Annotated in this window: 45 protein-coding genes and 6 tRNA genes; 24 read left to right on the forward strand and 27 right to left on the reverse strand. The window is 60.2% G+C overall.

Annotated features, from left to right (window positions below):
- Positions 1-392: 392 nt before the first annotated feature.
- Complete coding sequence (gene serS / locus ACTQ1Z_RS07040; RefSeq protein ID WP_320680148.1) at positions 393-1,679, reverse strand: serine--tRNA ligase; 1,287 nt, start codon at positions 1,677-1,679, stop codon at positions 393-395.
- Between the two features lie 172 nt (positions 1,680-1,851).
- Between serS and ACTQ1Z_RS07045 the strand changes: the two genes are divergently transcribed.
- Positions 1,852-2,049, forward strand: a complete 198-nt coding sequence (locus tag ACTQ1Z_RS07045) for a DUF6724 family protein (protein ID WP_320680149.1) — start codon at positions 1,852-1,854, stop codon at positions 2,047-2,049.
- Between the two features lie 120 nt (positions 2,050-2,169).
- On the opposite strand, the gene ACTQ1Z_RS07050 is transcribed toward ACTQ1Z_RS07045, so the two are convergent.
- Positions 2,170-2,256 (reverse strand) — tRNA-Leu (locus ACTQ1Z_RS07050).
- Positions 2,257-2,385: 129 nt separating this feature from the next.
- Between ACTQ1Z_RS07050 and ACTQ1Z_RS07055 the strand changes: the two genes are divergently transcribed.
- The 6 genes from ACTQ1Z_RS07055 to pknB all read left to right on the forward strand — a co-directional run bounded on the left by ACTQ1Z_RS07055 (position 2,386) and on the right by pknB (position 11,929).
- Positions 2,386-4,167 (forward strand): serine/threonine-protein kinase, encoded by a 1,782-nt coding sequence (locus ACTQ1Z_RS07055; protein ID WP_441859848.1) that lies wholly within the window; start codon positions 2,386-2,388, stop codon positions 4,165-4,167.
- Complete coding sequence (locus tag ACTQ1Z_RS07060) at positions 4,160-5,344, forward strand: DUF3662 and FHA domain-containing protein (RefSeq protein WP_320680151.1); 1,185 nt, start codon at positions 4,160-4,162, stop codon at positions 5,342-5,344. Before ACTQ1Z_RS07055 ends, ACTQ1Z_RS07060 begins: the two co-directional genes overlap by 8 nt.
- 1 nt (position 5,345) lies before the next feature.
- Complete coding sequence (locus ACTQ1Z_RS07065; RefSeq protein WP_293814934.1) at positions 5,346-5,759, forward strand: FHA domain-containing protein; 414 nt, start codon at positions 5,346-5,348, stop codon at positions 5,757-5,759.
- Positions 5,756-7,123, forward strand: a complete 1,368-nt coding sequence (locus tag ACTQ1Z_RS07070; protein WP_441859851.1) for a Stp1/IreP family PP2C-type Ser/Thr phosphatase — start codon at positions 5,756-5,758, stop codon at positions 7,121-7,123. Before ACTQ1Z_RS07065 ends, ACTQ1Z_RS07070 begins: the two co-directional genes overlap by 4 nt.
- Position 7,124: 1 nt before the next feature.
- Positions 7,125-9,992: an FtsW/RodA/SpoVE family cell cycle protein gene (locus tag ACTQ1Z_RS07075; RefSeq protein ID WP_441859853.1), complete on the forward strand. Its 2,868-nt coding sequence runs from the start codon at positions 7,125-7,127 to the stop codon at positions 9,990-9,992.
- Positions 9,993-10,087: 95 nt separating this feature from the next.
- Positions 10,088-11,929, forward strand: a complete 1,842-nt coding sequence (gene pknB, locus ACTQ1Z_RS07080) for a Stk1 family PASTA domain-containing Ser/Thr kinase (protein ID WP_441859854.1) — start codon at positions 10,088-10,090, stop codon at positions 11,927-11,929.
- Between the two features lie 146 nt (positions 11,930-12,075).
- On the opposite strand, the gene ACTQ1Z_RS07085 is transcribed toward pknB, so the two are convergent.
- The 11 genes from ACTQ1Z_RS07085 to ACTQ1Z_RS07135 form a co-directional block, all read right to left on the reverse strand.
- A tRNA-Arg gene (locus ACTQ1Z_RS07085) sits at positions 12,076-12,151 on the reverse strand.
- 104 nt (positions 12,152-12,255) lie between these two features.
- The gene (locus ACTQ1Z_RS07090; protein WP_441859856.1) at positions 12,256-12,888 is read right to left on the reverse strand and encodes a hypothetical protein; all 633 of its coding nucleotides are present in this window, start codon (positions 12,886-12,888) and stop codon (positions 12,256-12,258) included.
- Complete coding sequence (locus ACTQ1Z_RS07095) at positions 12,875-13,771, reverse strand: phosphoribosylaminoimidazolesuccinocarboxamide synthase (protein WP_320680437.1); 897 nt, start codon at positions 13,769-13,771, stop codon at positions 12,875-12,877. Before ACTQ1Z_RS07095 ends, ACTQ1Z_RS07090 begins: the two co-directional genes overlap by 14 nt.
- Positions 13,772-14,032: 261 nt before the next feature.
- Positions 14,033-15,517, reverse strand: coding sequence for a HAMP domain-containing sensor histidine kinase (locus ACTQ1Z_RS07100; protein ID WP_441859857.1), 1,485 nt, complete (start codon positions 15,515-15,517; stop codon positions 14,033-14,035).
- A gap of 166 nt (positions 15,518-15,683) precedes the next feature.
- The gene (locus ACTQ1Z_RS07105) at positions 15,684-16,403 is read right to left on the reverse strand and encodes a response regulator transcription factor (protein ID WP_293814923.1); all 720 of its coding nucleotides are present in this window, start codon (positions 16,401-16,403) and stop codon (positions 15,684-15,686) included.
- A gap of 157 nt (positions 16,404-16,560) precedes the next feature.
- A complete protein-coding gene (locus tag ACTQ1Z_RS07110) occupies positions 16,561-17,799 on the reverse strand; it encodes a twin-arginine translocation signal domain-containing protein (protein WP_320680434.1) in 1,239 nt (412 codons plus the stop codon).
- Positions 17,800-17,808: 9 nt separating this feature from the next.
- Positions 17,809-18,078, reverse strand: a complete 270-nt coding sequence (locus ACTQ1Z_RS07115; protein WP_320680432.1) for a TIGR03905 family TSCPD domain-containing protein — start codon at positions 18,076-18,078, stop codon at positions 17,809-17,811.
- A gap of 98 nt (positions 18,079-18,176) precedes the next feature.
- Positions 18,177-19,523: an adenylosuccinate lyase gene (gene purB, locus ACTQ1Z_RS07120; protein ID WP_293814918.1), complete on the reverse strand. Its 1,347-nt coding sequence runs from the start codon at positions 19,521-19,523 to the stop codon at positions 18,177-18,179.
- Between the two features lie 147 nt (positions 19,524-19,670).
- Positions 19,671-19,746 (reverse strand) — tRNA-Lys (locus tag ACTQ1Z_RS07125).
- Between the two features lie 88 nt (positions 19,747-19,834).
- Positions 19,835-21,115, reverse strand: coding sequence for an aminopeptidase (locus tag ACTQ1Z_RS07130; protein ID WP_441859858.1), 1,281 nt, complete (start codon positions 21,113-21,115; stop codon positions 19,835-19,837).
- Between the two features lie 138 nt (positions 21,116-21,253).
- Positions 21,254-21,328, reverse strand: a tRNA-Gly gene (locus tag ACTQ1Z_RS07135).
- 529 nt (positions 21,329-21,857) lie between these two features.
- Between ACTQ1Z_RS07135 and ACTQ1Z_RS07140 the strand changes: the two genes are divergently transcribed.
- The 5 genes from ACTQ1Z_RS07140 (at position 21,858) to ACTQ1Z_RS07160 (ending at position 25,726) form a co-directional block, all read left to right on the forward strand.
- Positions 21,858-22,523: a hypothetical protein gene (locus tag ACTQ1Z_RS07140; protein WP_441859860.1), complete on the forward strand. Its 666-nt coding sequence runs from the start codon at positions 21,858-21,860 to the stop codon at positions 22,521-22,523.
- A gap of 44 nt (positions 22,524-22,567) precedes the next feature.
- On the forward strand, positions 22,568-23,194 hold the full coding sequence (locus ACTQ1Z_RS07145; protein WP_320678494.1) for a hypothetical protein: 627 nt from the start codon (positions 22,568-22,570) through the stop codon (positions 23,192-23,194).
- The gene (locus ACTQ1Z_RS07150; RefSeq protein ID WP_441859862.1) at positions 23,191-23,484 is read left to right on the forward strand and encodes a hypothetical protein; all 294 of its coding nucleotides are present in this window, start codon (positions 23,191-23,193) and stop codon (positions 23,482-23,484) included. Before ACTQ1Z_RS07145 ends, ACTQ1Z_RS07150 begins: the two co-directional genes overlap by 4 nt.
- Positions 23,477-24,790: an InlB B-repeat-containing protein gene (locus ACTQ1Z_RS07155; protein WP_320678497.1), complete on the forward strand. Its 1,314-nt coding sequence runs from the start codon at positions 23,477-23,479 to the stop codon at positions 24,788-24,790. Before ACTQ1Z_RS07150 ends, ACTQ1Z_RS07155 begins: the two co-directional genes overlap by 8 nt.
- 138 nt (positions 24,791-24,928) lie before the next feature.
- Positions 24,929-25,726, forward strand: a complete 798-nt coding sequence (locus ACTQ1Z_RS07160) for a hypothetical protein (RefSeq protein WP_441859864.1) — start codon at positions 24,929-24,931, stop codon at positions 25,724-25,726.
- Here the strand turns inward: ACTQ1Z_RS07160 and ACTQ1Z_RS07165 are convergent.
- Entirely contained in the window at positions 25,701-28,328 is a 2,628-nt protein-coding gene (locus ACTQ1Z_RS07165) for a M28 family peptidase (protein ID WP_441859866.1), read from the reverse strand. The genes ACTQ1Z_RS07160 and ACTQ1Z_RS07165 overlap by 26 nt on opposite strands.
- Positions 28,329-28,528: 200 nt before the next feature.
- Complete coding sequence (locus ACTQ1Z_RS07170; RefSeq protein WP_320678500.1) at positions 28,529-29,593, reverse strand: hypothetical protein; 1,065 nt, start codon at positions 29,591-29,593, stop codon at positions 28,529-28,531.
- 300 nt (positions 29,594-29,893) lie between these two features.
- Between ACTQ1Z_RS07170 and ACTQ1Z_RS07175 the strand changes: the two genes are divergently transcribed.
- Positions 29,894-30,868: a helix-turn-helix transcriptional regulator gene (locus ACTQ1Z_RS07175; RefSeq protein WP_320678502.1), complete on the forward strand. Its 975-nt coding sequence runs from the start codon at positions 29,894-29,896 to the stop codon at positions 30,866-30,868.
- Positions 30,865-31,926: a helix-turn-helix transcriptional regulator gene (locus tag ACTQ1Z_RS07180; RefSeq protein ID WP_441859868.1), complete on the forward strand. Its 1,062-nt coding sequence runs from the start codon at positions 30,865-30,867 to the stop codon at positions 31,924-31,926. Before ACTQ1Z_RS07175 ends, ACTQ1Z_RS07180 begins: the two co-directional genes overlap by 4 nt.
- Before the next feature lie 146 nt (positions 31,927-32,072).
- Here the strand turns inward: ACTQ1Z_RS07180 and ACTQ1Z_RS07185 are convergent, their stop codons facing one another.
- Positions 32,073-35,018 (reverse strand): helicase C-terminal domain-containing protein, encoded by a 2,946-nt coding sequence (locus ACTQ1Z_RS07185; RefSeq protein WP_441859870.1) that lies wholly within the window; start codon positions 35,016-35,018, stop codon positions 32,073-32,075.
- Entirely contained in the window at positions 35,012-36,004 is a 993-nt protein-coding gene (locus ACTQ1Z_RS07190; RefSeq protein ID WP_441859872.1) for a D-alanine--D-alanine ligase family protein, read from the reverse strand. Before ACTQ1Z_RS07190 ends, ACTQ1Z_RS07185 begins: the two co-directional genes overlap by 7 nt.
- 148 nt (positions 36,005-36,152) lie before the next feature.
- Between ACTQ1Z_RS07190 and rlmN the strand changes: the two genes are divergently transcribed.
- Positions 36,153-37,214, forward strand: coding sequence for a 23S rRNA (adenine(2503)-C(2))-methyltransferase RlmN (rlmN, locus tag ACTQ1Z_RS07195; RefSeq protein ID WP_441859874.1), 1,062 nt, complete (start codon positions 36,153-36,155; stop codon positions 37,212-37,214).
- 144 nt (positions 37,215-37,358) lie between these two features.
- Here the strand turns inward: rlmN and ACTQ1Z_RS07200 are convergent, their stop codons facing one another.
- From ACTQ1Z_RS07200 to rpmH, 9 genes are all read right to left on the reverse strand, one after another.
- Positions 37,359-37,604, reverse strand: coding sequence for a hypothetical protein (locus ACTQ1Z_RS07200; protein WP_441859876.1), 246 nt, complete (start codon positions 37,602-37,604; stop codon positions 37,359-37,361).
- Positions 37,592-38,470, reverse strand: coding sequence for a ParB/RepB/Spo0J family partition protein (locus ACTQ1Z_RS07205; protein ID WP_441859878.1), 879 nt, complete (start codon positions 38,468-38,470; stop codon positions 37,592-37,594). Before ACTQ1Z_RS07205 ends, ACTQ1Z_RS07200 begins: the two co-directional genes overlap by 13 nt.
- Complete coding sequence (locus ACTQ1Z_RS07210; RefSeq protein WP_320678511.1) at positions 38,463-39,263, reverse strand: ParA family protein; 801 nt, start codon at positions 39,261-39,263, stop codon at positions 38,463-38,465. The genes ACTQ1Z_RS07205 and ACTQ1Z_RS07210 overlap by 8 nt, the downstream gene beginning before the upstream one ends.
- Positions 39,264-39,302: 39 nt before the next feature.
- Positions 39,303-40,115 (reverse strand): 16S rRNA (guanine(527)-N(7))-methyltransferase RsmG, encoded by an 813-nt coding sequence (gene rsmG / locus ACTQ1Z_RS07215; RefSeq protein WP_441859880.1) that lies wholly within the window; start codon positions 40,113-40,115, stop codon positions 39,303-39,305.
- Positions 40,116-40,566: 451 nt separating this feature from the next.
- The gene (locus ACTQ1Z_RS07220) at positions 40,567-41,139 is read right to left on the reverse strand and encodes a Jag family protein (protein ID WP_441859882.1); all 573 of its coding nucleotides are present in this window, start codon (positions 41,137-41,139) and stop codon (positions 40,567-40,569) included.
- 54 nt (positions 41,140-41,193) lie between these two features.
- The gene (locus ACTQ1Z_RS07225) at positions 41,194-41,955 is read right to left on the reverse strand and encodes a YidC/Oxa1 family membrane protein insertase (protein ID WP_441859884.1); all 762 of its coding nucleotides are present in this window, start codon (positions 41,953-41,955) and stop codon (positions 41,194-41,196) included.
- Between the two features lie 26 nt (positions 41,956-41,981).
- Positions 41,982-42,224 carry a membrane protein insertion efficiency factor YidD gene (yidD, locus tag ACTQ1Z_RS07230; RefSeq protein ID WP_343005387.1) on the reverse strand — a complete coding sequence of 81 codons (243 nt, stop codon included), beginning with the start codon at positions 42,222-42,224 and terminating at the stop codon, positions 41,982-41,984.
- Complete coding sequence (rnpA, locus tag ACTQ1Z_RS07235) at positions 42,221-42,541, reverse strand: ribonuclease P protein component (protein ID WP_441859886.1); 321 nt, start codon at positions 42,539-42,541, stop codon at positions 42,221-42,223. Before rnpA ends, yidD begins: the two co-directional genes overlap by 4 nt.
- Before the next feature lie 7 nt (positions 42,542-42,548).
- Positions 42,549-42,683 carry a 50S ribosomal protein L34 gene (gene rpmH, locus ACTQ1Z_RS07240; RefSeq protein ID WP_073296806.1) on the reverse strand — a complete coding sequence of 45 codons (135 nt, stop codon included), beginning with the start codon at positions 42,681-42,683 and terminating at the stop codon, positions 42,549-42,551.
- 499 nt (positions 42,684-43,182) lie between these two features.
- Here rpmH and ACTQ1Z_RS07245 point away from each other — a divergent pair, with 499 nt between their 5' ends.
- The 7 genes from ACTQ1Z_RS07245 (at position 43,183) to gyrA (ending at position 54,045) form a co-directional block, all read left to right on the forward strand.
- Positions 43,183-44,328 (forward strand): ATP-binding protein, encoded by a 1,146-nt coding sequence (locus ACTQ1Z_RS07245; RefSeq protein WP_441859888.1) that lies wholly within the window; start codon positions 43,183-43,185, stop codon positions 44,326-44,328.
- A 209-nt stretch (positions 44,329-44,537) separates the two neighbouring features.
- Positions 44,538-46,112: a chromosomal replication initiator protein DnaA gene (locus ACTQ1Z_RS07250; RefSeq protein ID WP_320678524.1), complete on the forward strand. Its 1,575-nt coding sequence runs from the start codon at positions 44,538-44,540 to the stop codon at positions 46,110-46,112.
- Between the two features lie 238 nt (positions 46,113-46,350).
- The gene (dnaN, locus tag ACTQ1Z_RS07255; RefSeq protein ID WP_320678526.1) at positions 46,351-47,454 is read left to right on the forward strand and encodes a DNA polymerase III subunit beta; all 1,104 of its coding nucleotides are present in this window, start codon (positions 46,351-46,353) and stop codon (positions 47,452-47,454) included.
- Positions 47,455-47,457: 3 nt separating this feature from the next.
- Positions 47,458-48,543 carry a DNA replication/repair protein RecF gene (gene recF, locus ACTQ1Z_RS07260; RefSeq protein WP_441859891.1) on the forward strand — a complete coding sequence of 362 codons (1,086 nt, stop codon included), beginning with the start codon at positions 47,458-47,460 and terminating at the stop codon, positions 48,541-48,543.
- Positions 48,533-49,138 carry a hypothetical protein gene (locus ACTQ1Z_RS07265; RefSeq protein ID WP_441859893.1) on the forward strand — a complete coding sequence of 202 codons (606 nt, stop codon included), beginning with the start codon at positions 48,533-48,535 and terminating at the stop codon, positions 49,136-49,138. The genes recF and ACTQ1Z_RS07265 overlap by 11 nt, the downstream gene beginning before the upstream one ends.
- Positions 49,139-49,261: 123 nt before the next feature.
- A complete protein-coding gene (gene gyrB, locus ACTQ1Z_RS07270) occupies positions 49,262-51,298 on the forward strand; it encodes a DNA topoisomerase (ATP-hydrolyzing) subunit B (protein ID WP_320678531.1) in 2,037 nt (678 codons plus the stop codon).
- A 14-nt stretch (positions 51,299-51,312) separates the two neighbouring features.
- The gene (gene gyrA / locus ACTQ1Z_RS07275; protein ID WP_441859895.1) at positions 51,313-54,045 is read left to right on the forward strand and encodes a DNA gyrase subunit A; all 2,733 of its coding nucleotides are present in this window, start codon (positions 51,313-51,315) and stop codon (positions 54,043-54,045) included.
- A gap of 188 nt (positions 54,046-54,233) precedes the next feature.
- Here the strand turns inward: gyrA and ACTQ1Z_RS07280 are convergent, their stop codons facing one another.
- Complete coding sequence (locus ACTQ1Z_RS07280; protein WP_441859897.1) at positions 54,234-54,806, reverse strand: bifunctional nuclease family protein; 573 nt, start codon at positions 54,804-54,806, stop codon at positions 54,234-54,236.
- A 167-nt stretch (positions 54,807-54,973) separates the two neighbouring features.
- On the opposite strand from ACTQ1Z_RS07280, the gene ACTQ1Z_RS07285 reads away from it, so the two are divergent.
- A tRNA-Ile gene (locus ACTQ1Z_RS07285) sits at positions 54,974-55,050 on the forward strand.
- A 62-nt stretch (positions 55,051-55,112) separates the two neighbouring features.
- Positions 55,113-55,188: transfer RNA gene (locus ACTQ1Z_RS07290), tRNA-Ala, on the forward strand.
- Positions 55,189-55,460: the final 272 nt, after the last annotated feature.

Raw genomic sequence — 55,460 nt, forward strand, 5'->3', positions numbered from 1 at the left:
CTCGTCGATCTCATCGATCGCAGTATCCGGTTCTCAAGGTTCGCCCGCGCCGCCTCCGCCCGTCCCGTGGGACCCGCCGGCCGCGGCGCAGGGATGAAATATACGCGCCCCGGGGTCCGCCCGCAAGGGGGCGGGGACGTCTCCACGGGACGCACACAACTCGGGAGGGTGGTAGGCAGCACGAGGGGCGGGTACTGCCTCTGCGGTGTCACATATCACCCCGTCTTTCCCCTGCTCAGAGCGTCGCTAGGCGATAGTGCACCTAAAAGCTGTCGAGATTCAGCCTCACCCAACGTCCATCTATAAGAAAGATGGGGCCCGGTGATACCGGAACCCCATCTGCTTAGATCTATATGTTGTTGCGTGACTTTCTACGCAACGCGTCGCCAGGACTAGGCGAGCTCGATCTTGTCGCAACCCATATAGGGTCGCAGGACCTCAGGAACCGTGACGGAGCCATCGGCGTTCTGGTAGTTCTCCAGAATTGCAGCCATGGTGCGACCGGCGGGCAGGCCGGAGCCATTGAGCGTGTGAACGTAGCGCGTGCCCTTGAAGTTCTCCGGGTCGCGATACTTGATGTTGGCGCGACGGGCCTGGAAGTCACCACAGTTGGAGCAAGAGGAGATCTCCTTGTAGGCGTTATAGCTCGGCAGCCAAACCTCGATGTCATACGTCTGACGAGCGGAGAAGCCCAGGTCGCCCGTGCAGAGGCTAATCACGCGGTACGGAAGGCCCAGCTGCTGAAGCAGGTACTCGGCCTCGGCAGTCATGCTCTCGAGCTCGGCGTCAGACTCCTCCGGCTTAGCGAACTTCACCATCTCGACCTTGTCGAACTCGTGCTGGCGAATGATGCCACGCGTGTCTCGACCGGCGGAGCCAGCCTCCTCGCGGAAGCACGGGGTGAAGGCGGTATACCAGAGGGGCAGCTGAGCGGCATCGAGGGTCTCGCCCGCATGGAGGTTAGTCAGGACGACCTCGGCCGTCGGGATCAGGAAGTTGTCGCCAGAAACGTGATAGGCGTCGTCCTCAAACTTGGGGAGCTGGCCGGTGCCAAACATCGTCTGACGCTTAACCACGATGGGCGGCCACCACTCCTTGAATCCACGGGCGGTGTGAGTGTCCACGAAGAAGTTGATGAGGGCACGCTCGAGACGGGCGCCGGCGCCACCGAGAACGGTGAAGCGGCTACCGGAGAGCTTGTTGCCGCGATCGAAGTCCATAATGCCAAGGTCGGTGCCAAGGTCCCAGTGAGCCTTGAACTCAAAGCCCTCGGCCTCGAAGTCGCGCGGGGTACCCCAGCGACGACGCTCGGGGTTCTCGGACTCGTCGACGCCAACGGGCGTGGCCTCGCACGGAATGTTGGGGAGGTGGGCCATGAAGTCATACTGCTCCTGCTCGAGCTCGGTACGACGGGCGGCAAGGCCCTCTATCTTCTCGTTGACCTCGCGGACAGCCTCCTTGGCGGCCTCGGCCTCGTCCTTCTTGCCCTCCTTCATGAGGGAGCCAATCTTCTTGGACTCAGCGTTGCGGGTGGCCTGGAGATCTTCGACCTCGCCGATGACGGCGCGACGCTCATCGTCGAGCTCGAAGAACTTCTCACGGTCCCAAGAGGTCTGACGATTTGCCATCGCGGTATCGATGGCATCGGGGTTCTCGCGAACGAACTTCATGTCGAGCATAGCTGCTCCCTCTCGTTTTAGCGCGGGCTTCGCCCACGGGTCATTCAGCAGCCAAGTATATACTTATGGGCATATTTGGCTCTAGACGATTGGCTCTAGATGAGGCTCGCGCGCAGGCGAGAGCCCTCCACGGCACTCCTCCTCGCGGTTAACGAGGCGAAAGGCGGCACCAATGAACACGATTGCTAGCTTCGTCGATTGGCTTTTTGGTACGCGCGTGGGCGTCCTCGCCCTTATCGGGATCATCCTTGTTGGTTTCCTGATTGCGGCAATCATCCTCGAGCACAAGACACGCGAGACGTATGACCAGTACGAGGAAGAAGAGGACGACGAGAGCGGATGGTCGTTCTTCGACGACGATAACAAGTAGGCTCCTGGCGTCAAAACTCCGCGCCAACGGATAGGCAAGCGGAGGATGCCGGATAGACAGGCGGCGAAGCCCCATAGCGAAAGAAAAAGGCCCCGGTTCCCCGGGGCCTCCTCATTTACGTGGTGCGGGCGAAAGGACTTGAACCTTCATGGGGTTGCCCCCATACGGACCTGAACCGTACGCGTCTGCCAATTCCGCCACGCCCGCAGATGCAGGGTAGATAGTAACCCATGCCATCTCAATTGTGCAAGAACTTTTTTGTACCTCTTCGCTCGTGCTGCTAGAATTACCCCAATCAACGCACCGGCACACGCAGCTGAAACGAGGACAAACGCCGTGCAGACACCCGCCCCCAAACAACAGGGATGGGCCGTTGCCACCAACCAGGCGCAGCCTGAGACCGATCAGCCATTGCTGCTCGGGCGCTATCGCACCGTCGAAACTCGAGGCACGGGTGGATTTGGCGAGGTCCGCGTCTGCTGGGACACGCGCCTCGACCGCAAGGTCGCTATCAAGTGCATGCCCCTCGAAACCGCACCCGGCATGGGGGCCTCCACGCTCTCAGAGGCCCTCTCGGAGGCACGCATTACCTCGCGCCTCACGGATCAGAACATCGTCACCGTCCACGACTTCGAGGTACGCGGAGGAACCGCGTATCTCATCATGGAATTCGTCGATGGCATGACCCTGGCCGAGCTCATGTCGCGAGTCGAGGGCGGCGTTCTCACCTATGACGAGTGTGCGCACCTGCTCTCGAGCCTCGCCTCCGCGCTCGACCACGCGCACGCCGAGGGTGTCCTCCACCTTGATATCAAGCCATCGAACGTCTTTATAGACGCGCAGGGAAACGTCAAGCTCGGCGACTTTGGCATGGCGAGCCTTGCGAGCGCCGCGGGTTGGGAAGGCGCACGAGGAGGCACGGTTGGTTATATGCCCCCGGAGCAGCTCACGGGAGACTACGTCGACGAACGCACGGACGTCTTCGCTCTCGCTTGCGTCTGCTACCAAGCGCTGACCGGCTCATGCCCGTTTCTCGCCAAGGACGCGGACACATCGCTCAAGAGAATCGAAAAGGGAGCGAGGCCGCTAGCCAAGGTGGAGCCAGAGCTCGCAGGACCCGTAAGCGACCAAATCGCGGAAGCCCTCAGCGCGGACCCCGGCAGGCGCCCGTCTACGGCAGGCGAGCTTGCCCGCGCAGTTCTCCCCTATCTCGGGGACGAAGCGGAGGGTCGCGCGTCCGTGGCCGACCTCCTCGCGCAGGCAAGGGGTGAAACCGGCCCTGCTGACGAGGCGTGGAACGCTGCGATGCGCGTGGGCATCGCAGAACGTTACCCGTGGCTACCGAATGCAACCTCCCGCGTCGTTTGCGCCGCCGTTTCGGGCGCTGTCTGTCTTCGCTGCATTCCGGCGATAGCGCGCCTCGTCGGGCTCAACATCGAGTCGATGCCACTGACCGCGGCATCGGCACTTGTTCCAGCTGCGTTCTCGGCGGCATTGCCCGCAGCCGGAGGCACGTTCACCATGCTCGTCTACGTGATAACGCTCGTGACCCCCGGCGCATACTCCCCGGCGTTCCTCGTCGCGGCGCTAGCCGGCGCCGTGCTCTATCTCTGGCAGACGCACGTAAGCCCCGCAAGCAGGCTTTCGCACGCCGCACTGCTTCTAGGCTGCGCCACCGGATCCCCGGTGGGAAGCGCCGCCCTTGCCGGCGCGTGCCTGTCACCGCTCCCGGCAGCCGCGACCTCGGCCCTCGGAGGAGTCCTCGCCATGTTCTTGGCGTCAGCGCTTGCTTCAAGCGACGGGGCGTCCTTCGGCTCGGCGGTTGGCAGAACGGTCATGAGCGGCAGCTCGTGGCTTACGGCAGCTGGTTGCGCCGGCGCCTCCCTGGCCTGCGCCCTCATTTCGAAGCGGCGCTCCAACGCGGCGTGCGCCGCCGCCCAAGTGACCTGCTGCGCCATCCTCATAGCGACCCTCGTCTTCTCTGCCAGAGTGGAGAATGGTGGGTTATGGACCACGCCGTCCATTTGCGACATCGCAGTTGCGCTAGTCTGTCTAATACTTATGAGCATTTCAATCATGACCCTGGGCCCTGTGTCCGACACCTGGGAGGATGAGTGACGTGAACTTTCTGAACGTCTTCGAGCAGCGCGTGGGTAGCCTCTTTGGCGCCACCACGCAGGGCGTCACCGCCCCCTTCTCCTTCAAGAAGCTTGCCAAGAAGGCCGCGCGCGAGATGGAGGCGGAGACCTTCGTCATCAACGGCGTAGACACCGCGCCCGCCCTCTATACCATCCTCATCTCCAGCGAGGACGACATCACGATGCGTCCGCTTTACGCACAGCTCACCAAGGAGACCTCCCAGTTCATCGAGGGACAGGCACAGGGCAAGGGCTACGTCTTCGTTGGCAAGCCCGTCGTTCGCTTTATGGCGGATCCGTCCCTCAAGAGCGGCCGCTTCTCCGTCTTCGCCGAGAACGTCGATGCCGGCACCCTCAACCGTCTTCGCGAGGAGGAGGCCCGCTTCCTTGGCGCGGACTCCTCCCTTGATGGCGGCCTCGGCGGGGCCGCAAGCTCGCGCGCCCAGGCACCCGGGATGCGTCCCGTCCCCCAGCCCCAGCCTCAGGCGGCACCCATCTCCGGCATGGAGAGCGGCCTCGACGTAATGCCGCAGGAGGCGGTTCTCGAGGCAGAGGATGCCTTCTTCGCCCAGGGCCGTGCTGCGCGCCAGTATCAGAACGTGCCCCTCGTGGGCAGTCGCGCTTCCCAGGTGCCGGCACCCGTGACCCCCGTCGCCGCTGCCGCACCCGTAGCCGCGTCTGCCCCCGTCGCCGCTGCCACTCCGGCATCCGCAGCTTCCGCCGTTCCCGCGGCAGCTGCCGGCTTCGCCGCAGGCGCAGCCGCCCGGGCCATCCCCGGCGCCGCCACCCCGCAGCAGGCATACGCTGCTCCGGAGCCCGCACCCCAGACGGTCCGCGTGGCACCGGCGGCTCCCGCACCCGCAGCCAATCCCGCAGCGTGCCTGCTCATCGATCGCAAATCTGGCCGCACCTTCACGGCGAGCGCGCCTCGCACCGTCATCGGCCGTGAGCGTTCCGCGGGCGGCATTGTGATTCACGACCCCAATGTCTCTCGCTCGCACGCAGAGCTTTCCTTTGACGGCCAGACTTGGCGCATTCGCGACCTCAACTCGACCAATGGCACGCTCGTGAACGACGTGGACATCGACGAGTGCTCGCTTCGCGACGGCGACCTGATCACTCTGGGTCTCACGAACCTCGAGTTCAGGGAGAACTAATATGATCGACCTCGTCCTGTTCATGGGGCGCATTGCCCTCGTCGTGGTTCTCTACCTGTTCCTGTTCGTCGTTATGAAGACGGGAATCGGCCTCGTCAGGGGCCAGCGCAAGGACCCGGCAATCTGGTGCGTCGACGTGGACAAGGGCCCACGCCAGCTTCGCGGCCTCCACGTGGACATGCTCGGCCCCGTCGTCATCGGCAGGTCGCCCTCGAGCGACATCGTCATCGCCGAGCCGATCGTCTCCTCCACCCACGCGCGCTTTACCCTGCAGGGGCCCGCGCTCGTGCTCGAAGACCTTCACTCCACGAACGGCACGCTTGTGAACGGACGTCTCATCCTCGACCCCGTCACCCTGCGTGACGGCGACGAGGTGCAGGTTGGAGACGTGGTTATGAGGGTGAGCCGTCGATGAGCTCCGCTCTCGGACACAATAATTCCCTGGGCTCGACGGGCCCCTTGCCCCTCATTGGCCACATCGGCCATGGCGGCCCCCATCTTCGTGCGCTTCGCCGTCACGATGCCCATGACCCGCACGCGCCGGCGTTCGACCTCGACTCTCGTCCCGGCGCGGGCCTCGAAATGGGCGCCGATACGCGCCTGTCCTGGGCGGGACGCACGGACGTGGGTCTCGTACGCGGCCATAACGAAGACTCCTACCTCGTAAGGAATCCACTCTTCGGCGTTTGCGACGGCATGGGCGGGCACGCCGCAGGCGAAGTCGCGAGCGCCATCGCGGTTCGCACCATCGCCAGTCATGCCCCGGAACACGCCGACGACATGCTGCTTGGCGCCGCCGTCGAGGCGGCGAACGAGGCCGTCATCCAGGGAGCGGCGAACGGCGAGGGCAAGCCCGGCATGGGATGCACCGCGACCTGCTGCATCATCGAGGGCACCAAGATGGCCATCGCGCACGTGGGCGACTCGCGCATCTACCTCCTGCACGCCGGTACCCTCGTACGCCTCACGCATGACCACTCATATGTCGAGGAACTCGTCGACGCTGGCGAGATTACGGCGGACGAAGCACGCGTACACCCCTCGCGCTCCATCATCACCCGAGCTCTCGGTTCCGACCCAGACATGTATGCAGATCACTTCTCGCTCGATGTCGAGCGCGGCGACCGCATCATTCTCTGCTCCGACGGCCTCTCCTCCATGGTTCCCGACGCCCAAATCGAGCTTCTCTCCGTTTCTTCGGCGACGCCCATCGACTGCACGGACCAGCTCGTCGCGGCCGCGCTTGAAGCCGGCGGCCACGACAACGTGTCCGTCATCGTCGTCGATGTTGTGAGCGACGGGCGCGAGGAGGCTCGCCGTCTGGCGCGTCGCCGGGCAGTACTTGGCTGGCTCGCGGTGTTGTTGGGGCTTGCCATCGTTCTGTCCGTTGCACTCGGGTTTTTTATCCGCTCCTCTTGGTATATCGGCGCAGACGGCGGGCGAGTGGGTATTTACCAGGGCATCCATAGCAGCGCCTTCGGGATTCCGTTCTCGAGTCTCGAGGAGAGTACCCAGGTGAGTATCGCCGATCTCCCCGAGTCGACCCAGCACCAGCTCGCCGCCGGCATCCCGGTTGCCAGCAGGGACGACGCGCTAACCACGGTCCAGGCCTACCAGACCCAGATTGAAGAAGCGCGCGCCAAGGCTCAAAAGGCCGCGGACGACGCGCAATCCGACAGTACGGACGGCGCAGTTGGAAGCACCCTTGGGGCATCCGGCCCAGAAGCTGCGGAAACCGGAGCAGATGTAGTGACCACAGGTGCCGAAGGAGGCGCGTAGCATGACCAAACAGATTGGCGGTTCTCGCCGCGCCACCGAGCTCCTCCTGCTTATTGCCGGAGCCGTGCCGGTGCTCCTGCTCTATTCCATGTATGTCATGAACACGGGAGCGCAGCTTTCGCTCGAGACGCTCTCGGTGCCCATCGGCCTCATCGTCGCCTTCGTGGCGGCGCATATCGCCATACGCCTGCTTGCCCCGGGAGCTGACCCAGCAATACTGCCCCTCGTCTTCATCCTCTCGGGCATTGGCATCACGTTTGTCACGCGCCTTGCGCCCGAGGACGCCATGGGACAGGTCGTGTGGCTGTTCGTCTCCGTCGCAGCCATGGTGGCGACGCTCATACTCATCCCCAACCTCGATAGGCTTGCGGATTATAAGTTCACGCTCGGTCTCACCGGCGTGGCGCTCCTGCTCATGCCGGCTATCTTCGGTACAGAGATTTACGGCTCGAAGCTCTGGATACGCATCGGCGGCTTCTCGTTCCAGCCAGGCGAGATCGCGAAGATCCTCATCGTTCTGTTCCTTGCCGCCTATCTTTCCGAGAACCGCGAGCTGTTGTCGGCGTCCTCGCACAAGGTGGGCCCGTTCACGCTGCCGCGCCTGCGTATGCTCACCCCGATGCTCGTCATGTGGGGCATGTGCCTGGTCGTCGTCGTCTTCGAGCGCGACCTTGGCAGCGCCGTGCTGTTCTTCACCCTCTTCGTGGTCATGCTCTATGTTGCGACCGGTCGCATTGGCTATGTCCTCGTCAGCCTGGCGCTGCTCGCCATCGGCGGGGCCCTCTCTTATAAGTTCTTCTCGCACGTCCGTGTGCGCTTCCAGATCTGGCTCGACCCCTTCGCAGACCCATCCGGCTCTGGACTCCAAATCGTTCAATCCATCTACTCGCTTGCTGACGGAGGCCTCGTCGGCTCCGGCATTGGCAAGGGCATGCCCACGCTTATCCCCGTGGTGAAGAGCGACTTCATCTTCTCCGCCGTCGCGGAGGAAATGGGGCTTCTCGGCGGCGCCGCCGTATTGCTCCTCTTTATGCTTCTCGCGGTGCGCGGCCTCACCACCGCGGCGCGCGCGAAGAGCGACATGAGTGCGTTCACCGCGGTTGGCCTCACGACGGCTCTCTCTTTCCAGGCGTTCCTCATCGTTGGAGGCGTCACGAAGCTTCTGCCCCTCACGGGCGTGACCCTGCCGTTCATGAGCCAGGGCGGCTCGAGCTTGCTCTCGAGCTTCATCGTCATCGGCCTGCTTCTGCGCGCCGGCGACGAGGGCACGGGGCGCATGGCACTGCCCTCTGGCGACGGCACGAGTGCAAGCCCCTCCCCGCTCCTGGCACCCGGATCTACTGGCGGCGCTCCGGTCGTGCAGGGCAAGCACGCGCGGGCACACTTCGGCCTCGGCACCTCTGAGGGCGGAGTTCTGGGACGCGTTGCCCTTGGCAACCGACTGACCCTGCTCGTGACCTTCTTCACGTTGCTGTTCGCAGCCCTTATCGCAAACCTGACCTATATCCAGGTGATCAAGGCAAGCTATTACCAGCAGCTGCCCAACAACAACCACACGATTGCGAGAAGTGCCTACGTGCAGCGCGGCGCTATCCTCACCTCCGACGGCGTGACGCTCGCAGAGTCCCTCAAGCAGGCAGACGGCACCTATGTGCGCACGTATCCGCAGGGCAGCCTCGCCGCCCACACCGTTGGATACGTCTCGACCCAGTACGGCGCCACAGGCGTCGAAGCGTCGATGAACGACTCCCTCACCGGCCACGCAGATTACTCCAACTGGCAGAATGCCCTGTATTCGCTCGCAGGCGTGAACCAACCTGGCAACTCCGTCGTTCTCACCATCAACTCTCAGATTCAGCAAGCAGCTGAGGAAGCCCTCGAGGGGCACGTCGGCTCAATCGTCGTGCTCGACCCCACCACGGGCGCCGTCCTCGCGAAGGCATCCTCGCCCACGTTCTCCTACAACGACATCTCGACTATTCTCTCGACCGGAGACAGTAGCGGCGAGCTCGTCGACCGCAGCTGCGCCTCGCTGTACACGCCCGGATCCACGTTTAAGGTCGTGACCCTTGCCGCAGCCATCGACTCTGGCACGGCGACCCTCGACAGTTCAATCGACGCACCCGCGCGCATCAGCATCGGAGGCGCCGATGTCACGAGCGTCGCTGGCGAGGACTTCGGGACGACCACGCTTCGCAACGCCTTCACGCACAGCTCGAACACCGCGTTTGGCCAGCTAGCCGTCAACGTTGGAGCAAGCACCCTCGTTGACTACGCCAAGGCCTTCGGCTACGGCACGACGCTGGGCCAGGACTTCCACGTCACGGCGTCGCTCATGCCGGACGCGTCCGAGATGACGGAGTGGGAGACCGCGTGGGCGGGCGCCGGCCAGCCCGTCGGCCAGCACTCGAGCCCGGCTGGCCCCCAGACCACTGTGATGCAGATCGCCGTCGTGGCCGCCGCCATCGCCAACAACGGCGTTGTCATGAGCCCGTATCTGGTCGATCATGTGCTCTCCCCCGAAGGCGTCACCATCACAACGACCAAACCCCGAAGCCTCGGACAGGCCGTAACGGCTGAGACCGCGCAGCAGGTCAAGGAGGCAATGCTCGACGTCGTCCAGAACGGCTCGGGCGTGGCGGCCCAGGTCTACGGCGCGCGCGTGGCCGGCAAGACGGGCACCGCTGAGGTCGCGAACGGCCAGATTAACTCCACCTTTATTGGATTCGCACCCTATGACAACCCGACGCTCGCCATTTCGATATGCGTCGAGGGCTCTGACGATGACAACGTGAGCGGCCTTGCGGCAAGGCTTGCCGGCCAAGTCCTCTCCAAGTCGCTCAACGCTCAGGCGCAAGGATCAAGCTAATGGACGACAAACACTAACGAGGACGCCCTCCGGGCGTCATTGATGGCATGATGGATACGAGCGCCAACGGGCGCAGAGGTTTGATGGGAGCACACATGGCAGACAAGCTACTCGGCGGACGCTATGCCGTCCAGGACAGGATTGGCATCGGAGGCATGGCGACCGTCTATCGCGGTCTCGATCAGGTGCTTGGCCGCACCGTCGCCATCAAGATGATGCTGCCGCAGTACGCAACCGATCCGTCCTTCGCTGCGCGCTTCAAGCAGGAGGCTCAAGCTGCCGCGGCGCTCCAGAGCCCCTACATCGTGGGTGTCTATGACTGGGGCAAGGACGGCGACACGTACTACATCGTCATGGAGTACCTGCGCGGCACGGATCTCAAGACCGGCATCCGCAACCATGGAGCCCTCGACTGCCGCAAGGTTGCCCAAATTGGCTCGCAGATCTGCCAGGCCCTCTCCGAGGCCCACAGGCACGACATCATCCACCGCGACATCAAGCCGCAGAACATCATGGTGCAGCCCAACGGCAATATCAAGGTGATGGACTTCGGCATCGCTCGCGCCAAGAACAGTCACCTCACGGCTGACAATTCCGTGCTTGGCACCGCCCACTACGTCTCGCCCGAGCAGACGCAGGGCAAGGAGCTTGGCCCCACCTCCGACCTCTACTCCCTCGGCATCGTCATGTATGAAGCTGCGACGGGACGAGTTCCCTTCGACGGTGACGACGCCATCTCCGTTGCCCTCAAGCAGGTCAACGAGCAGCCCGTTCCTCCCAGCCAGGTCAATCCCAACGTCGACGCAACGCTCGAGGGCATCATCCTCAAGTGCATGCGCAAGAACCCCGCGGAGCGCTTCCAGACCGCCGACGAACTGCGTCGCGTCCTGAATGACTACCTTGCCGGGCGCATCGTCAATCTTGGCGAGGCCACGTCCCTCATCTCCGCCGGCCCGACTCAGGCCATGAATCGTCAGCAGGCCGGAGGCCGCACGCAGGCCATGCCTCGCGCTGCCGTTGGAATGTCCCCCGCAACCACCGGCCGCATTCCCACCGCCCAAACGAATCTTTCCGGCATGCAGGTGCCGGAGGAGAAGCCCAAGAGCAAGGGCAAGGTCGCCGCAATCGTCATCGGAGTTATTGCCGCGATTGCCATCATCGCCGGTGTTGCGATGAGCATCTTTGGCGGCAATTCCTCCACGAAGGCAATGCCCAACCTCGAAGGCATGACAGCGGATGAGGCCACGGCGAAGCTTGCCGAGTACGGCGATGGTTGGTTTGTCGTGAGCACATCCGAGCAGTATGACGACAACATCGAGGAAGGCAAGCTCGTGAGCCAGGACCCGGCTCGCAACACCCAATGCGAGAAGGGCACGAAGGTGAAGCTCGTCTTCTCCAAGGGCAAAGAGCCCGCGGCGACCGTCAAGGTTCCTGACCTTAAGAACCTGACGCCCGCGCAGGCAGAGGAGGCACTTGCCGCCGTCAACCTCAAGGGCACCGTAGGTGACTCCGTCGAGTCGACCGACGTCGAGAGCGGAAAGGTCGCCAGCCAGGACCAGCAGGCCGGAAGCGATGCCAAGGAGGGCGACACGATCACCTATCACATCTCCACGGGCGTGGGCAGCGCGGACGCTGGCAACCACGCTGGCTGGAGCAAGTCGAGCGCCATCTCTGACCTGAACTCCGCTGGCTTCACCAACATTGACACGAGCAACAGCCAGTACAGCGATGAAGTCGAGGCCGGCTGCGTCATCTCGCAGAGCCCCACCGGCAAGCAGGGCAAGGATACCCAGATCACCCTCATCATCTCGAAGGGTTCGAGACCCTCTAGCGGTGGCAACGGTGGCAACGCTGGCGGCAACACCAGCACCTCCGGTGGCGGATCTGAGACCCCCAGCACCGACAGCTCGACCGATTCGACCCAGAGCAACAACTAGGCTCGACCACATAGCCCGATAGCACGGCGCCCGGCGTTCACCGAGAACGCCGGGCGCCTTTCTTTGCAGCGAGACAACTCGACGTCACCTGTAGCGAAGATAAGCAAACAGGCCAGGGACTCGATGCCCCTGGCCTGTTGAATGTCTGGTGCCCCCGGGCCGATTCGAACGGCCGACACCCGCTTTAGGAGAGCGGTGCTCTATCCCCTGAGCTACGAAGGCAGACTATGTCCCGCCGTTGGCGGCGGCGCTCGCACTAATGCGAACGGGAGAATATTCTACAGCTCTCGGGCGCTTCGGTCTATCGAGCTGATGAGGAACACAAACTACTTGCCAGACTTCTTCTCGGCGCGACGCTTTTCCTCGGCCTCGTAGATTTCCTCCATGAGGGCGTGACGCTTCTTGTCGCTCATGCTGGAGATCTTGTGCTCGGCAGTCCTACGGAGCGGACGAATCATCTTGAACTCCCACACGATCGTCGTGATGATGAACGCATAGGCGAGGAAGAGGAACACGACGGAGGCAATACCGCCGATAGTGCCAAGCTTGAAGATGTTCTCACCAGCGGGCGAGTCGATGTAGCCGCAGCCGAACGAGAGGGCGACACACACGACGCCGATGGCCATGAAGATCCACCACGTGCGACGATACTTCCTGTACAGCGGATCGAGCTTCATGACGGAGTCAACAAGACCCTCGACGAAGCGCTCTTCCTCGCGCTCCGCGTTACGCTGAGCCTTCTTCTCCTCCTTCGTCATGCCGACGGTGGAGGTGGAGCCGTCGAGGTTCTTGTGCTGCTTCACGACGCGCACGGAACCGGCAGCCTCACGAGCGGGCTTGGCGGAGCTGGGCGACTTGCGGGCCATGCCAGCAGAAGCGGGCTTCTCGGCTTCGGCATCGGTGGCGCCGGTGCCGATCTTGGACATGTTGCGCTGGTTGAACGGACTACGCTGAGACATTGCTCTCCTTCATGGGGACGAACTTTTCGCCGGTGATAATCTCGTAGGCCTCCTGGTAACGCTCGGAGGCACCGGCGACAACCTCGGCAGGCAGGTGCGGCGGCTCGCCGGTCATATCCCAATTGGCACGGAGCCAATCACGGACGTACTGCTTGTCGAAGCTGGGCTGAACCTTACCGGCCTCATAACCCTCCGCGGGCCAGAAACGGCTGGAGTCGGGCGTGAGGCACTCGTCGATAATCGAGAACTCGCCGTCAATGAAGCCAAACTCGAACTTCGTGTCGGCAATGATGATGCCACGGGTGGCGGCGTACGCGGAAGCGGCGTTGTAGATGGCAAGCGTGGCGTCGCGAAGCTTGTTGGCGGTATCCTCGCCCACAATCTCGACGCAGCGCTCGAACGAGATGTTCTCGTCATGGTCACCAATCTCGGCCTTGGTCGAGGGGGTGAAGATGGGCTCGGGGAGCTTGGAGGCCTCGACGAGACCCTCGGGCAGCTTGATGCCGCAAACCGTGCCGTTCTCGTCATAGGTCTTCTTGCCAGAACCGGTGAGGTAACCGCGGACGATGCTCTCGACGGGAATCGTCGTGGCCTTCTTCACAAGCATGGATCGACCAAGGAGGTAATCGGAGTACTGCGCGAACTCCTCCGGATAATCCGCCGGATCCATCGAGATGATGTGGTTGGGCACGATGTCCTCAAACTTGTTGAACCAGAAAGCGGAGATACGCGTGAGGATCTCGCCCTTGAAGGGAATCTCATCCGGGAGGATGAAATCATACGCGCTGATACGGTCGCTCGCGACCATCAGCAGGGAGTCCCCGCAATCATAAATGTCGCGAACCTTGCCCTGCGAATCCGGACGAATACCCATGGTCGCCATGAAGCACCGCTTCCTCTCGTAAGAGTTACCGCATTTATCAAACTAATCCATTGTAGAGGAATAGCAGGTGCGCGGCCACATCAAAGCAAGTCATATGGGCAGTTCCAACGAGCGGGGAACCACGGGCCGAGCATCGAGCCGGCAAGCCAGGCACCCATGCAACGACAACAAGCCCGGGCGAAATAGAATGAGCCGCGCAAAGCCCCGCATGCCCGATCACCCGCACGGAACTAGCTAACCACGGCGCCCAACGCGCATGATTTACTCGGTCATGCCCTTGTTGGCGTCCTGCTGGTGCCCACGCTCCTGCTCGCGCGGGATATGGAGAACGAATGTCGTACCCTTGCCAAGCTCAGACTTGACGCTGATGTAGCCGTGATGGCGATCGATGATCTCCTTCGTTACGGAGAGGCCGACGCCGAGGCCGCCGCTCGCACGCTCACGGCTCGCGTCTGAGCGCCAGAAGCGGCTGAAGACGCGGGCAAGGTCCTCCTTGGCGATGCCGATACCGGTGTCGGAAACGGCAATCTTGAGGTCTCGACCCTCCTGCCCAACGTTCACGACAACCCACCCGTTCTCGGGCGTGTACCGCAGCGCGTTCGACATCAGGTTGATAAGAGCCTGACGAATCATGTCTCGATCGCACTCGCAATAGAGCTCGCCGCGAGGAGCGTTCGCGTCGAAGCGAAGACGTAGACCACGGTCATTGAAGAGTTGCTCCTGAGACTCGACCACGGAGCGAACGAGGCCGACCATCTCCGTGCGTTCAGGCCTAAAGGGCGTAGTGCCATTCTCGATACGCGACAGCGTAAGCATCGCAGAAACCAGACGCGAGAGACGACGAACCTCCGAGGCGACGGTCTCAAGATGTTCCTCGTCGGAGGGAAGGACGCCATCCTGCATAGCCTCGACCGTGGCGAGCATCGCCATAAGAGGCGTACGTAGCTCGTGGGCAACGTCGCTCGTCAGGCGATGCTCAAGCTTAAGATCGCGCTCGAGAGTCGTCGCCATATCGTCGAAGGTCTCGCCCAGCTGACCAATCTCGTCATCGCCGACAATCCCCGTGCGGGCGGTCAGGTCACCGGAGCGAATCTGGGCAGCCGTCGACGTAATCGACTTCACGGGCTTGGCGAGCTTGCGAGATACAAGGACGCCCATGAGGCAGGCGAGGATCACGGCGACAACGCTCGCCGTGACGACGGCCTTATAGGAGTTGGTGCGGAAGGCGGCGTCGCCCTTGGTGAGCAGGGCGTCAGACCCGAAGGCCCAGAGACGGACCGTGCCAATCACGGAACCATCCTCGAGCTTTACCTCGCGCATAACAACGGACTCGGCGTCAGTGGGCGCGAGCGAAACGGCATTGCTGCGTGCCGGCGCGGGCGCGGAAACGGTGGAAGCCTCTTCCTCGACAGAGCCAGCAGCGTCAGTGGCGGCGTCAGGTGTTACCGCCGTCTCGTAGCTACTGCCCGCCCAGGTATCGTCATACACAACTTTGCCATCAGCATCGAGGACCTGCACGCCGATTTCGCTTGAAATGGACGACGCCTGCACAATGCGATCGACCGCGCTGCCAGAAAGACCGGTCGTGGAATCGTAGTCCTCGGCAAGGCCATCGGCAATGACGGCGGCATAGCGATCCATGTTTGAGCGCGTGTAGTGCATGAACTGGGCTTCCCAATTCACGCCAAGAACGGCGACGAGTATCACGGCCGTCATGGCCGCGATACTCGCAAACATGAGCGTCATACGCGCTCGATATGACATGTGCCGCGATTTGCGATTCGACAGCGTCTTCCACGACGCACGAGCGGAATCGCTCGTGCGCAGGGATTCGGGGATATCATCCTCGCGAGACGCATCCTGACGGATGCGCTTGCCTATGACAAACTTGGCGGGAACCACTGCTTACCGACTACTTCTCGTCCTTGGCGGCGGGCTCGGGAGCGTCGAAGCGATAGCCCACGCCGTGGACGGTATAGAGCCAGGTGGGGTTGCGCGGATCGTCGCCGAGCTTGGCGCGAAGGTTCTTGACGTGAGAGTCGATGGTGCGCTCGTAGCCCTCGAAATCATAGCCGAGAACCTTTTCCACGAGCTCCATGCGGCTATAGACCTGCCCCGGATAGCGAGCGAGCGTCACGAGCAGCTTGAACTCAGAAGCCGTGAGGTCGACCTCCTTGCCGCGGACGGTCACCTTGTGAGCGGAGATGTTGATTACCAGGTCACCGTAATCGAGGACCTCGACGGTAGGTTCGTTCTCCGTGCGGGCGCGGCGAAGGAGAGCACGCACGCGGGCAACGAGCTCGCGCGGCGAGAAGGGCTTGACGAGGTAGTCATCAGCACCGAGCTCGAGACCAATGATGCGGTCCTCGACCTGGTCCTTTGCCGTGACCATGATGATGGGCACATCAGACTGGTCGCGGATGGCACGGCAGACGCGCTCGCCCGAGAGCTTGGGGAGCATGAGGTCAAGAACGACGAGATCAAAGCCGTGCTTCTCGAACTCCTCAACGGCAGTTTGGCCGTCGCCCACGGCGCGGACCCAATAGCCCTCGCGCTCGAAATAGGCCGCGACGGCCTCGCGGATGTTCTTCTCATCCTCGACAAGCAGGATCTTTTTCGTATCTGAAGCCATGAAGGCCTCCCATCAGCTGTTTGGTGCCCTGGAGGCATAGGCGCTCCAGGCATTCCTGGGTTCAGTCTACCCCACAAGAGGGTTTTAGCACACATCGAGTCGGCGGCAGGCGGGTAGGCGAGCCAGACCGGCAGCAACGGATGCCCCGCTTCCAAGCCTACAGAGTCCAAGCCCTTACGTTCACCGAGCTGGGGTAACCGGTGTCCTCGTCCTTGACGGTGGCGAAGGTCACGAAGGTCGAAGTCGTACCCATACTTGCCGGATAATCACCAAAGTCGAGGCATCGGTTGGGGGCCACGAGCGTGGCGTACGTCTGGGCGTTCGTATCCACGATAAGGTGCGAGGCGCGGACCTTCACAAGGTAGACGCCGCCCTTGCCCGCAACCACGGATACCGGTTCGCGCGGAAGCGCGATGAACGGGCCATCTCCCGAACCGATATACGTGCCCATCGAACCAAGCAGGCCAGTGCTACCGCCATAGTTCTTCTCAATGGAGAAGACGAACTGTCCCCCCATGTAGACGGCCGAGAGCGGCGTGACGGAGGCGGGCAGGACAAGCTGCGCCACCTGGTTAGACAGGTTGCTCTCGAGCGAGTAGGCGGTGATGCCGTAATAGCGCCCCTCGTTCACGCGGACACGCGGGACAAGAACGACGTTGCCATCGGAGACCGACGGAGCACAACCGAAGCGCCCCTGCGAACGAACCACCTCGTCGGCAGAACTCGCGCCAGCCTGCCAGACGTAGCAGGAGGAGGGCTCCGACGTATTGCTTCCGCCTGTTGAAGGCATGACAAGCCAGATTACGCTCTTGCCCGAGCAACACATGAGCGGAGGGTCGTAGTTTGCGTCCGCCTGCCAAAGGGCCGAGGCGGTACCAAGACCGCCATCCGTAAGGGAGGCCGCGAAGAGCTTCCAGTCATGAGTGACGACGTCAAACTCGATCCAGGCATACACGGAGTCCGAGCACTGCGCGTCATAGATGACGTAATTGCCGCCAGCGGTCGCCGCTGACAGGAACACCGTATTGGCGCCACTTGCAATCGAGAACGCACCCGCGGAGGTCATGGCAGCAGGTGAGGTGCCCGGCATGACATAGGGCTTCCATGACCCTTCCGAGGGACGAAGCACACAGCCGAGGGGGAGATTCCAGGAGCCAGCCTCCGCGAGCGACGCGGTGCCCGCGCCCTCACTAGCCTCCTGGTATTTTCCCTCGATGTCGCCAGACCCCAAAACGTACGTGGCAGTCCCAGACTCCACGACAATAGGATCGTTCTCAACAGTAGTGTCAGAACCCTTGCAGGACGAAAGCACCGAAATCGCCGCCGCACCGGCAGCGGTTGCAGCGGTCCCGCGGAGGAAGCCGCGACGGGATATGTTCTTAGGCAGGATGGACAAGATGGTCCCCTACGCCTCTCGGGCAGCCTTAGACGCCTCGTGCAGGCCAATCGTGAGCTGATCGGCACAGGAGGTCTTGCGCGGACCACAGGTATTACCAGCAAGGATGTTGGAGATCTCCTCGACCGGATGACCGGCAACGAGCTTGGAGATGGCCTTGAGGTTGCCGTTGCAGCCACCATCGAAAGAAACCTGCTCGATGGTGGAGCCGTCATCGGAAAGAGCGATGTGAATCATGCGGGAGCAGACGCCCTTCGGGCGGAAGTCGTAGGTGAACATGTTCCCCTCCATGTTTCGTCAATTTCTATCAATAGCCCTCCCGCCAGTATCCCCACTGACGGGAGGGTTCACGCGCGGGAATTTCGCAGAGGCCGAGCTTACTCGAAGGACAGCTGCTCGAGGCGGTCGAACACAACGTTGATGCGAGTCAGGAAGTCCCACGGATCGAAGATCTCGTCAAGCTTTTCGTCGCTGACGGTGCAACGCGGGTCAGCCTCGAGGCGCTCCTTGAAGGTCGGACCAGAGACGCAGTCCTGAACCTCATGCCAGGTAGCCATGGCGTTCTCCTGGACAATGGCATAGGCCTCCTCGCGGGTGATGCCCGTGTCGACGAGGGCGAGCAGCACCTTGGAGGAGAAGATCAGGCCGCGGGTCTTGTTGAGATTGGCCATCATGCGAGCCGGATAGAGCTGCAGGCCGTCAATCACGCGGATGAGGCACTGGAACATGTGGTCAAGCGCGATGAAGGAGTCGGCCTGCGCGACGCGCTCCGCAGAGGAGTGCGAGATGTCACGCTCGTGCCAAAGGGCAACGTTGTCGAAAGCGACCTGGGCGTTGGACTTGACGATGCGCGAGAGGCCGCAGACCTTCTCCATGGTGATGGGGTTGCGCTTGTGCGGCATGGCGGAGGAACCCTTCTGGCCCTTGCGGAACGGCTCCTCGGCCTCGAGGGTATCGGTCTTCTGGAGGTTGCGGACCTCGGTCGCGATGCGCTCGCAGGTGGCAGCCGTGGTGGCAAGGACGCCAGCGAGGTAAGCGTGGTGGTCACGGGAGATGACCTGCGTGGACAGCGGGTCATGAACGAGGCCGAGGTGCTCGCAGACGTACTCCTCGACGAACGGGTCGATGCTGGAATAGGTGCCCACAGCACCGGAGATGGCGCCAAAGGCGACGTTCTTGCGGGCGTCGACGAGACGGTCGAGGTCGCGCTTGAGCTCCCAGGCCCAGGAGCCGAACTTCATGCCGAAGGTCATGGGCTCGGCGTGAATGCCGTGGGTGCGGCCGGCGCAGAGGGTGTCGCGCTCCTCGAAGGCACGGCGCTTGCAAATCTCGCCAAGCTTGCGGACGTCCTCGATGATGAGGTCGCAGGCCTGGGTGAGCTGGTAGCAAAGGGCGGTGTCGCCAAGGTCGGAGCTGGTCATGCCATAGTGGACCCAACGGCTGGGCTTGGGAGCGTCAGCCGGGACGTCGGCGTCGATGTACTCCTTCATGTTGGTGAGGAAGGCGATGACATCGTGGCGGGTGACCTCCTCGATCTCGTCGACCTTTGCCTTCTCGAAGTTGGCGTGGTCGCGGATCCAGGCGGCCTCGTCCTTGGTGATGCCAATCTTGCCAAGCTCGGCCTGGGCCTCGCAGGCGAGGACCTCAATCTCCTGCCAGATGGCGTACTTGTTCTCAAGCGAGAAGATGTGGCCCATCTCAGGACGGGTATAACGGTCGATCATGTGGCTCCTCCAAGGGTTTGGCCCGCGTCGCGACGCGCGACGAATCTGCACAACTATTTGATTTTACCGCGCGAAGGGCGCATGCCGCCAACTGCGCAAAAGAAAGCAGGCTGGAACGCCCGAGCACTCCAGCCTGCGACTCTGTCTTGGTGCGCCGTCAGGGGATCGAACCCTGGACCTTGGGATTAAAAGTCCCCTGCTCTACCAACTGAGCTAACGGCGCGTCTGCATGATTCTAGCCGATACAGCGGACACATGATGAGCTGACGGCGCGTCCTCGCAGAAACTGGTCAACCATCGCCCCGAACTCGCTACTCCCAGCTCCACTGACCGTGGTCAAAGATGGGAATCTCTTCGCCATCAGCGGTGATGCCGAAGATGTTGAGGTCATCAGCACCAATCATGAAGTCGACGTGGGTGGCGGAGTCATTCACGCCAGCCGCGAGCAGAGACTCCTTGTCCATGTTGACGCCGTTCTCGTAGCAATCCGGGAAGCCCATGCCCAGGGCGAGGTGGCAGCTGGCGTTCTCGTCATAAAGCGTGTTATAGAAGAGCAGGCCACTCTGGCGAATGGGCGTGTTCTTCGAGATAAGCGCGCACTCGCCCAGGTGGTGAGATCCCTCGTCCGTCTCGATGATGTGGCGCAGGACCTCCTCGCCCTGCTCGGCACCAAACTCGACCACGCGGCCAGCCTCGAACCTGAGCCAGAAATCGCGGATGACGGAGCCGTTGTGAACGAGCGGAAGCGCGGAGTGGACGATACCGTCCGCACGGTTGCGGTCAGGAGAGGTGAAGACCTCCTCGGTGGGCATGTTGGGGAAGAACCTCACGCCATCCTTCGTCTTGGCAGAACCGCCCTCCCAAACATGGCGGGCAGGCAGGCCAACGGTGAAGTTCGTACCATTCTCCGAAACATAGCGAAGCGCGTCGAAGTGAGCCTCGTTCAGGTGGCGCTTGTTCTTGACGAGGGTGGCGTCGTGAGTCTCCCAGGCACTCTCCGGGTCCTCGTCGACGATACGGACGGTCTCGAGGATCGCCTCCCAAAGACGCAGCATGGACTCTGCGGGAGAAAGGCTCGGGAAGATCTTGTGCGCCCAGGCGCTGACCGGCACGCCGCCGATGCACCAGGAGTTCTCGCCAAAGTCGAGGCCGTGGCGATACTCCGTGCACTGACGATGCGACGCGGCGGAACGGGCAGCCGGCTTCGCGGGATCGACCTCAAGGAGAGCGTCCGGATCCTCGCCATCAAGCCAGAGGAACGCAGCACCCTCGCGAGCGAGCGAATTCATCTGCTCGACCTTCCAGGAGGGGAGCTTTTTGAACCGCTCGAGCGGGCAGTTATCGTACTCGAGGCGCGATAGCTCGTCATCGCCCCAGATGACGGTGACGTGGCCAGCGCCCATCTCATACGCAGTGGCGACGACGAGGCGGACGAAGTCCACGGCCTCGACAGGAGCGGAAACGACGAGCTCCTGATCAGGCTGGATGTTCACGCCATTGCGCACGAGGAGCTGGGCGTAGAGGCGCTGACGGGGCTCAAGGCGCTTCATGGAGAGCGCGCACTCGGCGTCGCTCATGGGGATGTCGCTCATGGAATTCCTTTCGACTTGGCGCGTTGAGACACGCAAATGTTGTGCACCCAACCACGCGTCTTGTGATGTACCCAACGGCCGCCATCTCGAATCTGCACGAAAAAGGCCCGACGCGCGTGCGCCGGGCCTCGTCTCTCATGGAGCGGGCAACGGGATTCGAACCCGCGAATGACGGCTTGGGAAGCCGTTGCCTTACCACTTGGCGATGCCCGCATGCCGGATGATTCTAACACAGCAAGCGTCCGCAGGGAGAGCACCAGGCGCGAGAAGGGAATGCTTGGCCGCAAGGCGTGATGCCATATCGTCCGTCTGACCTGGCCTTTTCCGACTTTCAACAATCAACATGGCGCCGCAGGAATGAAGCGGTTGTGGATGCGCACGGGCATGGGAACCAAAAGTGCCGCTCGCGGGCCAAACGCCAACGTTTACCGCCGGCCTATTACGACCGCAGAATTCACCTCATCCCGTAGCTGCTCGGTAAGAATCCTGTCGGCAGGCATACCCATTCTTGTCAGGTCCCCTCCCTATGCTCCTTCCACCAACGCGAAAGGGAGGAGCAGATGAAAGCGACGAAGAGCAGATCACTGACAAGAATTGTCCGCACGATTAGGTCGCGCGGCGCTGACCAGATGAGGGGCGGCGCATTCCCTGGTCCCGGTCATGCGGGCCGCGCCCAGGCACTGGGTGGCGGCGAGCGCACGCGAGCTGCCGCATCGCCACGACCAACCACGGAGGCGGCGCAATGAGGGCGGGGCAGTTCCGCCTGCCGGAGGAGAAGCCCCGTCGGAGATGGCCGATCCTGGTAGCGGGGTTTGTCGCGTGCGTGGGAGCAGCGATCGCCGTCGTTCTTGGAAGCGGAATCGACTTTGGCACCGGAGCCCTCCTCACCTCGGCCCGAGAGGGGCAGAGCCGCGAGGAGATCCAGGCCGAGCTCGACCGTGAAGTCGCCGAGAACATGATGACGGTGAGTGTGCTCCCCGACCTCAAGCTCGACGAATCAAGCCATGAGCTGCAAGTTGGCCTCGAAAACGTCGGTGACAACAAGTTTGCCCAACGCTTCGTCATAACCCAGGGCGACACCTGCATCTACGAGTCTGACCCTCTCATGCCGGGAGAGCGGATCGAGACCGTGCGAGCGCCCAAGGCGAAGGAGGGCACTGCTCGCGTCGAGGTTCAGGCTCTCGACACGGAAACCCTCGAAGACCACGGGTCGCCCACCGCGATCGAGGTGGAAGTCATCCCCGTAACGAACCTCGACGCAGGCGAAGAAATTCCCGGCGCCCCGGACGCGGCGGCAACCAACTCGCCCGACGCCACGGGCGCGGCGGCTTTAGCGACGACCGCCGCAAAACCAATCGACTCAAGCGCCTGGGCGTCCGCGCCCAGCACGAAGCCTGCCACCAACTAACGCCGTCAGCGGGGGATTCCCCCGACACAACGAAAGGAGATCAAATGAACGCACGAGATACACGTCCTGAGGAGAGGTTCTGCCGGCAGTGGGTGCGCCTGGCGTTGAGACGCCTCGCCGTGACCGCCGCGGCGGGCGCGACCCTTGCCGCGCTCTCCCCCATACCGGCCATCGCAGCGGAGGGTAACACCGGAAACACCAAGGTGACCGTCCAGGCAGACGACAGCAACCTACGCTTCAAAGTGCCCACCGTCATCCCGTTCGTAGCCGCCTCCGACGGCACGCTCACCGGCCCGACCGCAGACGCGACGCGCATCGAGAACCTCTCCGCCTACGGCCTCAAGGTCACCAACGTGAAGGTGACCTCCAACAACGGATGGAACCACACGGAGGATATCTCCGCCGCAGACGACTCCATCGATTGGTCCCTCGGGCCTACCGGAGCGCCCGTCCGTGCCGCCGCTGCCGCCACGGATGGCGGCATCGACATCACGAGCCCCCAGTGGAACATGACCTACCAGAGCGACGCAGTCGAAACCGACGACATCAAGCTCGAGACCTCCGGCACCGTCGGGCGAGTAGCCACCGACATCTCCTCGCCCGTCCACATCGGCACCGTCACCTTCACCCTCGCCCCTGGCGCCCACGCCGGCGAACAGGCAACGTCATGAGCCGTAAGCCAGCGAGGCACGCCATATCCATCGCCCAAAAGCTGCTTGGCAGCATCTTCGCCTACCTAGCACTCGCCCCAAGAGTCGCTTTCGCCTCAGAAGGCAGCACCGACGTTACCTTGAGGGGTGTCACCGCCCCTCCCGAGATTTGGAGTGGTCCTGCCGGCGTCCTCGCACAGACTGGCTCCGGAGGCGGGGTGTGGGGACGCATCACCGTCGGTGCCGTCCTCATTGCCATCTCGCTCATGCTGATGATCTACTTGGGAAGGAGGAGAAGACACCATGCGTAGGCTTAGGAAGGTCCTCGTCACACTCGCAACGGTAACGTGTCTCGCGATGATCTCCGCACCCAGCGCTGCCTTGGCAGACGATATCGAGGTGCTCGACGACGACGTGGTAGTCACCTTCCCCCAGCAGCAGACGGGGCCTCTCCCGAGACGCGCCCCCGCGAGAGCCCAGTCTTCGCCAACCGGCAAATGGGTTGAGGTCAAGCGCAGCGAGGGTGGCACGGCTATCCAGACCTGTGCCTATTACATCCATCCAGACGCCAACCCCGAGGGGACCGTTCAGGTCGACATCAAAACGGAGATTTATTGCAAGAACGGCAGCGCTTGGTGGACAACGACGAAGACCATCTATGACAACGGCACACAATGCGCTTACATCGGGCCCGATTGGAATTCCAAGGCTTATAAAGGAGACTCAATCTCCCAAAAGGCCAGCTTCGCGGTGCGTGGTGGAGGAAGCCACCACATCACATCGGTCGAGAACATCTTCCGCGACTCGGCGGGAACGGTAGCAGGCTGGGACTTCTACATCGACATTCCCTATCGCATCTCCGCGGAGGCAGGCGCGGGCGGCTCGATTAGTCCGGCAGGGCATAGTCTCGTATCAGCAGGGGACTCAAAGGAGTACACCATCACGCCTTCGCCTGGCTGGCGCATCAAGGACGTGCTCGTAGACGGTGAATCCGTGGGGGCTAGAGACACCTACACCTTCTCGAACGTCACGAGCGACCACACGATCTCGGCTGAGTTCCAGAAGATCTGGACCGTTACCTTCATCGACGGCGTCACCGGAGACAAGCTCAGGGAAGAGACCGTTGACGAGGGAAGCGGGGCCACATCTCCCGAGGCGCCAAGCCATGAGGGTTGGCATTTTGATGGCTGGAGCGAGGACTTTTCATCCGTCGGCAAGGACATGACCGTAACCGCAACGTACAGCCCGACCATAGCCGTCAGGGTTCCCTCGCTGCTCCCTTGCAGGATTCTCTCCGACGGCACGGTGGCGGTTCCCGGCGGTTACATCATCGAGAACCTATCCGTCGTAGACGTAAGGGCTTCGCGAATCGAAACGACTGGCACGCCCGGCGACGCCTCTTGGCAGCTCTCCGACGCGGGCAAAGTCATCCACTCGTGGGATGGAGGGGATAAACCGGGGACAACCCTCGAAATCGCAAGATCAGGAAGCAAGGAGCTCGTACTCAGCATCTCAAACGTCTCTGGCACGGGCGAGTGGAGACAGCGCGCCCAGGAGGCTGCGACGGGGCCCGTTGAGTTCTGCTCAATCTCCTACACGTTCGAACGAGCATCGTGAGCCGGCGGCTCGCGGACGGGTAGCAAGGCGACGCATTTCCCTGTTTCCGCACCGCGAGCCGCTTGGACGTTGGTCTTTCTCGCCAGATAAGAGGATGGAGCTTGACGCGTTGGTCTTTCTCGCCAGAAAGGAGAGCGAATGGAAATGGGGCGAAAGAAGACCCTGCCCAGCGGCGCGGGACTTGCGACTGACTTGCCAAGCATCGCGGGACTTGCGTGCTCTATTACGTTGCTGCTGACCGGATTGGTCTTGGTTGTCTTTGGAACGCATGAAGTCACCGCAGACGAGATAACCGAATGGAGATACGGGCGAGTAGCGGAAGAGTATCAAAGCGAGTCCAGCGATGGCGGCACGGCAACACCGTTATTACCAGACGGTGCCGTGGCATGGCTGCGCGTCAATGGCACAAGCATCGACTATCCCGTCGCGCAAGCGCACGAAAGCGACCCCTTCTTCTATCTGTCTCATGACATCTGGGGCAACTCATCAAGATCAGGTTGCCCCTTCCTCGATTGGCGCTGCTCAAATGCGAGGCTTCAAAAACTCGTCTATGCTCACCGAATGGGAACAACGGGAAGACAGTTCTCCCCCATCGCCGAGACTTGGCGACAGGAAGAGTTCGACCGTATCGGCGCACTTGAATGGAAAACAACCGACGGCATATCCACCCTCAAGCCCCTCTGCGCCCTCAAAGTCGATAAAACGTACCAGAAGATACAGGCATTTGATGCATGCAGTGAAACGGAACTAAGAAACTGGCTCTCGAGCATCCTCTGTGATTCGACCGCGAGAGCGGCTGACGCCCGAATGTTATGTCTTGGCGCCCAAAAAGCAATCACGCTGGCCACCTGTTCGTCAGAACAAAGTCGTCAGCGCGATCGGACGCTACTCGTGTTTGTCGAGAGCCAGCCTACGAGCGGCGAATCATCTCCATGATGAGGGCGCAGACGTTCTCGACCTGCTCAGGATTCACGTTCTCCGGGACATCATCCGCAGTGTGGGCAAAGGCGGGGAGCTCGTTGTCGCCAAGGCCCATGAGCGTGACGGCACGGAGGTGGCTGCGCATGAGCGGAGTCGCCTCGGTGTCGGCCCAGGTGCGAGATAGCTGGCCCAGGTCGAGATGGAGGTCAGAGGCGACGGAGGAAATCAGCCTCGCCAAACGGCGGTCTGCACGGCGGGGAGCACCGAGACCCTCGTTCGTGAGAAGCGTGAGGTCTCCGGCGCCGACGCACTCGAGGTTGATGACGAACGCACCGCGAAGCGACTTGCGGTTCTTGGCAATGAAGTCCTTGATGCCAGCGTGGCCAAGCGCGGAAGCACCGGTCGCGACGAACCAAATGTCGTGAGCGCGGAGGTCATCATCACTCATCGCGAGAATCGCATCACGAAGTTTGCGATCAACATTGGTTTCGTTGATGGCTTCGATGGTCTCGGCGGGACCCTCGGGCATCGGAGCCTCGGGGTCATACGCTTCGGGCTTGTAAGAGTCATGGGCGTTCTCGGGCTCCTGCGGAGCCTCGGCGACGGTGTTCTCGCCAGGAATGACATCAAGGCCCGCAGCATCGTCGAGCGGCGCTTCCTCGTCGGAGGGCTGCTCGGCCTCCCCCGCAACGTCACCCGGACGAAGACTTGAAATCTTGTCCTTAAGGCCACGAAGGTTGACGTTCAGAGCGGCGCCGCCCTTGTAGCCACCGCCATGGTGCTCAAAGTTGTCGTCGTTGAAGTTATCCCAGGAACCGATGCCTTCGCCAGACGCCTTGGCATCATAGTCCTCGTCAACACCGAGCCACTCGGACATGGACTCCTGCTGCTGGCGACGTTTCTTCCCGAAGAGTCCGCCCAGGCGCTTCTTTCGAGCGGGCTGTTCCTGATGGCTCTCGACCGGAGCGGACAGCACCTGAATGTCATCAGCAACGGGACGAGATGCCGCCTGATTCGCGGGGACGAATTGCGTGGCGTCGGTATCGTCATCGAGACGTACCGTCGCGGGAGCGACATAGGTGGCAGCCGGCGCGGCCTCAGCAGGGGGAGCGAAGGGGTCGTTCTCTTTCGCAAGGGGGTCAGGAAGGTCGAAAAGTGCAGCACGGCGGGCGACATTACCAGCGGCGGGATGCGCCTTGGGGACATACGTGCTGTGTCCCCACTCCGGATCATCGACCGCGGAGGGACGCGGACGCTCGGGACGAGTTGCCTCGGCGGCGTCCTCGTCGCTTTCCTCGGCCATATTGGTGATACCGGACTGATCGTTCTCGACGGTCGGCCCCTCGGAGACGCTCTCGCCATCCTCGAGCTGATTCAGAGTCGCAGGGTCAAGGGAAACCTCGGCGGCATCAATACGAGGAGCGTCGTCGACCACGGGCATGGGCCTGGTGGCATCCGGGTCAGCCTCCTCGGCGACGACCTCCATCGGTGCCGTTGCGCCAGGATCAACCGCGGCATCGTCGTCAACCTCGGCCTGGACAACGTTGGCGGCCTCAACTTCGCTCTGGGCGACGTCGATGGCCTCATCCTCGGATACAAGGGGAAGGTCGGACGTGGCGGAGGGGTCCGTGATACGGTCGAGACCTTCCTCGATGTCGGGCTCATCAACGGGAACGAGACGAACCTCGGGCTCGATATAGGTGATGTCACAATCCTCGGGGAGGATGCCAAGCTCACGAAGGATGGTCTCACCATGGCGAGCGCCGATGACCTCCTCGACCTCGCGGCGCATGGCCGGCTCACGGCGAGCCGGACGAACGGCAGAGTCGCGAACGGGAGCTCCCTCCTCCTCCGCCTTATCAGACTTGGACTCGGAAGGGGCGGCAGGGCGCCCGGCAACGGGGTTCACACGATCGAGCACGCCAAGCATGGCTGCGAGCGAAGACTTGTTGTCAACGCCGCCGGCAGCATAGGGAAGGAATCGAGAGGCGATGAGGGCGATGCCCCAGAGGAGCATGGGGAGGGAAGCGATGATGCCGATAACCCAGAAGGTGCGGCGCGCGGCCTCGGGAAGGAAGCCCAGGAGCTGAACGAAGACGCACAGAGCGGTAACGCAGACGGTATACGGAGCGGCAACAGCAAGATACTTCTTGACCACGGCCAGCTCGGGGCGGGAAAGGAGGTCGAGGCGCTGCGTGTCATAGTGAGCAACGATCACGATGGGGCGGTTGCGCGAATTGCCCTCCCCCTCAGCCTTATGAAGGGCGACGACGTTCTGGCTATGAGAACGCGGGCTCGCCTTCGAGATAACGTCCTTGCCGTTGTAGGTCATGACAAGCAGAGCCACGGAAGCTAGCACGAGAATGATACCAACGGCGAGCGTGGCAACCTGGCCAAGCCCCGCGAGCACGACGCCCACAAACAGGAGCACCATCACAACGCCGTACGGCAGATAGCCAAGCGACGGCGCAGTGAAGTCCTGGATCTGCGGATCGATACCGTGAGAGGAGAAGACCCCCGCCAGATACTGCGCGCAATCAAGCTCTTCTTGGCTGCTAGCCGGTGCAATTCCAACCTCAGAGTCGAGGGACTCGAGATATTCCTTCGTAACGCTCATCCGTTCACCTTCCAAATAGCGGTAGCGCCGCTACCTGCAATCGTTGGTCAAGAGTATACGTCTGCCTGCACATTTCGCAGAGCGGGGGCATCATATGCGGCATCCCTGCACGGTAAGTGCTCAAGGGCCCGTGACAAGAAACTAAAAATGGCGAGTCAGAATCATCGCAAATAGCAGGCAATAACGCATCTTCGGTCGGCCTAGGAAGCAGAAGGGGCCTGGATTGTGGGGGAATCCGATGCAGACACATCGCCCGCCGCTGAATCCCCGGCGGCGCCCGCGGTAGTTGCCGCGGCTGAGCCCGGCGTCGAAGACGCAGCCGCGGGATCAGCCGTGGCCACGCTGACTCCAACACCCAGATACTTGCGCACGAGAGCGTCAGCCTCAGTTGCCTTCTGCTGAGCGGCGAGATAGCTCTCGCGCTCGGCACTCGTCAGTCGCGTGTATGGGTCGAGAAAAACATCGTTGGTCGTTGCGGGCAGAGCGGCAGCAAGCTCAGAAGCCGTGGCATCCGTCTCGTTGTATTTGGTGACGCACTCACCCGCCCTCTCGAAATCGCCGGACAGAATCGCCGAATCAGCTTCGAGCATCAGCTGCGCCGCTTCCACCTTTTTGGAAAGGTAGGCCTCATAAGCACTGTAATCAGCATCGCCAAAAGCCGACTTTGCCTGTCCGAGCAAATCGTTTGCCTCGTTAAGAAGGGAGATAACCTCATTGTCGATAGTCACCGGCACGTTTGCGTCCGCCTGCTGGCTCTCTTGCCCGGCAAGGTGCTTCGCGTACTCGTTCGCCGCGGTCGTCGCCTCCCTGGCCTTCGCATCCGCCGAGGCTGCCTTGGCAAGTGACTGCTCAAGCAGATTGCGCGCCTTGCCCACGGAGGCGTCGACGCTCACGATTACCTGCCCAGCTCCGAGCATGGACTTACGCGCCGAAATCGAATCATCAAGCGCAGAAAGGACCGCGCGCTGGTCATCGTCAAGGAACTCGTTGAGGCCACGGGCACGCGAAATGTGATCGGAAGCGCGCGTAAGCGCCTCAGTCGCGGCCCTCGATCCAGTACTGAGTTGTTCATCCGTAAAAGAGGCGGTGTCGCCAATCGGAGAGCTCACAGCATCGTTAACCTCAACGATCACGGTATCCGCCTCCTGGACAGCCTTGATTGCGAGGTTAATCTGTTCGCGAGCTTGCATCCCACCGGTAAGACAGCGCCATGCGAAGAAGCCTCCCGTGCCAAGCGCCACCACTACGGCCAATACGATGGCCATTCTCGCAGCTAGGGGAAACCCGGACTTTTCCCGCGCCCCGTCACGCACATGTACGCGGCGGCGGGCATGGCTAGCGGGCCGACTGGCTGCACGGCGATCTCTACCATCGTTGACAACGCGACCTCGACGACCGTCGGCACGCCCGTTTGCACCTCTCGTGGCCAAATAATGTCCCCTTCCGCGAAACACCGGTCACACCGGGGCGGAATAACCCATAATAAAATGTGGGCACACCCAGGAGTGATCATTGCTGACATGGTAACAGCTGTCGGAGCACCAACTTCAAGTGAGGGGGACACCATGGCCAAAAGCTCCCCGAATAAGGGCGGTCACATCGGTCACCGCGAAGTCCTGCGCACTCGCGTGGCCCTCAAACTTGCCGAAGGCACGCCGCTGACTGGTTCTGATTTAAAGGATCGCTTCTACGGTGATGTCGCCGTCACGTCGTTCCACAAGACATTTGGCCGCGACTGCCTGAAGCTAGAGGAGGAAGGCATCTTCCTCGTCGAGGAAACCCATGGCACCGCCAAGAGTTATCGACTCGACGGGCAGCGCTCTCTCGCCAAGCCCACGGCAAAAGCCGACGAGGATGCTCGCGTCCTCGGCACGCTCTTCCGCCCGCTTGCCGAGAGCCCTTCCACCGCCGGACGGAGGACACTCGGAGAAGCCATCCCGCGCGTGACGCTGTCCACCTGCGCCGGGCCCGGCGATGTCGCCTCTCCCAAGACGGATTGCGATCCGTTGATTCTGGAAACCGTGGCTGACGCCTTGCGTTCCAGGATTCCCGTCGAGCTCACCTATCAGGCTGTCGCGGATAAGCGCCCCAAGAAGCGCATCCTGAGCCCCATGGGCATGTTTTCGCTCAAGGGTTCCACGTACGTTGTTGGCCTGAGCGAGCGCGAGGGCAGAGACCCCGCAATGCGCACGTACAACCTATCTCGCGCCACGAGCGTCAAGGTGCGCGAGGGCGACGATCGCTACGAAATCCCTGCGGACTTTGACATCAATGACTGGCGTCTCCTCCCCTTCGAAATCGGAGACGACCACGTCGAAGCCGTTCTTTACGCTGGGCGAGACGCGGTCAAGGCGTTTAAAAAATCTGGGCCCAAATCCGGAACGATCCAAAGTCGCCAGGGCGGCGCTTGCGTGTGGACCGGTATCGTAAAAGACGTCGACGCGGCAGCGAAGTGGTGTGTAGAGCAGGGCGTTTGGCCTCTTGAGCCCGCTGAACTTGTCGATTCTTGGAAGGGACTTCTCGAGGGGGCGATTTCGTGACGAACACCATTGAAAAGCCTCGCGCACAGCGAGGACGTCCCGTCGAGCGCAGGCTAAGCGAGATGCTGTCCGTCGTCTTCGCCCTTTGGCGCGCCCACGGCACCACCAACCCCGCCGATCTCGCACGACTCCTCGGCATTACCGAGGGGAGGGTTCTGGAGATCCTGAACGACCTCGCTAACGGCGTACCGGCAAAGTCGGACTCCCCCTCCGAGCCCATCGTCTCCTTCTATTCGCTCGAGGGGTCGCGTGGTGACGTCTGCGCCACGGCAGCCACAACCCACCCCTGGCGGCTACGTCTCACGACCGAACAGGCAAACGTTTTTGCTGACGCATTCGACCTCCTCGGATTTGAGGAGAGTGATCCCCTTCGAACCGAATTCGAAGACACTTTCTTCCCCACCCGCTACATCCGCTCGAACGAACCGCTTGACTCGAGAGTCTCTGCCGAAGCTCACCACGCCCTCGTTGCCTGCGCGCGCTCCATTGTCCGCGGAACGCGCGAGAACGACGAGAACACAGAGGTTGAGCAGCCTCCCGTCACCTTCAAGTACCGCGGGGAGAATGACACGCTCGTTAAGACGCGCCGCCTCGTACCCCTGTCACTACGCGTGGGCGACGACGGCTGGCTCGTTGATGGCTACGACCTTGACGCACGAGCGGCTCGCACGTTTAGAGCCGAAGGCATGTCTGACGTCAAGCTTGAGGACAAGCCCGTTCGCGCGCGCGTTTCCGGGGCAGAGCGGCCGGATATGGGTGTGTTGAGACTCACCTGCACGCCCCTTGCAGCCAAGACCGTACTCTCTTGGGAGGGTGCCGTCGCGGCAGGCGAAAACCCAGACGGTCACATCCTCGTGGATGTTCCCTACTTTCGCGCCGACTGGCTCCCCCGCCACATCCTCGCGCTCGGTTGCGAGGTCACTTTCAAGGATAGGGATCCGGGCCTTTCCGAGAGTGACAGTCCAAGCGCGCACCTTCGTGCGGAGATGCGTGACACGGCACGACGCGACCTCGACAAGGCAGCGCGTAAGCTTGCAAACTATCAGTCGCGGAAATGACCAGCACGCACACTTTGTCGTGGGAATAATTCGACGGCGCGCACAATCGCGGCGGAGAACCACATAGCCACGACCATCATCGCTTCAGCGAGCGGGCGGGGATAAAACCAAATCATCCCCGCCCGCATCTTAACGACTATCCGCCCCTAGTGGCTCTCTCTCCACGACTCCAGATATCGACCAACCATATCGGCGCCGAGCACCGAAACGTTCGCCGACGGAAGGGACCTCACGAATGTCTTCCCGTAGCCCTTCGTCGTGATTCGGCTATCGGCGAGAACGAGCACGCCCGTATCGGTCGAGGTGCGAATGAGGCGACCCGCAGCCTGTTTGAGCGAAATCACGGCCTCTGGAAGGCTCCAGCGCCTCCAGGCCTGGCGATCCCTGCTCGAACGCTCCTGAGACAGAGGTTCCGCAGGACTCGAAAACGGAAGCTTGGGGATAACAACGCAGCGCAGGGTATCACCCGCGGCATCGAATCCCTCCCAGAACGACTTGAGCGCCATGAGGGAAAGCGACTTCTCGGAAACGAACTTCTCGCGCAGCCTCCGCGTCGAAGAACCACGCTCCTGCATCGCGACCTCGATGCCAGCCGTGGCGAGTTTGTCGGAGAGAGCCGCGTATACCTGTTCCATCTCTCGACGGTTCGTGAACAGCGTGAGCACCGAGCCACCCATCGCAACGTGCACGTCATACAGCAAGTTCTCGAGTGCGACCAAATAGCCGGAATCGCGCGGATCGGGAAGGTCGCGAGCGACAATGACGGACATGTTCTTATCGAAGTCATAGCAGCTAGGCAGGGCAATCTCACGATGACGAGCCGCGGGTAGGCGATTGAGGCCCATGGACTCCTCAAAGTGCGAGAAGTCCCCGTCAACGCTCATCGTGGCGGAGCAGAACGTAACGCTCCGCATCTCGGGATACCAGCGATCCGCAAGCTCCTCGCCCACATCGAGCTTCTCGGCAACGAGGCGCTCGAAACCCTGGCGTCTCTTCGCTCGAGAAACTTCGGCGGAGCATACGTACGAGTCGTCCTTGCCCTCGACTATCACGCGGCACGCCTTCGACATTTCCTCGAGCTGCCTGCAGGCCTCCGCGAGGTCACCAGGCAGGTTCTCGATGGCTGCCGAGCAGACGCGCTGCGCGCCCTCAAGGTCATGACGCGCGGCATCGAGACGGTCGATGAGCGTGAGACCAGCCTCACTGACCGCGGCCCACTCGTCGGTCGAGCGGTTCTCCTCACCAAGCCAGACGTTGACCGTGTCATAGCCGTTACCTCCGCGAGCGAGGCGAATGAGGCCTCTCACCGCGTCGAAGAAATCGGCTGAGGCGACGCTCGCGCGCTGGATGCTGCTCGCGCCCTTCGCCAGGAGCCCCATCGCCGGCATTGCCGCCTCGCTACCCGCGGCAAGCGCGGAGAACGAAGCGATGACGCCAGACTTCGTGCCACCAAGGGACTCAAAGAGTGCCCGCGCGCGTTCCGCGGAAACCTCAAGCGCCCACTGGCGGCGAGCCTCGTTCTCAAACGAGTGGGCCTCGTCGATGACCCAGTTTCGAACCGGAGGCAAAATCTTGCCGTCTGCCTCGACATTTCTAAGCAGCAGCGAATGATTCGTGACAACGAGGTCAGCCGACGCCGCGCGACGCCTGGCACCGTGGAGCATGCAGAGATTGGGATAGTAAGGACAACGAGAGCGCTGGCATTCTCCGGACGAAACCGTGAGCATGCTCTTCGGGACGCTTCCCCACCTGATCCCAAGCGCGTCCAGGTCGCCCTCGACGGATTGGCATGCGTAAGCGTACGTCACCGCGATCGCGGTGAGCATGTCCGCGGCGACCGTGGCGTCCGAACGGCCATTCTGCCTCGCCTCGCCCATCGGAAGGTCACCGGAGGCGGCCCTTCCCAGGCGACGAAGGCACGGATAGTGGTCATAGCCCTTGAGGCAGGTGTAGCTCACTCCTCCGGGCAATGCTCCCGAAAGCGCCGGCAGCTCGTGGGAGACGAGCTGATCCGTAAGCGCGTTCGACTTAGTGGCAACGCCACACGTGACATTGTTTTTCTTCGCATAGAGGGCGAGCGGCAGGAGATAGGCCACCGATTTCCCTACACCCGTGCCAGCCTCGATAGAGCGGAGCGTCTTGCTCTCCAACGCCGAGCGCACTTCCTCGGCCATCTCCACCTGGCTTGACCTCGCCTCATAGCCCTCGTACATGGAGGCGATGGCACCATCAGGGCCAAATGCCTGGGAGACCTCGTCGCGGGAGGGTGCGATCGCAGAAGTGGGCTTTTCATCCACATCGGGCCTCATCGAAACCTTGAGGTCGCCCACAAGATCACGACGCGCACCAACAAGGGAGAACGGTACGCCGGGATTCGCAAGGGCCAGGTGGGAAAGAATGGGTCGATAGGCCCACTCGACCTCGGGATGCATGTTGGCGAGAACCTCAAGCAGGCCGGCGGGCAAATCCGTGAGGGCGCAGAGGATAATTCTCCACATGCCCGCTAGTGCTTCCACGTCATCCATGGCGCGGTGTGTCACGGAGTCGCAGCCAAATGCCTCGGCCATATCTTGGAGCTTGTGCGTCATGAGCCTGGGCAGGGCGATGCGCGAGAGGGCGAGGGTGTCGACCCACATGTCGCTAACCTCTCGCCCGCCGGAAACACGCTCGACGAAGGTCCTGTCGAAAGTCGCGTTGTGAGCAAGCACGGGTGCGCCACCAACGAACTCCGCCAGACTTGCGACCGCTTCTTCTGGCGTTGGGGCATCGGCGACGTCAGCATCCGTAATGTGCGTCAGCGCCGCGATGTTCTTTGGTATCGGCATGCCTGGGTTTACGAAGGTGCGGAAGGTCTCCACCACTTCCCGCCCACGCAGGCGGGCGGCGGCGATCTCCGTAAGCTGGCAATCCGCGAAAGATAGCCCCGTGGTTTCCGTATCGAGAACCACGACGTCTTCTTCTAGCAGGCCAAAATCCTCAACCTTCGCGCGCCCAGCGAGGCGACCATACGCAGCCGCGACGCTTTCCGGCGTCTCCGGAAGAAGAATGTCTGCGATTGTCTTTCTGCCGTTACTCTGTCCCTGCTCTAGCACTCGACTTCTCCTGGCTTAGAGGTACGCGGCTTATCGGACGTACCGCGAGCGCCACGCTCGAGCGCCAGCTCGAGGAGGTAACGGCACAGGCCCGGGAAATTCCTGCCCGCGCGGCGCGCGGAGTCGGGAAGCAGGGAGGAACCGGTCATGCCGGGGATGATGTTCGTCTCGATAATGTAGGGCTCACCAGACTCGTCCACGATGAAGTCGCTGCGTGATGCGCCCATGCAGCCAAGTGCAACATGGGCCCTGCAGGCAAGCTCCTGAGCGTGAGCGACGACAGCATCCGGAAGCTCAGGCGGGATGACGTGGTGCTTAGAGGGATCCTCATACTTGACGTTCGTGTCATAGAAGGCAGTCTCGTAGCGAATTTCAACCACGGGCAGAGCCTCGGGCTTCGAGTTACCCAGGACGGGGACCGTGATCTCAGTTCCCTTCACCGCACTTTCGATGAGAACGCGCGTGTCAAACTTAAATGCCTCGTCGATGGCGGAGGCGAGCTCTGCGGCATCATCGACGCGAGAGACGCCATTGCTCGAGCCGCTCGAGACAGGCTTGACGAAGAGTGGGAGGCCAAGCGCGGAAACGATGGAGTCCAGATCGACGTCATCTCCCTGGAAGAGGCAGACATCCTTCGGCGTCGGGATGCCGTGCTCGCGATAGATGTCCTTGGCCATCGCCTTATCGGAGGCCACGGCACTCGCAAGCACTCCGGAGAAGGTATAGGGAATGCCGAGAAGCTCGAGGAATCCCTGGACGCAGCCATCCTCGCCATAGCGACCATGAAGCGCCACGAATGCGACATCATAGTTGCCACTCGCGATCGAGGTCACGAAATCAGGGGCGGCGATATCAAAGACATCGACGCTCGAGAATCCAGCTTCAGCGAGGGCCTTGGCGCACTCGCGGCCACTCGTCAGGGACACCTCGCGCTCGTCTGACCAGCCGCCGCACAGTAGTGCCACCTTGCACTCAGTCACGTCCATTGTGTCGCTCCAGTCCATCTGGCCGCTAAAGCTGCGCAGATTGCGAGGTACAGGCACGGTTTCTCAAGTCCTCCATCTCCCGTGATATACACTCGTGTCGCTGCTATTTGCGGCAATCTATTCCTCGTCACGCCAGAAAGGCCGCGACATGCCCTTCAATGATACCGACTCATCCGGACGCAAGCTCGACCTTCGCACTCTTTCTCACGATCGACTGGTCGCACTCGTCACCGAACTTGGCCAGCCCGCCTTCCGCGCAAAGCAGGTGGAGGACTGGGTTTGGAAAAAGCACGTTACCTCCTTCGATGAGATGACCAACGTCCCCGCCGCTCTTCGCGCCCAGCTTGCCGAGCACTGCTCTCTTGGCGGAACCTCCGAACTCGTTCGTCAGATTTCCGCAGACGGCAGCCGCAAGTACCTTCTCTCCTATGAGGACGGCACGCGCGCTGAGTGCGTTGGCATGCCCACCCGTAACAAGCTCGCCGTTTGCGTCTCCACCCAGGCGGGTTGTCGCATGGGGTGCGTCTTCTGCGCCACCGGACAGGGCGGCTTCTCCCGCTCTCTCACCGCAACGGAAATTTATGATCAGGTCGTCCATGTCAGCGAGGATTTCCAGACGCGCGCTTCCAGCGTCGTCATGATGGGTCAGGGCGAGCCCTTCAATAACTACGACGAAGTCCTCAAAGCCCTGCGCATGCTCAACTCCTCTGACGGTCTTGGCATCGGTGCGCGCCACCTTACCGTCTCTACCTGCGGAATCATTCCTATGATCAGGCGCTTCTCCAAAGAGCCCGAGCAATTCACCCTCGCTGTCTCCCTTCACTCCGCCGTTCAGGCGACGCGCAACGTTCTCATGCCCGGCGTGAAGAAGTACTCTCTCGCGCACCTTCACGAAGTCATGAGCGAGTATGTTGAGGCCACTGGTCGCCGCCCAACGTACGAATATGCCCTCATCGGCGGTGTTAACGATACGAAGCCAGAGCTCGACGCCCTTTGCGATTTCTGCCGTGGAACTCTGTCTCACGTCAATCTCATCCAGCTTAATGACCTCGAAGGGTCGAAGCTCAAGCCCTCAACCGAGGAGAAGGCTGAGATGTTTGTTCGCAGGCTCGCGCAGGTTGGTGTCGAGGCCACTGTCAGGAACTCTCGTGGCAACGATATCGACGCTGCTTGTGGCCAACTTTCGCAGCGTCACAACGCGGATCTTTAGGATTTCTTCTTCGTCTCTAGCTGATGTGTTTTTATCTAAAGGTGAGTATAAAAAGGGGAGTAGAACATTTGTTCTACTCCCCTTTCATTTTCCACCATTGTGTTTGGTCAAGGACGTCTGACCGTGCTCTTTGGTCAATCTCCTTTAGTAGCCAACTTCTCTCCACTGCTGCTCAACCCATGCCCTGTTATATGCAGCCGCAGCCTCATCATTCGTCATTTGATTTGGCTCCATATAGGTGTTGAGAAGATGGCTTCCCAGGTTCACGACCTGATCAGCGGCACCCCTAACGCTTTGCTTGGCCCTCTCATCAAGGAGTAGGTTCCAAACGACCAAGGACGCACCACCAAGCAACATCACGCTGTTTAGTGACTTTGCTAGCCTTCCCATGAGCTCTCCTGCGATTGAGAACCGGAAGACAGCTGATCGATGATACGGGCAAGATCATCCTCATCCTTGAATTCGATTTCGATCTTGTTCTTACCACGAACCTGCTTAACCTTAACGGTTGTATCAAGAGCCTGTCTCAACGTCCTCGCTGCCCTCTTAAAGTACTGAGGAGCAGGATTCTTAGGCTTTATCTCGTCGCGCGTGACAGAAAATAGTGGTGCGAGATTTTCTGTCTGTCGAACAGTCAGATTCTCGGCAACGACCTTCTGAGCAAGCTTGATTCTGCCTTCCTCGCTAGGGACAGCAAGGATTGCACGAGCATGACCTGCGGTTATTTGACCTTCCTCCATCATGTCCTGAACCTCTTGAGGAAGATCGATAAGACGTAGCGTGTTAGCAATCGCAGAACGAGACTTCGAGAGAATCTTTGCTAGCCCCTCCTGAGTGAGTCCCTTAGTATCTAACAGCTGCCTATACCCTCTCGCCTCTTCAATGGGGGTGAGATCAGATCGCTGCAGGTTCTCAATTAGAGCAAGTTGGAATACTTCTGCGTCATCAATTTCACGAACAATTGCAGGAATCTCTTTCAGACCAGCAAGCTTGCTTGCCTGATATCGACGCTCTCCTGCAACAATCTCGTACTTTTCGCCCTTTTTCCTAACAAGAATAGGCTGAAGAACACCATTCTGCTTAATTGAGTCAGACAGCTCGGAAAGCTGTGTTTCATCAAAGCTTTTACGCGGCTGGTCAGGATTTGTGACAATGCTTGCAATTGGCAATGATGCCTCTGGCTCGGAACCTGATTCAGCGGCCGTCTCAGTGAAGAGCGCGTTCAAACCCTTTCCAAGGGCTGCTTTCTTAGCCACGACGGATCACCTCTCTTGCAAGAGCCCTGTATGCAATTGCACCCTTATTCGTAGCTGCATACATAGCAATGGGGAGTCCATGGCTTGGGGCTTCGGAAATCTTTACGCTTCTAGGAATAACGGTCTTAAAGACAATCTTCCCAAAGTACTTCTTTACTTCCTCAACAACCTGGTTAGAAAGCGTAGTACGACCGTCATACATGGTCATAAGGACACCGAAAACATCAAGTTCCCTGTTAAGGCTACCCTTTACCAGCTTCATCGACTCTAGAAGCTTTGTAACACCCTCAAGAGCGTAGTACTCGCACTGAATAGGAATGAGAAGACCGTCAGCTGCAGACAGGGCATTGATCGTTAGAAGGCCGAGAGACGGAGGACAGTCAATAAAGACATAGTCAAAATCGTCCTTAACGGTATCAATCAGGTTCTTAAGAATGCTTTCGCGAGCTATCTTGCTCACTAGCTCGATCTCTGCACCTGCCAATTGAATAGTTGCAGGGACAACAAACACCTTTTTCTCAGGAGTTCCGACAATGAGTTCGCTGAATTCGTAACCATCAAGAAGAGCGTCATAAATGTCGTGCTCAAGCCCTTCTTTATCTATGCCATAACCACTGGTTGTATTTCCCTGGGGATCAAAATCAACAACCAAGCACTTTTTACCCTCTTCACCAAGTGCAGCAGAGAGGTTGATTGCGGTTGTTGATTTACCAACGCCACCTTTCTGGTTAATAATCGCCAGGACATGGGATGGTTTGCTCGGATTACTGCGTTTTACATCTTTATATCCCATAGCTTTCCATTCTCTGAGTCAATTGTTTCACGTGAAACACTAGCGATTTGCCAGGGGGTTGTTTCGCGCTTCGCCATTCTTACGAGGTAACTTTACCTTACTACGAGATGTCTTTTGATAGACAAATATCTCTCTATGACCCATACCGTGAGGAAGTTCGAATGTTTCACGTGAAACATTCGAATAACCAAGTAGGGAAGAGACATATTCTGCCTTAGAAAGCTCTTCCTCATCAGGCTTACCTTTACCAAATACAAGATAACCATTTCGCTTTAGATAAGGTTCAGCATATTCAAGAAGAATATCGAGAGGTGCAAGAGCGCGTGCAACAACCACATCTTGTGAACCATGAATGACCTTCGCATATTCCTCAAGACGGCCATGTACACACTGAACACGATCAGAGAGAAGCAGATCATCTGCAAACTCAGAGCAGGCTTTTACCTTCTTACCGACCGAATCGAGAAGCGTCACTTGACACGGAAGACAACCCGCAAGAGTAAGGCCAGGAAAACCTCCGCCAGTACCCATATCAAGAAGTTTCTGATTTTTATCAAGTAGAAGGTTATGACTTTGAAGCACCTTCAGAAAAAGTAGAGAGTCAAGACTATGAAGGATAAGAGCCTTCTCGGGCTCTTTAATAGCTGTGAGATTCACGCACTCATTCTTTGCAAGCATTAGCTGAAGGTGTCGTACGGCCATAGAAGCCTCTCTAAGGCCTAGTTTGATGTCAAATGCATCAGCCATAGCAAGAAGTTGTTTTAAAGCCTGAGAAACGCTCTCAGCGCCTCGAATTGAAAGTTGGGAATCGAGCCATGCCTGATTCTCAAACTCATTCCAAGTAGCAACCATAGGATGGATCCAATCTATGACAAAACTTCCCGAAGCGAGAAGTTTTGTCATTAGGAAATGGTGATCAACAGGCTCAATGATAAATGAGCCGAATGACAATATCTTACGTAGATATCCAAGCTGAGTAACACGTTTTGAGATTCAGTAGAACTCGGTGCAAAGGGTGGCCAAAGTTCTTCAAGAAATAAAGAAGCACCAAGCAAGTGAATAGTGGATACATACTTGAATTACTCAGTGCACGATATACGTAGTTGGTTTGCTTCTCTTACTACCTCGCGACTAATCATCAAAGGAGACAATCGAAGATGATACGGAAGGCATGAGAGCGCGTATTAAATAGTCTCAATACCGTGATCGAGAAACGGCAAACACACTCCCAAACACATAGGGTCGTTCGATAAAAGAAAAGGGAGGCCGAAGCCTCCCTGAATGAAACCCTATGTAAAACGACTTACTGCTGCTTGACCGGAGTAATTACAACGCATCTCTCGGGATCAACACCCTCAGAATGCGTAGTAATCGAGTCATCACTACGGAGCGCAAGGTGAACAAGCCTGCGCTCATAGGCATTCATCGGAGCAAGCTTCACGGCGCGGCCGTTCTTACGAGCCTTGGAGGCGGCGTTGCGGGCAACAGACTGAACCTTATCGCGGCGACGGCTCTTGTAACCCTCAATATCGACAACGATCGGATAGTGGAAGCCAATCTTCTTGGAAAGCATAGAAGAGAAGACTACCTGAAGGGCATCGAGAGTCACACCATGGCGGCCAATGAGAATGGCGAGATCACCACCGTTGACATCGAGGATCAGCTCACCCTCGTCGCCATCATACTCATCAATCGAACTATTGTTCTCTCCAAAACATCCCAGAATAGACCTAAGAATCTCAATCGCAGCGTCTGCGACCTTATCTACCTGGTCATCAGTGAGATCGCCTGTCTCTACGTAGGCGGAGCGGATGGCGTCGAACTCCTCGACGGTCTCCACAATCTCCTCGCTCATGTTTACCTCCAGATAAGACATGTCGCGCATCTTCTAACGAGGATGCGCGACCTGCACGGATATATGTCGTAAGACCTAGGACTTCTTGTGCGGGCGCTGCTTGCGCTCACGGCGAACGACGTTGATGTTCACCGGCTGGTTAGCCAGACGCTCGGCCTCCTCGGCCTTAGCCTTCTCGGTCACCTTGCGAGTGATGAAGATCTGCTGGACGACGCCCCAAGCAGAAGAGGTGACGTAGTAAAGAACAACGCCGATGGGCACGGACCAGCCGAACCACATCATCATGAGCGCCATAACGATGCCCATGATCTTGGTCTGCTGACCCTGCATGGACTCCGTAGCCTGCTGGTTAAGCAGCATCGGGATGAGCGTCAGGACACCAAAGGCGAGGTCGAATACGATGTAGAGCCAAGCGGCAGCCCAACCGAGCTCGAGGACGGCACCGTTCGGGGAAAGTGCGAGGGACTCGAAGATGCCGTAAAAGTGGGCGTCGGCGGGAATCTGGTAGCGAAGCACCGAGAAGAGAGCAAAGAAGACCGGCATCTGAATGAGCGTAGGCAGGCAGCCACCCAGCGGGTTGAACTTGTTCTCGCTGTAGAACTTCTGCATCTCGAGGTTCATGCGCTGGGGATCATCCGCGTAGCGCTCCTGAATCTCCATCATCTTCGGCTGCAGGACCTGCATCTTAGCCATCGAGCGCGTCGAGCTCACGGTAAGAGGGGTGAGCAGAATACGGATGATGGCCGTAAGAATGATGATTGCCAGGCCCCAGTCACCGACGAGGTTCGCAATGAACGTCAGGATCTGGGCAATGACGTAGATGATTCCATCCCACATGGGAAGTACCTCCAGTTGTTCCGTCCTTACGGGACGGGGTCATAGCCGCCTTTGTGGAAAGGATTACACCTGGCGATGCGCGCCAGGGTAAGCCAACCACCTCTGAGTGCGCCATACCGGCGAAGCGCCTCTATGGCGTACTCAGAACAGGTTGGTTCATAGATGCATGACGGAGGAAGGATGGGCGAGACATATCGCTTGTATGCCTTCACGAAACGAATGAGGCAACGGGCGATAAAGCCCTGCCCATCCTTCTCCGTAGTAATCATCCGTTGATTCTCTTCCTCAGCTTTGCAAGCGCCGCGGCAACCTCGTGAGAGGTGGCCTCGTACGTCGCTGGCGTCGAGAAAAGAATCACATCGAAGCCCTCTGGCGGAAAATCCGCCTCCGCCGCCGCAGCTCGAAGTACACGCTTGCACCTATTGCGATGCGGCGCACATCCGAGCTTCTTTGCAGCGACATAGGCAACGCGGCCCACACCATCTCCCTCGACAGGACTCACAGTGAGTCTGACGAGAGGATGGTTGAGCCGCTTACCACCACGGAAGACCTTCTCAAAATCCCTTTTGGACTTGATGGTCTCCATGAATGTCCTAGACAGTGAGCTTCTTGCGACCCTTGGCACGGCGACGGGCGAGAACGGCGCGGCCGCCCTTGGTGGCCATGCGAGCACGGAAGCCGTGGCACTTGGCGCGCTTGCGCTTATTGGGCTGGTACGTACGCTTCATAGTGGTTCCTCCTGAGTGACAAATCTCATCACTGCATTAGCAGTCAAGCTCTCCGATTGTAGGGGTGTGGGTTGCATGATGTCAATTTGAATATTGGGAAATTGCGAGGTTATCCCACAGAAAAGCACCTCATTTGCACGCCTTGGCCACGAAACCACAACGGGTGAGGTCCACCAGGGGCGCAACAACAAGACCTTGTGTTCGCTATCGATCGGCCTTTCATGAGGAGAAAATCTGTTGCCAAACATTTCAGAAATAGGCGGAAATCATCCGCAAAGGATGAAATAATCAACAGTGCAACGTGAAACATTTTGCCTGTAGACAAGGTATTTCACGAGCAGCTGGATGTTTGTCATCGCAGGTTATCAACAATCTTTCGTCAGATGTTGACAACTTTCGGTTGGTGAAAGAAAGCTTGTGCAAGTTTTCATCATCTGTTGGAATCTTGTTGAAAGAGCATGAAAAGCCCCGCTAGGGCCGTGAAAGAAATGGATGAAAGATGGCAGATGCCTTCTATCCCTTCGTAGGAGAAGGGCCAACGGAAATAGGCGCGGGAGCAGACAAGGTGGAAAACTCCACCTCGCCCGAACTTGGCGAGGTCGTCACCAATCCCACACGAATCGCCATCTTCGATGACCCCGCGGCAGCACCGAGGGTGGTCGTTATTCAGCCGTCGGACGTGCGCTCTTATCTGGAGGAGATCACCGCGACCGTCACGCGCCTCGCCAAGGAGCAGGGCGGTAAGATCTCGTTCACGGTCATCCGCGAGGTTGTTGAGAACCTCGTCCACGCATATTTCAAGGAGCCGACTGTCTCCATCCTCGACGGCGGAAACACCATCCGCTTCTCAGACCAGGGACCCGGCATCCGCGAGAAGGACCGCGCACTCGAATACGGAACCAGCTCCGCAACGGAGGAGATGAAGAAATACATTCGAGGTGTGGGATCAGGCCTTCCTTACGCCCAGCAGTACATGGAAGACCACGGCGGCACGCTCACCATCGAAGACAACATCAACTGTGGCACCATCGTGACGATTTCGATGCCCAATGAGAGCGCGAATGAGCCCGTACCTGCGATGCAGCCGGCGAACGAGGCTTGGCAACAGCCCCAGGGCATGGCGGCAGCACCCGGGCAGAATCCCTATCAGCAAGGATGGCAGCCAGGCGCGCAGCAATATCCTCCGCAGGCAGGGGCACAGTATCCCCAGCAGATGACGGGCTATCCCCAGCAGGGCATGGGCCAGTTCCAGCCGCAAGCACAGCAGCAAGGGATGCCCCAATACCAGCAGGGCTATCCGCAACAAATGCCCCAGCCATGGGGCGCCGGGGCCTGGCCGGCGACGCAAGGCGCGCCACAGGGTTACTACCCATACGCCCAAGGAATGCCACAGGCTCCCTACCAGCAGCAAATGCCTTGGCAGCAGCAAATGCACCCGTCACCTCTCAGCGAGAGGGCGCAGCAAGTCATCGCCTATCTCGCCCAGCACGAGAGCGTGGGCGTGGTCGACCTCGTGGCGGCATACGGCGGATCAAACGCAACTTGGAGCCGCCAGCTTCAGGAGATGGAGAACCAGGGCATAGTCACCAAGAGGGGGCAGAAGCGGTTCCTCACGGATATGGGCATGACGCTCATCCAGCAGTAGAAAACCGGTAAGCCAGCGGGGATATCCGACCGTTTCCCCAAACAGCATCGAATCGCTTCGGGGCGGCGGTGGCATCAGAGTTTCACCGCCGCCCCGAATCGGTTTTCAACACTTGCTCCACCTCAGCTCAAAGCTCACATATAATGAGTTTTCAACATTTTGGGAGAAGGACGGCGGCGCGCCGTTCAGACAGTTTGGATCCACGCACAATGAGCGATCTCTCAACCCAAGAGTCAGATGCCCAGATCCTCTGGGACGACGTGACGAATATGCTCGAAGAAGAGGGGATGGCACCCGCCACCCTCGCCATGCTTCGCAGCTGCACGGCGGAGGACCTCACGGAGGACACCCTGACCATTTCGGTCAAGGGCGCGTTCGTAAAGCGCAACGTCGAGAGAAACGCACCGATCATCGAAGATGCCCTTGAAAGGGCAGCCTTCCAGCACTTCAACGTGCGCGTGACGCTGGCAGGAGGGGCGCCTTCCGGCAACCCGTCCGCTGCGCGCTCCAGCGCCGCACGGCAACAGGCACCAGCTCCTCAAGCGCCTGCGCCCCAGGTCACGCCAGCGCCCATGCCCCATATCCACCAAACCCAGACGACCATCTCGCGCGAGGAGCTCGAGCGCCTGATGAACCCCTCCGCCGAACCCGTCGCGACGCAGGAGGCGCCCGCGTCGGCGACTCCTCGGAAGAACCCCCTCGTGGGAGATATCGCACCCGAGGATTCAGAGCTCACCTTCGATACGTTTATCGAGGGTGAGGAGAACCGCATGGCTCTCCAGGCGGCAAAGGCGGTCGCCAACGGCAGCCACGCCTACAACCCGCTCTTTATCTACGGTGGCCCGGGGATGGGTAAGACTCACCTACTCAAGGCCATCCAGAACTATCTCTCCGTCAACGACCCGGAACGCGTCTGCGTGTATCGAACCGCTACAGAATTCGTAAATGACTACAGCACCGCGATGGTAGACACCACGAAGGACGTCAAGCAGGCGCTCACGGACAACTACCACGGCGTCGACGTCCTCATCATCGACGACATTCAGGGCTTCCGTTCGAAGGCGGGATCCGTCCAGTTCTTCTTTGACACCTTCAACTTCCTCACGAGCCACGGCAAGCAGATCGTGCTCGCCGCAGACAAGAGCCCCATCGAGCTCGGTCTCGAGGAACGCGTGTCCACCCGCCTCGACTCAGGCGTGACCATTTCCATCCAGGTCCCGAACTATGAGCTCAAGCTCGGCCTCCTCAGGACCTTTTATAAGAGGATGAAGGACTTCGCGCGAGAGATGGATGACGCCGCCTACGACGGCGAGCTCACCGAAGAGGACCTTGAGTTCATGGCGGAGCGCTCCGGCGCATCAATCCGCACCATAAAGAGCTTCTGTCAGGTCTGCATCCTCGAGGCCGCCAACAGGCAACGCGGAGGGTCTTCCCTCACGCGCGAGGACATCACGAAGATCGCCGAGGCGAAGTGGGGCGCCAACACACGCACCTTCACGATTGAGCAGATCCAGAAGTTCGTCGAGACCAGGTACAACGTCACCCACACGGACCTCGTGGGAGACAAGCGCAACAAGACCCTCATGGAACCACGCCACGTCGCTGTGTGGCTTGCGCGAGAGCTCACGGACTCGACCCTCGCGGACATCGGCGAGCGCTTTGGCGGCCGCACCCACGCGACGGTAAAGCACAGCCTTAAGTGGGTCGAGGAACGCCGCACGGAGGACCGCATCGTCTACGACAAGATCATGCGCCTCAAGGAGGACCTGATGGCGAGCTCTTAGCATTCGACAACGAAATGTCGAAAGGTGGTAGAGGATGGTGGAAAACCGGGGTCAAAATGTTGAAAGAATTTCAGCCGCTATTCTCTGTAGATAACTCAGGTTCTCTATCACCCGTGAATGCGCCAGCGAAATAAGTCATCTACCAGCACTGTTAAGAAGTTTTCTACGTTTCTACACGCCTTACTACCATTACTAACATGTATATCTATATATAAATAGATATAGATAGGAGAGACACATGCGTTTCACCGTCAGCCAGTCGTCCCTTGCCAAGGCGCTCTCCATCGTCTCGAAGGGAATCGCCACTCACTCGACCATTCCCGTCCTCGGAGGCATCCTCATGAAGGCCTCCGGCGGCACTCTAGAAATGCAGGCTTCCGATCTCGACACTTCGATTCGACACAAGATCGCAGCCAACGTCGAGGAGGGGGGCGAAACCGTCATCTCAGGACGTATGCTCACGAGCGTCGTGAAGAACCTGTCTGACTCGGCCGTGACCTTCGACGGCGGCGAGGGCACCATCCACCTTACGTGCGACAAGAGCTCCTTCCACCTCAATTGCCTGAACGCCGCCGACTTCCCGAGCTTCCCGGAGATCGCGATGGAGCGCTCGGTTGAGCTACCCTGCAACATCCTTTCGGAGATGGTCGACAAGGTCTATAAGGTGACCTCCCGCGACACGAGCCGCCCGATCCTTGCGGGCGTCCTGCTCAACGTCGAGGAGAACCTCGTGCGTCTCGTTGCCACGGATTCCTATCGTCTCGTTGTGTGCGACACCAATGTCGAGACCTCCTCTCTCGACGGGACCTTCGAGATGATCATCCCGGGCACCGTGTTCCACGACGTCCTGTCGCTTCCCAGCGAGTCCCCGACGATCATCATCGGCAGCACTGCGAACCAGGTCATCTTCGTGTTTGGTAACACCACCTATGTCTCCAGGCGCATCGAAGGCACCTTCCCCGACTACAAGAAGCTGATTCCGTCCACCTGCCTCACCTCCGTCAAGGTGAAGGTCGCGGATCTCGCCGGCGCCCTGCGCCGCGTCAGCTCCATCGCCACGTCGAACTCCTCCGTGAGGCTCGACGTCGACGCCGATTCCGGGCAGATGCTTCTCTCATCGACCTCGCCGGATCAGGGAGACGCTCGCGAGCAGCTTTCCGTCAACGTCGAGGGTCAATCGAACTCCATTGGCATGAACTATCGCTATGTCGGCGATTGCGTGAGCGCCCTTAATCAGGAGAGCGAAGTCACGCTCGAGCTCCAGGAGAAGATGCGTCCCGGCGTCTTCAAGAGCTACTCGAAGATCAACTACCTGTACCTGCTCATGCCCGTGCGGATGTAGCCCGTGTCTCTCGTCGTCACTCGGATCTCGTTCAGCGGATATAGGAACCTCGACGGGGTCGTGCTCGAGCCTTCGCCCGGCGTGACGGTCCTTGTGGGACCCAATGCCGTTGGAAAGACGAACACCGTCGAGGCGCTCCAATACCTCACCGCGGGGCAATCGTTCCGCCGTCCGTCTCCGGCAGAGCTCGTCGCTCCCGGAGCTCGGGAGGCGCGTGTGTCCGCGCGTCTCGAGGGCGATGGGCGAGTGGTTGACGTCGAGCTCGTTGCCGCCGAAGGCTCGCGCAAGTTCCTGAGAAATGGCAAGCCCTGTCGCAGTCAGGACCTGCCGGGAACCCTACTCTCGATTCTCTTCTGCCCCGATGACCTATCGCTCGTAAAGGGTTCGGCCTCGATGCGCAGGGGAGAGCTCGATTCGTTTGGAGCCCAGGCGAACGTCGGGTATCGCAAGGTTCTCTCGGCATATACGCGTTCCGTCGAACAGCGAAATCGCCTTCTGAAGGATGGTTGCGACCCCGTTCTTCTCGACGCGTGGGACGAGTCGGTGGCCCTGGGCGGCGCGACGCTCCTTCACCATCGCCTCAACCTCTTCACGCGCCTCTCCTCGCTCGTGGGTGAGGTGTACGCGGATGTTGCCTCCGGAGAGGTGCTCGCTTGCCGCTATGTGCCGAGCGTCGCCGGTGCCGAGGCGGGCATGGGACGCGACCAGCTTCGCGATCTCATGCTCCGGCGCATGGAGGAGAGCCGCGATGACGACCTCCGTCGAGGACAGACTCTCGTCGGCCCTCATCGCGACGATATCTCCTTCGAGATCGAGGGGCGCGACGCCCGGGCGTTCGGCAGTCAGGGACAGCAGCGTACCGTCGCCCTCGCTTGGAAGATGGCGGAGGTGAGGCTCTGCGAAGACCTTCTCGGCGAAAGGCCACTGCTTTTGCTCGATGACGTCATGAGTGAGCTTGACGAGAACCGCCGAGCTTGCGTGACGAAGTTTGTCGAGGGTGGGATTCAGACGGTCATCACGACGACCAACCTCGGCTACTTCGACGACAGCCTTCTCGAGGGGATGAAGGTGGTCCGTTATGGCGGCTAGGTACTACGGACACGAGGGCGGTCGGGCCCGCGCCGCGGCGAGGAGCGTCTATGACCCGCTCGATCCCGCCAAGCAGCACGCTGCCGCCACTGCGGCAGACGTAGTCGCCGCCTATGTCGATAAGAGGGTCGCTCGCGGCGCGTCGGACGTGAACAAGGCCCTGCACGCATGGAGGAAGGTTTGCGGTAAACGCGCTGCCAAAAATACGGTTGCCGTCTGGCTCAATAAGCCCAAAAGCGGCGTGGGCCTGCCGGAACTTGTCGTCTACCTCGATGGCAACGCGCTCATGGTTGACCTCACCACTAACGCGGAGCTTTTCGTTGACCGGCTCTCATACGAGGGCCTTGAGGTCGCCCGCGTGAGGTTCAAGCTGAGTAGGAAGGCGGGTGAGCGTGCCATAACGCAAGAGGAACCCTCCCGTGTCGAGGAGGAACTCCCGCCCCTTTCCACTATTGAAGCGGCGCGTATCGCCGATAAGGTTTCGAGGCTTGACCCTCGCCTGCGCGAAAACGCGTCTAAAGCGATGGAATACTCAATTCGACGCGCGAAGTTGGAAAGTACGCGAGAAATCAAAAGGGACCCGCAGAACCCCTGACAATCCGCCAGAGCCATATTGTGCGTAAGGGTTTTCGTCGATTTAGGTTTAGGCTGTGCCAAATAGGGAGCCTGTACTAAACTAGTAAAGATTGACTAGAAACCCTAAGGAAAGGACTGTCGGGTGTCAGAGTCTCCCAATGAACATGGCTACGACGGCGGCGAGATCAAGATTCTCGAGGGTCTTGAGGCTGTTCGCAAGCGTCCGGGCATGTATATCGGCTCGACCAGCTCGAGCGGTCTCCACCATCTCGTGTGGGAGATTGTCGACAACTCTGTCGACGAGGCCATGGCTGGATTCTGCAACGAGATTCGCGTCACGGTGCACGCCGACAACTCCATCACTGTCGTCGACAACGGCCGCGGCATCCCCGTTGACCTGCACCCCGTGAAGAAGATCCCGACTCTCGAAGTCGTCATGACGATCCTCCACGCCGGCGGCAAGTTCGATAACAGTGCGTACAAGGTCTCGGGCGGCCTCCACGGCGTGGGCATCTCCGTCGTGAACGCCCTCTCCAAGAGGGTCGTCGTTCAGGTCAAGCGCGACGGCCACATCTACGAGATGGAGTTCTCGCGCGGCAAGACCGTCGAGAAGATGAAAGTTGTTGGCGAGTCCACTACTACGGGCACCACGGTCACCTTCTGGCCGGATGACGAGATCTTCGAGACATGCGTCTATGATTTCGACACCCTCCACAACCGTCTTCAGGAGACGGCCTTCCTCAACAAGAACCTCAAGATCGTCCTGACGGACGAGCGTGAGGTGACGCCGCGCGTCGTCGAGTTCTGCTACGCCGGCGGCATCATTGACTTCGTCAAGTTCCTGAACGAGGGCAAGGACGTCCCTGAGGGCCTCAAGGATCCCATCTACCTCGCCGGCAAGACCGAGGAGGGCACGCCCGTCGAGAAGATGGGCGAGGTTGAGGTCTCCCTCCAGTGGAATACCGGCTACGGTGAGAGCGTGATGTCGTTCGCCAACGACATCTACACGCCCGAGGGCGGCATGCACCTCGAGGGCTTCCGCACCGCGCTTACTCGCGTCATCAATGACTATGCGCGCAAGCAGGGCCTTCTCAAGGAAAAGGAGCCCAACCTCACGGGCGACGACGTTCGCGAGGGCCTCTCCGCCGTCATCTCCGTCAAGCTTCCGGACCCGCAGTTCGAGGGCCAGACCAAGGCCAAGCTCGGCAGCTCCTACATGCGCTCGCTCACCAACAAGGTCGTCGCCGATGGCCTTGCGGAGTACCTCGAGGAACATCCCAAGCAGGCTCGCACCATCGTCAACAAGGCCCAGCAGGCAAGCAAGGCCCGCACTGCCGCCCGCAAGGCTCGCGAAGCAACGCGCCGCAAGAGCCTCCTCGAGAGCGCGGCTCTTCCCGGTAAGCTTGCGGACTGCTCCGTTCGCGACGCTGAGCTCACCGAGCTCTTTATCGTCGAGGGCGACTCGGCGGGCGGTTCGGCCAAGGACGGCCGTCGCCGAGACATCCAGGCGATTCTCCCCCTGCGCGGCAAGATCCTGAACGTCGAGCGCGTCGGCGATCACCGCGCCTTCTCGAGTGAAACCATCCAGTCGCTCATCACGGCCATCGGTACCGGTGTGACCACGGGCAATGGTGAGGGCGGCGATTTCGACATCACCAAGGCTCGCTACCACAAGATCATCATCATGACCGATGCAGACGTCGACGGCGCTCACATCCGTATCCTGCTGATGACCTTCTTCTACAAGTACATGCGCCCGCTCATTGACGCTGGCTACATCTATGTCGCCTGTCCGCCGATCTTCGGCGTCAAGGTGCGTAAGAAGATTCACTACGTCTATCCCAACGGCCGTCAGCCGGAGGAAGAAATTCTCCGCGACACCATCCGCTCCCTGGGCTTCAGCCCGGATGAGGACGAGGACACCAAGGACGATTCCGGCAAGCTCAAGAAAAAGAAGAAGGGCTATGACGTCCAGCGCTACAAGGGCCTGGGCGAGATGGACCCGAAGCAGCTTGCATCCACGACTATGGATCCCAAGACCCGCATCCTCCAGCGCGTGACCATCGAGGACGCTGCCGCCGCGGACCGCGCAGTCCGCGAGCTCATGGGTACCGAGGTCGAGTACCGCCGTGACTACATCGAGCGCCACGCCCATGACGCCCGTTATCTGGACGCCTAAGAGAAAGGCCAGAAGTGGCAGACGATAACAACACCAACAACGAGGCCGGGGCAGACCTGCCTGACGACCTCAAGCGCCTGCTTGATCGCGCCTCTGCCGAGGATGACGGCACTGACGTCTACGTTGAGTCTGACGACGAGGCCGAAGAGGAGGATGACGGCGAGCTCGAGGAGGAGTTTGGTGCCGCCGGCCGCGGAACCGACTCTGGCGAGCTAGATGAGCACGGCGGCGCTCTCCAGATCAGCGAGTTTGGCCATGAGATGCGCCAGTCCTTCATTGAATACTCGATGTCGGTCATTACCGCTCGTGCTCTGCCGGACGTTCGCGATGGTCTGAAGCCGGTCCACCGCCGCATCCTCTATGCGATGAACGAGAGTGGCATCTTCCCCAACCGCCCGCACAAGAAGAGTGCGTGGACGGTCGGCGAAGTTATCGGCAAGTACCACCCGCATGGTGACTCCGCCGTCTATGACACGATGGTCCGCCTGGCCCAGTGGTTCAGCATGCGCACCCCGCTCGTGGATGGCCATGGTAACTTCGGCAACATCGACGGCGACTCCGCAGCCGCTATGCGTTACACGGAGAGCCGTCTCGCCAAGCCCGCCATGGAGCTCCTCCGCGATCTCCAGAAGGACACGGTCGACTGGCAGCCCAACTATGACGAGTCGCTCTCCGAGCCCTCCGTCCTGCCTGCCCGTTTCCCGAACCTCCTGGTCAATGGTTGCAACGGCATCGCGGTTGGTATGGCGACCAACATTCCGCCGCACAACCTCGGTGAGGCCATCGAGGCCACGTGCATGCTCATCGATAACCCGGATGCGACGACCGACGAGCTCATGTCGGTCATGCCTGGCCCGGACTTCCCGACGGGCGCCAAAATCATGGGCACTAATGGCATCCGCGACGCCTATGAGACTGGTCGCGGCTCGCTGACTGTTCGCGCCAAGGCCCACGTCGAGACGACGAAGACCGGCCGCGCCCGCCTCGTCTTTACCGAGATGCCCTACCAGGTCAACAAGGGCGCGCTCCAGGAGAAGATTGCCCAGCTCGTCAACGAGAAGCGACTCGAGGGCATTTCTGATCTCCGCGACGAGTCGAACCAGAAGGGCATTCGTCTCGTCATCGAGCTCAAGAAGGATGTCATCCCGCAGGTCGTCCTCAACAACCTGTATAAGTTCACCCAGCTCCAGACCACCTTCGGCGTGATCAACCTGGCGCTCGTGAATGGCGTGCCCAAGCTCCTGACGCTTCGCCAGATGCTGCAGCACTATATCGACCACCAGGTCGACGTGGTGACCCGTCGCACCCGCTTCGACCTCAAGAAGGCGAAGGCTCGTGCCCACATCCTCGAGGGTTATCTCATGGCTCTCGACCACATCGACGAAGTCATTCACATCATCCGTTCGTCTCAGACCGACACCGAGGCTTCCCAGCGCCTTATCGAGCGCTTTGGCTTCTCTCCTGAGCAGACCCAGGCCATTCTCGAGATGCGCCTCCGTCGCCTCACGGGCCTCTCTCGCGATCAGATCCAGGAGGAGCTCGACGGCCTTCGCAAGGCGATCGCCTACTACGAGGACCTGCTTGCCAACCCGGAGAAGATCCTCGCCGTCATCAAGGACGAGATGCGCGAGATCGAGCGCAAGTTCGCCGACAAGCGCCGTACCGAGATTTCCGTTCAGGGCACCAAGGAGCTCAACGTCGAGGATCTCATTGCCGACGAGGACATGGTCATCACCGTGACGCACGCCGGCTACGTGAAGCGCACCCCGGTTGCCACCTACCGTGCCCAGAAGCGCGGCGGCAAGGGCGTCCAGGGAGTGAGCCTCAAGGACGAGGACTTCGTCGAGGACCTCTTCGTCGCGAGCACGCATGACTATGTGCTGTTCTTCTCGAACAAGGGTAAGGTCTATCGTCTCAAGGTCCACGAGCTGCCGATTGGCCAGCGCACGGCCCGCGGCACCGCGATCGTCAACCTCGTGCCGTTCAGCGAGGGCGAGCACGCCACGGCCGTCATTACCTGCCGCACCTTCCCCGAGGACGAATACCTGATGTTCGCAACGGCGAATGGCACGGTGAAGAAGACCGCCATGAGCGCGTATGACCGCACACGCCACGACGGCATCATCGCCATCAACCTGCGTGACGGTGACGAGCTCGTGAACGTTCGTCGCGTGCGCGAGGGTGACAAGGTCATTCTCGTCTCGACCGACGGCAAGGCCATCATGTTCCCGGAGAGCGATGTCCGTCCGATGGGCCGCGATACCTCCGGCGTCCGCGGCATCACCCTCAAGGGTGATGCGAAGATGCTCGGCATGGAGATCACCAACGGCAATGGTGACCTCTTCGTCATCACTGAGAAGGGTTACGGTAAGCGCACACCCGTTGCTGAGTATCCCGAGCACAAGCGTGGCGGCCAGGGTGTCTACACGATCACTATGACTGACAAGAAGGGCAATCTTGCGGCCTGCCGTGTCGTTGGTCCGCAGCACGAGCTCATGATTGTCTCCACGGATGGTGTCGTTATCCGCGTGAAGGTGAAGGACATCTCGAAGCTCGGACGCTCGACGCAGGGCGTGAAGGTTATGAGCGTGGGCGATAACGACTCCGTTTGCGCACTCGCTCGCATGAGGGCCGCCAAGGACGAGCCCGACCAGAATGCGAGCGGCGAGGAATCCTCCGCCTCTAACGAGGATGATAAGGTCGATATCGGTGACGAGGAGATGGACGAGAGCCTGATCGACGAGTAGGCACATCGCCTTAACTAACCTGACGGGCGCCGGCCTCGCGGGTGCACGCAAACATCTCAACGCGCGGTGCGCGTTTCGAAAATGTTTGCTTAGCACCCACGGGGCCGGCGCCCTGTTGTTGACGTTGGGGCGATGTGCCGCCGTCCAGGACTGGGGCGTCCTGGCTGCTTTGGGGGCCTGGACGTTGGTTAGGGTTCGCGGGGAGACTCGAAGTCAGAGGGGGAGATGGACTCGACGAAGGCGTGGAACTCCTCGGCCTCGCGACGCTTCTCGTCGCTTGCGATGGCTTCGAAGTTTGGGAGGCCTGCGCGGGAGAGGACGTCCTCGCTTGCGAGGATGGGCTTGTCACAACGCAGTGCCAAGGCAATGGCATCCGAGGGACGAGCGTCAACGTGGTGGGTGGTGCCGTCGCCTGCGATTACGTCAACCGTGGCGAAGAAGGTTGTGCCCTCAACGCGGGTGATGCTGGAGGAGGAAACCTCGCCGCCCAGGACGATGATAACGCTCGAGAGGAGATCGTGCGTATCCGGACGGCGGTGGGTCTCGCTGTCTGCTGCGCGAGCGATCTGCGCGGCGTCAACCATGCCAACGCTGAGGGGAAGAACATCCATTGACGCTGAGCCGATGATATCCTCTGCGTTGAGGTTGTGGTCGATGGCCACCTTGGGGTCTGCCCCCGTATCCGCAGCGGGAGAAAGCACGATTGCGGAGGGGAGGGGCGGATTGCCCACGATGACGTTCGTTATAACCATGCGAACCATATGTTCCACTCCCTCCGAGTGAATGGGAAATCCCGCCTGAAGTAGTAGTTAATCCTACCCAATAGGATGGACAGAAAAAACTCTCAAAGATTTTTAAATTTCTGTTGACCTATGGCATTGGGTTGGCTTATTATAGCCAAGCGCGATGTGAAAGACGCACCGCATGTGGGCCCGTAGCTCAGTTGGTCAGAGCGTCCGGCTGATAACCGGGAGGTCACAAGTTCGAACCTTGTCGGGCCCACCACCTTTTTGCAAATAAACGCCCCAGCGTGAGCCGAGTCGCCGCTGGGGCGTTTATTACTAAAAGGGGACGTAGCTCAGTTGGGAGAGCGCGGGCTTTGCAAGCCTGAGGTCGTGGGTTCGATCCCCATCGTCTCCACCAGTCTGTTTCGCCGGAGTACTTCTCCGGCGTTTTTTTATGCTGACATCCCCTGCCCGACGCCCGCATTCTCAAGGCATCTCTGAGTGCCCGCGAAGCGTGAAAAGGCGTAACCGCTATCGTTTCTCCGGACTCTGTCGCCCGCTTCAAAAGCGTTGATAATTGGCTCTTCGGTGGTTTCTGTGGGAGAGATTCCGGCATAGGCCCAGCTCAGCGGGCGAAAACAACGATCTGGAACTGAAACGGCCCCGGGAGGGGCCGTTTCCGCGTCATCC

Origin of the sequence: Parolsenella sp. LCP21S3_E11 (genome assembly GCF_052118165.1) — a bacterium.
Taxonomy (GTDB): domain Bacteria; phylum Actinomycetota; class Coriobacteriia; order Coriobacteriales; family Atopobiaceae; genus Parolsenella.

Excerpts from the sequence above, each read along its gene's own strand:
- serS (WP_320680148.1), bottom strand. The coding sequence starts at position 1,679 with ATGCTCGACATGAAGTTCGTTCGCGAGAACCCCGATGCCATCGATACC.
- ACTQ1Z_RS07045 (WP_320680149.1), top strand. The coding sequence starts at position 1,852 with ATGAACACGATTGCTAGCTTCGTCGATTGGCTTTTTGGTACGCGCGTG.
- ACTQ1Z_RS07060 (WP_320680151.1), top strand. The coding sequence starts at position 4,160 with ATGAGTGACGTGAACTTTCTGAACGTCTTCGAGCAGCGCGTGGGTAGC.
- ACTQ1Z_RS07065 (WP_293814934.1), top strand. The coding sequence starts at position 5,346 with ATGATCGACCTCGTCCTGTTCATGGGGCGCATTGCCCTCGTCGTGGTT.
- ACTQ1Z_RS07070 (WP_441859851.1), top strand. The coding sequence starts at position 5,756 with ATGAGCTCCGCTCTCGGACACAATAATTCCCTGGGCTCGACGGGCCCC.
- ACTQ1Z_RS07075 (WP_441859853.1), top strand. The coding sequence starts at position 7,125 with ATGACCAAACAGATTGGCGGTTCTCGCCGCGCCACCGAGCTCCTCCTG.
- pknB (WP_441859854.1), top strand. The coding sequence starts at position 10,088 with ATGGCAGACAAGCTACTCGGCGGACGCTATGCCGTCCAGGACAGGATT.
- ACTQ1Z_RS07090 (WP_441859856.1), bottom strand. The coding sequence starts at position 12,888 with ATGTCTCAGCGTAGTCCGTTCAACCAGCGCAACATGTCCAAGATCGGC.
- ACTQ1Z_RS07095 (WP_320680437.1), bottom strand. The coding sequence starts at position 13,771 with ATGGCGACCATGGGTATTCGTCCGGATTCGCAGGGCAAGGTTCGCGAC.
- ACTQ1Z_RS07100 (WP_441859857.1), bottom strand. The coding sequence starts at position 15,517 with ATGACGCTCATGTTTGCGAGTATCGCGGCCATGACGGCCGTGATACTC.
- ACTQ1Z_RS07105 (WP_293814923.1), bottom strand. The coding sequence starts at position 16,403 with ATGGCTTCAGATACGAAAAAGATCCTGCTTGTCGAGGATGAGAAGAAC.
- ACTQ1Z_RS07115 (WP_320680432.1), bottom strand. The coding sequence starts at position 18,078 with ATGTTCACCTACGACTTCCGCCCGAAGGGCGTCTGCTCCCGCATGATT.
- purB (WP_293814918.1), bottom strand. The coding sequence starts at position 19,523 with ATGATCGACCGTTATACCCGTCCTGAGATGGGCCACATCTTCTCGCTT.
- ACTQ1Z_RS07130 (WP_441859858.1), bottom strand. The coding sequence starts at position 21,115 with ATGAGCGACATCCCCATGAGCGACGCCGAGTGCGCGCTCTCCATGAAG.
- ACTQ1Z_RS07140 (WP_441859860.1), top strand. The coding sequence starts at position 21,858 with ATGAGGGCGGGGCAGTTCCGCCTGCCGGAGGAGAAGCCCCGTCGGAGA.
- ACTQ1Z_RS07145 (WP_320678494.1), top strand. The coding sequence starts at position 22,568 with ATGAACGCACGAGATACACGTCCTGAGGAGAGGTTCTGCCGGCAGTGG.
- ACTQ1Z_RS07150 (WP_441859862.1), top strand. The coding sequence starts at position 23,191 with ATGAGCCGTAAGCCAGCGAGGCACGCCATATCCATCGCCCAAAAGCTG.
- ACTQ1Z_RS07155 (WP_320678497.1), top strand. The coding sequence starts at position 23,477 with ATGCGTAGGCTTAGGAAGGTCCTCGTCACACTCGCAACGGTAACGTGT.
- ACTQ1Z_RS07160 (WP_441859864.1), top strand. The coding sequence starts at position 24,929 with ATGGAAATGGGGCGAAAGAAGACCCTGCCCAGCGGCGCGGGACTTGCG.
- ACTQ1Z_RS07165 (WP_441859866.1), bottom strand. The coding sequence starts at position 28,328 with ATGAGCGTTACGAAGGAATATCTCGAGTCCCTCGACTCTGAGGTTGGA.
- ACTQ1Z_RS07170 (WP_320678500.1), bottom strand. The coding sequence starts at position 29,593 with ATGGCCATCGTATTGGCCGTAGTGGTGGCGCTTGGCACGGGAGGCTTC.
- ACTQ1Z_RS07175 (WP_320678502.1), top strand. The coding sequence starts at position 29,894 with ATGGCCAAAAGCTCCCCGAATAAGGGCGGTCACATCGGTCACCGCGAA.
- ACTQ1Z_RS07190 (WP_441859872.1), bottom strand. The coding sequence starts at position 36,004 with ATGGACGTGACTGAGTGCAAGGTGGCACTACTGTGCGGCGGCTGGTCA.
- rlmN (WP_441859874.1), top strand. The coding sequence starts at position 36,153 with ATGCCCTTCAATGATACCGACTCATCCGGACGCAAGCTCGACCTTCGC.
- ACTQ1Z_RS07200 (WP_441859876.1), bottom strand. The coding sequence starts at position 37,604 with ATGGGAAGGCTAGCAAAGTCACTAAACAGCGTGATGTTGCTTGGTGGT.
- ACTQ1Z_RS07210 (WP_320678511.1), bottom strand. The coding sequence starts at position 39,263 with ATGGGATATAAAGATGTAAAACGCAGTAATCCGAGCAAACCATCCCAT.
- rsmG (WP_441859880.1), bottom strand. The coding sequence starts at position 40,115 with ATGGTTGCTACTTGGAATGAGTTTGAGAATCAGGCATGGCTCGATTCC.
- ACTQ1Z_RS07220 (WP_441859882.1), bottom strand. The coding sequence starts at position 41,139 with ATGTCTTATCTGGAGGTAAACATGAGCGAGGAGATTGTGGAGACCGTC.
- ACTQ1Z_RS07225 (WP_441859884.1), bottom strand. The coding sequence starts at position 41,955 with ATGTGGGATGGAATCATCTACGTCATTGCCCAGATCCTGACGTTCATT.
- yidD (WP_343005387.1), bottom strand. The coding sequence starts at position 42,224 with ATGATTACTACGGAGAAGGATGGGCAGGGCTTTATCGCCCGTTGCCTC.
- rnpA (WP_441859886.1), bottom strand. The coding sequence starts at position 42,541 with ATGGAGACCATCAAGTCCAAAAGGGATTTTGAGAAGGTCTTCCGTGGT.
- rpmH (WP_073296806.1), bottom strand. The coding sequence starts at position 42,683 with ATGAAGCGTACGTACCAGCCCAATAAGCGCAAGCGCGCCAAGTGCCAC.
- ACTQ1Z_RS07245 (WP_441859888.1), top strand. The coding sequence starts at position 43,183 with ATGGCAGATGCCTTCTATCCCTTCGTAGGAGAAGGGCCAACGGAAATA.
- ACTQ1Z_RS07250 (WP_320678524.1), top strand. The coding sequence starts at position 44,538 with ATGAGCGATCTCTCAACCCAAGAGTCAGATGCCCAGATCCTCTGGGAC.
- dnaN (WP_320678526.1), top strand. The coding sequence starts at position 46,351 with ATGCGTTTCACCGTCAGCCAGTCGTCCCTTGCCAAGGCGCTCTCCATC.
- ACTQ1Z_RS07265 (WP_441859893.1), top strand. The coding sequence starts at position 48,533 with ATGGCGGCTAGGTACTACGGACACGAGGGCGGTCGGGCCCGCGCCGCG.
- ACTQ1Z_RS07280 (WP_441859897.1), bottom strand. The coding sequence starts at position 54,806 with ATGGTTCGCATGGTTATAACGAACGTCATCGTGGGCAATCCGCCCCTC.